This window comes from Flavicella sp. IMCC45537, from assembly GCF_057197705.1.
On sequence record NZ_CM170067.1, the window covers coordinates 2076171 to 2133841 of the forward strand.

General features: G+C 34.1%; 43 protein-coding genes and 1 tRNA gene (2 of these 44 cut by a window edge). 13 read left to right on the forward strand and 31 right to left on the reverse strand.

The features are described from left to right. From AC2DGP_RS08500 to AC2DGP_RS08525, 6 genes are all read right to left on the reverse strand, one after another. Positions 1-2537: the 5' portion of a DUF1592 domain-containing protein gene (locus tag AC2DGP_RS08500; RefSeq protein ID WP_484489639.1), read on the reverse strand. Its footprint begins 1438 nt before the window's first position; 2537 of the gene's 3975 nt are visible here — the first part of the coding sequence; the start codon lies at positions 2535-2537; its stop codon lies off the left edge, out of view. Positions 2538-2666: 129 nt separating this feature from the next. Next, positions 2667-6533 carry a hybrid sensor histidine kinase/response regulator transcription factor gene (locus AC2DGP_RS08505; protein ID WP_484489640.1) on the reverse strand — a complete coding sequence of 1289 codons (3867 nt, stop codon included), beginning with the start codon at positions 6531-6533 and terminating at the stop codon, positions 2667-2669. 135 nt (positions 6534-6668) lie between these two features. Beyond that, entirely contained in the window at positions 6669-8132 is a 1464-nt protein-coding gene (locus AC2DGP_RS08510) for a sulfatase family protein (protein ID WP_484489641.1), read from the reverse strand. Positions 8133-8266: 134 nt separating this feature from the next. Next, positions 8267-12436 carry a hybrid sensor histidine kinase/response regulator transcription factor gene (locus AC2DGP_RS08515; protein WP_484489642.1) on the reverse strand — a complete coding sequence of 1390 codons (4170 nt, stop codon included), beginning with the start codon at positions 12434-12436 and terminating at the stop codon, positions 8267-8269. 416 nt (positions 12437-12852) lie between these two features. Then, entirely contained in the window at positions 12853-13611 is a 759-nt protein-coding gene (locus AC2DGP_RS08520) for a phosphatase PAP2 family protein (protein ID WP_484489643.1), read from the reverse strand. Positions 13612-13637: 26 nt separating this feature from the next. Then, positions 13638-14471: a hypothetical protein gene (locus AC2DGP_RS08525; RefSeq protein WP_484489644.1), complete on the reverse strand. Its 834-nt coding sequence runs from the start codon at positions 14469-14471 to the stop codon at positions 13638-13640. A gap of 166 nt (positions 14472-14637) precedes the next feature. Here AC2DGP_RS08525 and AC2DGP_RS08530 point away from each other — a divergent pair, with 166 nt between their 5' ends. Together AC2DGP_RS08530 and AC2DGP_RS08535 are read left to right on the forward strand one after the other, a co-directional pair. Further along, positions 14638-15396, forward strand: coding sequence for a hypothetical protein (locus AC2DGP_RS08530; protein WP_484489645.1), 759 nt, complete (start codon positions 14638-14640; stop codon positions 15394-15396). A gap of 93 nt (positions 15397-15489) precedes the next feature. Continuing rightward, positions 15490-16401: a cation efflux transmembrane domain-containing protein gene (locus AC2DGP_RS08535; RefSeq protein ID WP_484489646.1), complete on the forward strand. Its 912-nt coding sequence runs from the start codon at positions 15490-15492 to the stop codon at positions 16399-16401. Here AC2DGP_RS08535 and AC2DGP_RS08540 read toward each other — a convergent pair. Together AC2DGP_RS08540 and AC2DGP_RS08545 are read right to left on the reverse strand one after the other, a co-directional pair. Then, complete coding sequence (locus AC2DGP_RS08540; RefSeq protein WP_484489647.1) at positions 16390-17115, reverse strand: protein phosphatase 2C domain-containing protein; 726 nt, start codon at positions 17113-17115, stop codon at positions 16390-16392. The genes AC2DGP_RS08535 and AC2DGP_RS08540 overlap by 12 nt on opposite strands. Before the next feature lie 64 nt (positions 17116-17179). Further along, positions 17180-17737, reverse strand: a complete 558-nt coding sequence (locus AC2DGP_RS08545) for a sigma-70 family RNA polymerase sigma factor (protein WP_484489648.1) — start codon at positions 17735-17737, stop codon at positions 17180-17182. 53 nt (positions 17738-17790) lie between these two features. Between AC2DGP_RS08545 and AC2DGP_RS08550 the strand changes: the two genes are divergently transcribed. The 4 genes from AC2DGP_RS08550 to AC2DGP_RS08565 all read left to right on the forward strand — a co-directional run bounded on the left by AC2DGP_RS08550 (position 17791) and on the right by AC2DGP_RS08565 (position 22845). After that, complete coding sequence (locus AC2DGP_RS08550; protein ID WP_484489649.1) at positions 17791-18552, forward strand: hypothetical protein; 762 nt, start codon at positions 17791-17793, stop codon at positions 18550-18552. 71 nt (positions 18553-18623) lie between these two features. After that, positions 18624-20960 carry a serine/threonine-protein kinase gene (locus tag AC2DGP_RS08555; RefSeq protein ID WP_484489650.1) on the forward strand — a complete coding sequence of 779 codons (2337 nt, stop codon included), beginning with the start codon at positions 18624-18626 and terminating at the stop codon, positions 20958-20960. 68 nt (positions 20961-21028) lie between these two features. Beyond that, positions 21029-21937 carry a phosphatase domain-containing protein gene (locus AC2DGP_RS08560; RefSeq protein WP_484489651.1) on the forward strand — a complete coding sequence of 303 codons (909 nt, stop codon included), beginning with the start codon at positions 21029-21031 and terminating at the stop codon, positions 21935-21937. Continuing rightward, complete coding sequence (locus AC2DGP_RS08565) at positions 21934-22845, forward strand: diacylglycerol/lipid kinase family protein (RefSeq protein WP_484489652.1); 912 nt, start codon at positions 21934-21936, stop codon at positions 22843-22845. Before AC2DGP_RS08560 ends, AC2DGP_RS08565 begins: the two co-directional genes overlap by 4 nt. Positions 22846-22948: 103 nt before the next feature. Here the strand turns inward: AC2DGP_RS08565 and AC2DGP_RS08570 are convergent. The 15 genes from AC2DGP_RS08570 to AC2DGP_RS08640 all read right to left on the reverse strand — a co-directional run bounded on the left by AC2DGP_RS08570 (position 22949) and on the right by AC2DGP_RS08640 (position 39375). Continuing rightward, positions 22949-23022, reverse strand: a tRNA-Arg gene (locus AC2DGP_RS08570). 8 nt (positions 23023-23030) lie between these two features. Continuing rightward, positions 23031-23480, reverse strand: coding sequence for a GatB/YqeY domain-containing protein (locus tag AC2DGP_RS08575; protein ID WP_484489653.1), 450 nt, complete (start codon positions 23478-23480; stop codon positions 23031-23033). A 128-nt stretch (positions 23481-23608) separates the two neighbouring features. Next, complete coding sequence (gene ftsZ, locus AC2DGP_RS08580; protein ID WP_484489654.1) at positions 23609-25753, reverse strand: cell division protein FtsZ; 2145 nt, start codon at positions 25751-25753, stop codon at positions 23609-23611. 49 nt (positions 25754-25802) lie between these two features. Next, positions 25803-27176, reverse strand: coding sequence for a cell division protein FtsA (gene ftsA / locus AC2DGP_RS08585; protein WP_484489655.1), 1374 nt, complete (start codon positions 27174-27176; stop codon positions 25803-25805). A 3-nt stretch (positions 27177-27179) separates the two neighbouring features. Continuing rightward, positions 27180-27902, reverse strand: coding sequence for a cell division protein FtsQ/DivIB (locus AC2DGP_RS08590; protein ID WP_484489656.1), 723 nt, complete (start codon positions 27900-27902; stop codon positions 27180-27182). A 37-nt stretch (positions 27903-27939) separates the two neighbouring features. Then, positions 27940-29289 (reverse strand): UDP-N-acetylmuramate--L-alanine ligase, encoded by a 1350-nt coding sequence (gene murC, locus AC2DGP_RS08595; RefSeq protein WP_484489657.1) that lies wholly within the window; start codon positions 29287-29289, stop codon positions 27940-27942. 1 nt (position 29290) lies between these two features. Beyond that, positions 29291-30382 carry an undecaprenyldiphospho-muramoylpentapeptide beta-N-acetylglucosaminyltransferase gene (gene murG, locus AC2DGP_RS08600; RefSeq protein WP_484489658.1) on the reverse strand — a complete coding sequence of 364 codons (1092 nt, stop codon included), beginning with the start codon at positions 30380-30382 and terminating at the stop codon, positions 29291-29293. 12 nt (positions 30383-30394) lie between these two features. After that, positions 30395-31594 (reverse strand): FtsW/RodA/SpoVE family cell cycle protein, encoded by a 1200-nt coding sequence (locus tag AC2DGP_RS08605; RefSeq protein ID WP_484492491.1) that lies wholly within the window; start codon positions 31592-31594, stop codon positions 30395-30397. Positions 31595-31608: 14 nt separating this feature from the next. Then, positions 31609-32946, reverse strand: coding sequence for a UDP-N-acetylmuramoyl-L-alanine--D-glutamate ligase (murD, locus tag AC2DGP_RS08610; protein ID WP_484489659.1), 1338 nt, complete (start codon positions 32944-32946; stop codon positions 31609-31611). A 17-nt stretch (positions 32947-32963) separates the two neighbouring features. Continuing rightward, the gene (gene mraY, locus AC2DGP_RS08615; protein ID WP_484489660.1) at positions 32964-34193 is read right to left on the reverse strand and encodes a phospho-N-acetylmuramoyl-pentapeptide-transferase; all 1230 of its coding nucleotides are present in this window, start codon (positions 34191-34193) and stop codon (positions 32964-32966) included. 13 nt (positions 34194-34206) lie between these two features. Continuing rightward, a complete protein-coding gene (locus AC2DGP_RS08620) occupies positions 34207-35670 on the reverse strand; it encodes a UDP-N-acetylmuramoyl-L-alanyl-D-glutamate--2,6-diaminopimelate ligase (RefSeq protein ID WP_484489661.1) in 1464 nt (487 codons plus the stop codon). After that, entirely contained in the window at positions 35671-37689 is a 2019-nt protein-coding gene (locus AC2DGP_RS08625; protein WP_484489662.1) for a penicillin-binding protein, read from the reverse strand. It abuts the gene before it with no gap. Position 37690: 1 nt separating this feature from the next. Further along, positions 37691-38005 carry an FtsL-like putative cell division protein gene (locus AC2DGP_RS08630; RefSeq protein ID WP_484489663.1) on the reverse strand — a complete coding sequence of 105 codons (315 nt, stop codon included), beginning with the start codon at positions 38003-38005 and terminating at the stop codon, positions 37691-37693. Position 38006: 1 nt separating this feature from the next. Beyond that, the gene (rsmH, locus tag AC2DGP_RS08635; RefSeq protein WP_484489664.1) at positions 38007-38915 is read right to left on the reverse strand and encodes a 16S rRNA (cytosine(1402)-N(4))-methyltransferase RsmH; all 909 of its coding nucleotides are present in this window, start codon (positions 38913-38915) and stop codon (positions 38007-38009) included. Beyond that, positions 38899-39375 (reverse strand): division/cell wall cluster transcriptional repressor MraZ, encoded by a 477-nt coding sequence (locus tag AC2DGP_RS08640; RefSeq protein WP_484489665.1) that lies wholly within the window; start codon positions 39373-39375, stop codon positions 38899-38901. Before AC2DGP_RS08640 ends, rsmH begins: the two co-directional genes overlap by 17 nt. Positions 39376-39598: 223 nt before the next feature. On the opposite strand from AC2DGP_RS08640, the gene AC2DGP_RS08645 reads away from it, so the two are divergent. The 3 genes from AC2DGP_RS08645 to AC2DGP_RS08655 are packed head-to-tail and all read left to right on the forward strand — an operon-like array spanning position 39599 to position 41740. After that, complete coding sequence (locus tag AC2DGP_RS08645; RefSeq protein WP_484489666.1) at positions 39599-40363, forward strand: alpha/beta fold hydrolase; 765 nt, start codon at positions 39599-39601, stop codon at positions 40361-40363. A 60-nt stretch (positions 40364-40423) separates the two neighbouring features. Then, on the forward strand, positions 40424-41032 hold the full coding sequence (gene yihA / locus AC2DGP_RS08650) for a ribosome biogenesis GTP-binding protein YihA/YsxC (protein ID WP_484489667.1): 609 nt from the start codon (positions 40424-40426) through the stop codon (positions 41030-41032). Positions 41033-41053: 21 nt separating this feature from the next. After that, positions 41054-41740: an RluA family pseudouridine synthase gene (locus AC2DGP_RS08655; protein ID WP_484489668.1), complete on the forward strand. Its 687-nt coding sequence runs from the start codon at positions 41054-41056 to the stop codon at positions 41738-41740. A gap of 74 nt (positions 41741-41814) precedes the next feature. Here the strand turns inward: AC2DGP_RS08655 and ilvA are convergent, their stop codons facing one another. From ilvA to AC2DGP_RS08695, 8 genes are all read right to left on the reverse strand, one after another. Continuing rightward, on the reverse strand, positions 41815-43056 hold the full coding sequence (gene ilvA, locus AC2DGP_RS08660; protein ID WP_484489669.1) for a threonine ammonia-lyase IlvA: 1242 nt from the start codon (positions 43054-43056) through the stop codon (positions 41815-41817). Further along, the gene (locus AC2DGP_RS08665) at positions 43053-43355 is read right to left on the reverse strand and encodes a hypothetical protein (RefSeq protein ID WP_484489670.1); all 303 of its coding nucleotides are present in this window, start codon (positions 43353-43355) and stop codon (positions 43053-43055) included. The genes ilvA and AC2DGP_RS08665 overlap by 4 nt, the downstream gene beginning before the upstream one ends. Positions 43356-43440: 85 nt before the next feature. Next, positions 43441-44913: a ketol-acid reductoisomerase gene (gene ilvC, locus AC2DGP_RS08670; protein ID WP_484489671.1), complete on the reverse strand. Its 1473-nt coding sequence runs from the start codon at positions 44911-44913 to the stop codon at positions 43441-43443. Positions 44914-45107: 194 nt separating this feature from the next. Next, a complete protein-coding gene (gene ilvN, locus AC2DGP_RS08675; RefSeq protein WP_484489672.1) occupies positions 45108-45626 on the reverse strand; it encodes an acetolactate synthase small subunit in 519 nt (172 codons plus the stop codon). Positions 45627-45632: 6 nt separating this feature from the next. Then, complete coding sequence (gene ilvB, locus AC2DGP_RS08680) at positions 45633-47348, reverse strand: biosynthetic-type acetolactate synthase large subunit (RefSeq protein ID WP_484489673.1); 1716 nt, start codon at positions 47346-47348, stop codon at positions 45633-45635. 51 nt (positions 47349-47399) lie between these two features. Then, on the reverse strand, positions 47400-49079 hold the full coding sequence (gene ilvD / locus AC2DGP_RS08685) for a dihydroxy-acid dehydratase (RefSeq protein ID WP_484489674.1): 1680 nt from the start codon (positions 49077-49079) through the stop codon (positions 47400-47402). A 302-nt stretch (positions 49080-49381) separates the two neighbouring features. Further along, on the reverse strand, positions 49382-50164 hold the full coding sequence (truA, locus tag AC2DGP_RS08690; RefSeq protein ID WP_484489675.1) for a tRNA pseudouridine(38-40) synthase TruA: 783 nt from the start codon (positions 50162-50164) through the stop codon (positions 49382-49384). Between the two features lie 6 nt (positions 50165-50170). Continuing rightward, positions 50171-51712, reverse strand: coding sequence for a hypothetical protein (locus AC2DGP_RS08695; protein WP_484489676.1), 1542 nt, complete (start codon positions 51710-51712; stop codon positions 50171-50173). 383 nt (positions 51713-52095) lie between these two features. Between AC2DGP_RS08695 and AC2DGP_RS08700 the strand changes: the two genes are divergently transcribed. The 4 genes from AC2DGP_RS08700 to epsC form a co-directional block, all read left to right on the forward strand. After that, positions 52096-53256 (forward strand): 2-isopropylmalate synthase, encoded by a 1161-nt coding sequence (locus tag AC2DGP_RS08700; protein WP_484489677.1) that lies wholly within the window; start codon positions 52096-52098, stop codon positions 53254-53256. A gap of 197 nt (positions 53257-53453) precedes the next feature. Then, positions 53454-55610, forward strand: coding sequence for an HAD-IIB family hydrolase (locus tag AC2DGP_RS08705; protein WP_484489678.1), 2157 nt, complete (start codon positions 53454-53456; stop codon positions 55608-55610). A 2-nt stretch (positions 55611-55612) separates the two neighbouring features. Beyond that, the gene (locus tag AC2DGP_RS08710; protein WP_484489679.1) at positions 55613-57073 is read left to right on the forward strand and encodes a family 43 glycosylhydrolase; all 1461 of its coding nucleotides are present in this window, start codon (positions 55613-55615) and stop codon (positions 57071-57073) included. Between the two features lie 246 nt (positions 57074-57319). Then, on the forward strand, positions 57320-57671 hold the beginning of the coding sequence (gene epsC, locus AC2DGP_RS08715) for a serine O-acetyltransferase EpsC (RefSeq protein ID WP_484489680.1). It continues 446 nt past the right edge of the window; the window shows 352 of its 798 coding nt (coding positions 1-352); the start codon lies at positions 57320-57322; the stop codon falls past the right edge of the window.

Sequence of the window (57671 nt, forward strand, 5' to 3'; positions counted from 1 at the left end):
GGCAAGTTTTCTAATTGCCCATAAAATTCAAATTTCTCAAATTTATTCATGGGAGAAGTAACCTTTCGAGTGGTATCAAAATTAGCATAATCCAATCCATCATCTGTTCTTGAACCCGCAAAAACCCGAATACTAGGATCAATACCTTCATATTTCTTTTCGTTTTTTTCTGCTTCAGCTCTTAATTCTTGTGGTAATGGATTGTCCTTTGCTAAGGGATTAATTAAAATCCTATGCATCCCCACAAAAAACTTACCTCCTACTTTAACCTTATAAGTTCCTTGCTTCAAATAGGCTAAAGTTACTGGTGTTACTATTTTTCCAGACGACTCTTTGCTCGGAGCTAAATGCAACCTTTCTTGAATTTTTGGAAACCTACCCAACGTAATCATAAAAGAAGGCATATTCTCTTCAGCCATATACGGATGCTCTAAATCTAATTGATAGAATCCTTCTTTCTTGATCTTAATTTCACTTTCTGCCTGTGCAAAGGCAGGTAATTTTGGAGAAACCAACATTCCATCTTTCAATGCGACTCTTTTTAAATTTGTAAAATCCGATGCGTTTAAAACCATCGTATTTTTAGTCTCAGGCATCACCTCATTGCTTCGTAAACTTATCAGTCCTTCTGTTTGTGCCAACTGCCTCCCTTTTGAGGCCTCTACTCTAAATGCAAGTCTTCCATACTGAGGAAAATCTTTTTTAATTAATAACTTTAAATTTGGAGAAGGACCTTGCCAAGATCGTGGTGGAACATCTCGATGAGGAATTGCCGAATACAACAACATTCCTTCTTTCAAAACATCAAATCGATCACTCTGAGAACCACGCATATCCAAACCAATATTAGATTTTACAGCATCTAATTCGAATTGTTCTGCTTTTGTCAAACCGACTTTAATCTCTCCCTTAGCATCTAACAGATCTACCTTAAAATCATTGCTACTTATAGGGAATGATTGAAACCCCCCATACATCGCAGCAGGCAAGTTTTTTCCAATACCCTTACCAATGGTAACCTTGTATCTTTTGGGTTTAGGTTTGTTACCGTAAACAATTGCCTTATCTAATGCTTGTCGTGCAATTTTCTGATAATAATCTACATGCAATGGAGAAATCTGTAACACCTCTGCGTTGTTTGAAAAGCCCATTTTTGATTTACCATCATCCGGCAATACCTTACCAAAATCGATCGGAAGATCTAACAATTCATTCAATGTATTGGTATACTGTGCCTTTGTTAATCTACGCATTACATTTTTAGACTTTCCTTTTTTTGCTGTAGTTGCCTTAGCTAATGAATTTGTCATCCAATTCACAATCAAACGTCTTTCTGCTTGAGAAGGTTGTGCTTTCTTTTTAGGGGGCATTTCTCCAGAATTTATTTCATCCAATGCTGCATGCCACTTTTCTCCATCCCCGCCACGAATCATGTCCCAATTCAAGGCATCCAAACGCATGTTTCCCTTTTGGCGTTTTGTTCCATGACAACCATAGCAATATTGATTTAATAGAGGAACAATAGTTTTTCTATAATAGGTCTCTTCTTTAGATAGTTTTTTAGTCGTTTTCGCTGTGGACGCTTTTTTAGTATCTCCGGAATGTGCAATGATTAATTTAGGTTCTGATTCCTTCTTTTCATCAATCTGTGCTGCAAGATTCAATTTGTTTTTTTCCGACAAAGATTTTTGAATCCATCCCAATAAAACTTGTTTCTCTTCTTTTGTCAAAGGCTCTTTTTCCTCCGGAGGCATATTTTCTTCAGAGACTTCAAAAAACACATCATCCCAATGATTACCATCTGCCCCATGAATAATATCCCAATCTAAATTATCTAACCTAAAATCTCCTTTTTGTTTAGATTCATTATGACATTTGTAACAGTTTTTCTCTAAGATCGGTACTACTTTTTCTTTAAAGTAGATGGTGTTTTCTGAAACCACCCTTGACGTATCTATACTCGAAAGTTTTTCAATTTTTTTATACGTAGCATCTTCCACACCCAAAAATTGCTTCAGTTCCTTTGGCATCCCCTTGGTTAAATAAGTAGATCCGTGAGTTAAAGACCCTCCGTAATGCCCAGCGAAGGATAATAAAACAACATTTATCAATAATAATGTTTGATACAACCATGTTTTTGAGGGTGCTTTTTTTACTGTCCATAAACGAATTACCAACAACCAAGTACTTACAAATACTGTAGCAAAGCCCAATGTTTTATGATATTCAAGTAAAGAAGTATTATACCCTCCGGAACTTGCTAACAAGACTCCAGCAATAACAGCAAACAAAGAACTAATCACAGAAAACCACAAGAGAGGTTGACTGGCATTATTTATATTCAGTTTAGGTTGAAAAAAATGAAGAATTTCCAAAAAAAACAATGCGATCAAAGCTCCAATAGGCAGGTGTAAAATCAACGGATGTAAACTTCCAAAAAATGGGATCAATGAATTCTCTTCACTCATCACAGGAATAAAAAAAAGACTTGCTAAAACAGTTGTAACAAAAAGTGCTGTAAAAACAGTGTATCTCATATTTTGGTAATTCTATTGAAAAGTCAATTTCTAAAATTGACAAATATCATATTTGTGAATTCCAAAGTTAGCTAGAGATATAATTTTCTGCGGGGGAATATCTTCCGTAACAAGAGGGAGTATCGTTTTTTAAGCCTTGTTTTTGTGTGCTTTACGATAAGCACTTGGGGTGGTTCCGTATTTTTTCTTAAAAAGTTCTCTAAAATATTTCACATCATTATACCCCAATTTATAGGTTATTTCGCTCAGTGCATAGGAAGTATTTACTATCCAATCTACAGCAATTTTTAGTTTTACTGTAGTAATCAAATCGTTTACTGACTGCCCTGTCAACTGACTTGTTTTTTTATAGAGTGCACTCTTTGACATCCCCATTTCGGAGGTTAATAATTCTATATCTAATTTCTTATCAATGAAATTTTCCTCTATGACATGCATCAGTTTTTGGACAAATAACATATTTGGAGATGCTACCTCCTCTAACTGAGGTGTCAGATGGTTACTTATTTCAAACCAATCTTTTGTTTTTTCTATCGTAGCTATTTGATTTCTTGTTTTTAACAGAAGCGTCTCCACCTGCAAAGGCTTCTTTAAATAATCATTTACACCTTTTTCCAAAACATCCACCTCACTATCCCCTGCAGCCGTTATCATAATAATTGGAATGTGAGAAACTCTAATATCAGATTTCACTTTTTCTGTCAGCTCCAAACCGGTCATTTCAGGCATAGATAGATCCGTAATAATCACATCAGGCATTTTATTCAAACAAATCTCAAAAGCTCGTTTACCATTTGTTGCCGTATAAATTTTATAAAATTTAGAAAGCTCATATGTTATATAGTTTCTGAGTTCACTATCGTCCTCTACTAATAATACCGACTGAGAGAATTCTTCATTGCCAACAGCACTTGCAACTTCTTGAAATGGACTTTTCGCTACAACCTCTTCTTTGGGTAATTCTAAGATCACCTTGGTTCCAATATTAGGCTCGCTCTCTATGGTAACCCTACCTTCATGGGCTTCAATATATTCCTTCACAATAGACAAACCTATTCCTTGACCACTAGCTCTAGCATCTGACTGAAAAAATCTAGAAAAAATATCACCTAGTTTTTCCTTTTTGATCCCTTTACCCGTATCCTCAATCTCTAAAAAAGCAGAAAACTCGTCTTTCCTAGCCAATACTCTCAATACAACACGTCCTCCGTCCGAGGTGTTTTTGAAGGAATTGGATAATAAATTAAATACAACTCTCTCAACTTTTTCTTTATCGATAAAAAGTTCAATTTCATTAACATCACTTTCAATTGTCAATTGAATATTCTTTTTCTTTGCTTGATATTGGTAAGTAGTTAAAATATCATTTAAGAATTCTACCATTTTTATTTTTTGAATATTCAATACCATCTGGCCACTTTGAATGGTACTAAAACTCAACACTTGATTCATCAATTTCACCAACCTATTGGTATTTCTAGAGGCTGTTTCTAATAAAAACGTACGTTCGTCTTCGGGCAAATCTCTTTTCAATAATTTCTGTAGTGGCTCACTTACCATTGTTAATGGGGTTTTTAAATCATGAGAAACATTTGTAAAAAACCTAATTTTCTCTTTATCAGTTTCCCTTATCTTTTTTTCTAATTCCAGCTGCAATAGAAATTCTTTTTTGCCTGTAATTTGTCTAACAGAAAAACGAATATAGCTATATACAGCAGTCACAAATAAAAAGGCACACAAAGCAACAAACCACCATGTCATCCAAAATGGAGGATAGATATGAATTGGAATGATCACTTTTTCTTCTGACCATTTACCATCTTCATTAGCACATTGCATCACTAACTCTTGACTTCCGTAGGACAAGTCATTTAGAGTGATGGTATTATTGGAAGCAAAATCTAAGGTCCACCCCTCCTTTGAACCACTTAGCTTATACCTATATTTTATGGCTCTAGGTGCTACGTAATTCGGAATTCTGATAGATATTTCAATATTATTTTTGGTGTATCCCAAATTTTTCAAATCCATTTGTGAATACCCATCTTTTCCGTTTACGGCAATAGATTCTGTATGAATTTGATATTTATTCTTACTAGAAAACAAGTCACTCGGATTAAAAGAAATCATTCCGTTTTGTACACCAAAATGTAATTTTCCATCCGAAGTTTTTACTGCCGCACGTTCAATAAATTTATTAGAATGAAATCCCTGCTCCTTATAATAATTGGTAAATGATTCCTTTTTAACGTCAAATTTATTCAATCCGTACCTAGTACCTACCCAAATAACACTATCATTTTGAGCGACTAAACTAGTGGTAAAGTTATCGGAGAGACCATGTTCTTCAGTATAATTTTTCTCGATAAAAAACTCTTTAGCATCCGTATCATACGTCAATTTAGAAATTCCTTCTGACGTGGCCGCCCAAGTAACTCCGCCTTCATTGATGATCATCTGTAATGATTTTATTGATACATTTTTAGAATCATTAACCGGTTTTATAGATATGATTTCATGCTGCTCATTCAGTCTGACATGAAGAATTCCTTTATTAAACCCTCCCACTAACAAACTATGGGTTTCTTTATTATAATAGATACAGTTGATATCATTCCACGGTATGACTGTTTCATATAGAGGAAGTTCACCGGAAATATCAACTCTATGCATTCCTCTATTATTTGAAGTCCAAAAAATATTTTCAGAAGAATTTACCGCATAAACTATGGGACGTAAAAAACGTTCTTCAATTGATTTATTTAAAACCACCTCACTACCATTTACTTTTGAATCAAACATATTCAAAAGTCGGGCGGTCGAAACTGAAGTACTTTTATGGGATAATGTATGAATTGATGTGATTTTTAATTCTTCTAAAAAACGCTGAACCTTTTGATTCTCTTGAGAAAACACAAACAAACCTGCATGCAAGGTCCCAACCCATAAATTTTTATTATCATCTTCATAAAGCGCGCTCACGGTTCTTTTAGAGACCCATTTACTCTGATAAGAGTTTTTAAAATTATTTTTCGCAAAATCTAATTTGAGCAAATCATTATAGGTATCTAACCAAATATCACCATTATTATCTATAAAAATTTCTTCATTGGAATCTGAAAACTCATGCAAATCTACCGATAACAATTCGGCCCGATGTTCTTTATCCTGCGTATTGATAAAATACATTCTACTTGGTGTTAATAGCCATATACCATTTCGATGTGCATCAAAAGTAATCCAACGAATTGCCCTTTGAAATTGCTCAATTGCAATCCATTTTTTCTCGTCTACATCATATTTAAACAATCCTTCACCACTACTAATCCAAATATTTTCATTTGCATCTACACAGATACTCGTTGCTGCAATCGGAGTTGTAATGGTTTCTTGCAATTCCACACCATTTTTGGTCTCAACAACTATAACTGATCTACTACTATCAAACCATACTTTACTCCCACGACTGTGTCCTAAACGTGTTCCTGATTTAGAACCTGAATTTATCGGATATGATTTTAAAACATCCCTAAAAGGCCTATCAATTATAACATATTCCACTGTTCGGCCACGCCCCACAAACAAATAGCGTCCATTAAGGGTCATACTATTTGCATAAATTCCATCATGGAAACGTACGCTTGTAACTTTTTTAGACTTCAGATCATAGTAATACAAATTATTATCATGCGTCATCAACCATATGCGACCATAAGCATCTATTTCTAGCTTTTTTAACCTACGTAATGGCAAAGTGTTTTTTTCATCTAAAAAGGCATGCTGTTCATACACATAGCCATCAAACCTATACAATCCCTCATTTGAGGCAATCCAGATAAATCCTTTTTTGTCTTGTTTAATTCTTGTAATTTCTGTGGTAGGTAATTCCGTAGAGTTATAAAGAGAATTCACCTGAATCTGGGCGAAAGAAACATCCACAAAAAACAACACTACCATTAGTAGCCAGCTTTTCATAATTCTTTTCCCTAATTTCATAAACAGATTTCGTTTTAAATGATCTAATAAAAAAACCTGAATCAATAATGTAACAATATTGATTCAGGTTTGAAATTTAAGTATTATTAATGATATTATTCACATCATAAAGTAACAGATATGTTTCGATTGATACTACAAATCTACTCCTGTTCCTTGCAAAAAATCATCATGTCCCCACATAATCAACCAAGGATCTTTAGTTTCTAACTGAAAAGCTCTTAATTTTTCTTGTAATCTTTCCAAGGTCGCTTTGTGTTTTTTATCAGAAGCCAAGTTTCTCAATTCATTAGGATCCGCCTCTAAATCAAACAATTCAAATTCAGGTCTAAACAAATAGTCTTTCACTTTTTTCTCTCCAAACATTTCTCCATGCTCGCGATAAATTCCTTGCCAAGTAGAAGCCGCCCATAAATCTGAGGCAAATGGATAATCTAAACGCCATGCTATATTCCAAATAAGTTTATAATTATTATCTCTGACTACTCTCATTGGGTAATACATGGTAATTTCATGAAAATTATGCGAGGCATAAACCTCATTCCAACCTTTCGGTTTTTCATTCTCTAGTACTTTATTAAAAGAACGTCCATGAAATTTATTTTTACCTGCATCTACGTTCGCCATTTCTAAAATAGTAGGGGTTAAATCTGCCCAAGAAATCATAGCATCATTGGTAATTCCCTTTTTAGAACTTGTAGGATCTTTTACGATACACGGTAATTTGATTCCAGGTTCATATACAGTAGTTTTAGCTCCAGGAAAAGCCATTCCATTATCTGAAATATAAAAAACGATCGTATTATCTGCTTTTCCAGATTCTTTTAACATCTTCATCAACTTACCAAATCCTTGATCGATTCTTGATACACTCTGATAATACTGTGCTATTTCTTCCCTACTTTGCTGTGTATCTGGCAAGAAACTTGGAACCAGTACATCTTTTGGATTATACACAACTGTTTCTACCCCCTTATATCCTTCGGTTTTATTTCCAAAAGTATTTGGATCACTCCATACTTTAGGCTGAAAAGGTGCACCTCTATGAGGATCATCGGTACAGAAATATAAGAAAAATGGTTTTTCCGAATTCAACACTCCTCCACATTGCTCTGCCATTTCTACCGTATTTCTTGGATCTGCATTTAATACCGTATTAAAATGATATACTTTTTCTGGAGCCACATGATATTTACCTATTCTTGCAGTTTCATACCCATCTTCAGCTAATAAAACAGGTAATGATTTTACATGATCGTACGTACTAAAATGATGATAGTCATGTACATGTCCATAAGACCCTGTTGCATGTCCGAATTGCCCCGTTAGGATTACTGACCTACTCGCTGCGCAACTTGCACTGGTACAATAAGCATTATTAAAACGAACCCCTTCGCTTGCCAATTTATCTAAGTTTGGAGTTTTTATTACAGGATTTCCATAACAGCCCAAAGCATCTGTTCCATGATCATCAGCTACAAACAGAATAATATTTGGTTGCCCTTTTTTTGAGGTTTTTACAGGTTCTTTTTTTTCATTACAACTATGCAGTCCAAACATCAATACGGTGGCACAACTTAGCAAAAGAAGATTTCTCATTTTTTTCATTATCATTTTTATTAGTTTGATTTGGAGTACCTCAAACCGGTACACTTAGCAAAACAAACGCTTTTTAGAAAAATTCTTGTTTTCATAAATTTATAAAATGTCTGTTTCCGTCCATTCAAACAAATCTATGCGTCATTATTTTTTCCTTCTTCTTCAAACTTCTTCTTCATTTCTGCTGCATACTTTCCAGGAGTAATTTCAAATTTTTCTTTAAAAAGTTTCGCAAAATGAGTTCTACTTTTAAAACCTGTCATTACATACACTTCATTGACTGATAATTTTTTCTGAATCAAAAACTCACCTGCCTTCTTTAGTCGATACTCCTTTAATAACTCAAAAGGTGTTTGATTTGTCAAAGCTTTTACTTTTTGATAAAAGTGTGTTCTATTCAAATACAACTCTTTAGCAAACAAATTCAAATCTAACTCTTGATTGTCGAGATTTTCAGCCATCAAATTATATAACTTTTCTAAAAAAGCGTTATCATTTCGGTTATTACTATTATTTTCCTTCGTCAAAGGAATTCCTATCTCAAAACGCTCTCTTAGACTTTTGCGATTTTGTAACAAGCTTTCCGTTCTTGTAAGCAAATGCTCCATATTAAAAGGTTTTTTAATATAGGCATCTGCTCCATCTCTAATCCCCTGAATACGATCATCACCTGTTGTACAAGCTGTCAATAATATTAATGGAATATGACTTGTTTTAACATCAGATTTCACATTTTTACACAAATCCAAACCATTCATTTCTGGCATTAAAAGATCCGTAATAATGATATCCGGCCACTCCGTATCCAAGGCATCGAATAACTCTTGACCGTTACTGAATATTTTAACTTTAAAAAACTTGGATAAATTCTCTGAAACGAACATTCTCATTTCTAGATTATCTTCAGCATAAAAAATCACAGCCTCTGAAAATTCTCTATCTAATTTTATATTAGAAATATTTTCATTGTTGATCAACTGTACACTAGACTCATGTTCTTTTTCTGCCGTTAGTATTACTTCTTCTCTTTTTACCTCATCTTCTGATGGTAATGCTTTTACTATTGGTAATTGAACATTAATAGTGGTTCCTTCTCCAAAAACACTCTCCGCTCCAATATAACCATAATGCATCTCAACTAGACGCTTAGAAAATGCCAATCCAATACCAGAACCTCCCGTATAAAAACTATGCTTTTTCTGAGATTGATAGAAACGTTCAAAAATATGCCCTAAATCTTCTTCATCAATTCCCTTTCCGGTATCAACAACGGAAATTATTAGGTCTTTATCTTCTACCTTATAAACAACTGAAATTGTATCCTCTGCTTTGGTATATTTAAAAGCATTATTTAATAAATTATTAAAAACTTTCTCCAATTTATTGCGATCTGCAGAAACGTAAATATGCTTACCTTCATTTTCGGATACTAATTTTTTCTTTTCTATTTTGGCCTTAAATGCAAAATCACTTATCAACTCTTCAATGAATGTATTGAAAGAAAAATGCGTATAGTTCATTTTTAATTGATTGGCATCAGCTCTCTGGAAGTCGTGAACCTGATCTACCAGTTGCAACATTTTTTTAGACTGTCTTTCAATAATGCCTAATTTTTCTTTAATGTCAACATTATTTTTAAACTGACTTAAAAGCAAATCTACAGGTCCAGAAATTAGAGTCAAAGGAGTTTTAATTTCATGAGAAATATTCGAAAAAAATCTAAGTTTTGCAGCATTAACCTCTTTCACTGCATCCACTTCTAATTGTTCTATCTCTACTTTATGATTCAGCGATTGGATTTTTAATACAATCTTTACGATTGCAAACACGGCCAGGGATAATAACAAGAAATAAACCACAAAAGCTATGGGCGTTTTCCAATAAGGAGGAGAGATAACTATTTCCAACTCTTTTGGTTTAGACCAAGTACCCATGGAGTTTGAAGCCATTACTGACAGCTTATATTCCCCCGGTTGCACACCGCTGTACTGCACAATTCTTTGATCAGAAGGCACAACAATCCACTCTTCATTTATTGGAGAGAGCTTATACTTCAACTGATAATTGTTTGGTATTGAATAATGTAATGAATTTAGCTCAACAGAAAATACATTTTCATCGAAATTCAAATTCACTTGTTTTACTTTATCCAAACTTTTCTCTAACAGCACCCTATTACCAATAGAATCACCTGGTGCTATCACTTTATTGAATAATTTAAACTTCCCAAATTCTAATTTTGGCAACTGTTCGTTTCTTGGCAACTCTGAAGGATTGAAATAACAGATTCCACTCAAACCTGAAAAGACAAATCTATCTTTTTGTAGGCGAACTGCAGAGTAGGTAAAATCTTCAAATGGCAAACCATTTTCTTTTCTGTAATTTGTAAACCTATTGTCCTTAGTATTGAATTTGTTTAGCCCAATATTGGTAGAAATCCATAAATTATACTCCTCATCATAAATGATACTCTTCACAACATTATTTGTCAGACCATCTTTTTCTGTAAACGGCAAAAATTCTGGATTACTATCACTATGAATCACTTTACATATTCCTCCTCCTTCAGTACCAATCCACATTTCATCATTCGGCAATCTTATGATTGAGGTTACAAAATTGCTAGAAATCGAATGTGCTTTTGATTTATCAACCTTGTATTGTGTAACGATCGCATTTTCTAACGACTTACCGCCTGACATCTCTAAACGATACAAGCCACCTGAATCAGAACCCACCCAAATGAAATCATATTTTGGATCTTGATAAATTTTTCTCACCAAGGTGATATTATTATCTATAAAAAATGGGTTTTTATTAATTTCTTCAACAGATTCAACTTCACCGCTTTCTGATAAATTAAATTTGTAAACATTATTTGCACATCCTGCCCAAATATTTTTCTCCTTGTCTTCAGTTATGTATACTGGCTTAAATGATCTAGTAAATTCATACCCGGGAACACTAATTTTTTGAAGTTTGTGAGTTCCGTATTTCACGAACATAAACCCGAGTCCACCCGTGAATTTAATCCACAAATTTTTTCTTGAATCCACAAAAATATTTCCCACTCGTAACTTAGACTTATCTTTATAATCAAAGGTCAACGGTTCAAATGTATGCGTATCTGTATTAAACAAACCAACGCCTCCTTTATTTGCGCTTGCATAGAAACGAATAGAATCAAATGCCGACATATGCAATACTTCCGTGGTAAACAACCCATGTTTATAGTTCATCTCTGCGTTGAACTTTTTAAAAGAATTTTCTTTTAAATCAAATCGATACACCCCTTTATTAAAAGTTGCCACCCAGCATCCAAAATTCTCTGAAGCATAGGTATCACTCACACGGATCAATCCATTTTTAGTACTAAATTTTGTGATTTTTACTTTGCCACCGTCAATAAGTGTATTTACGTTCTCTACATGGATAACACCATCACTGGTTGTACCAACCCATAAATTTTGGAGTTTATCCACAGAGATAGTAACAATATCTTTTTCTTTCAGCAAACGTTTTTTTATTTTGAAAGAAACTGTTCCGTTGATAACTTTATAACTCATTACCCGCAAACCATCTCCATTTGCAGCGACAATGATGCTATCATTAACTACATTGTGTACCAAACTATTATTGATTTCATTTGGCTCAACTTTCTTAAAGGCCCCTGTTTCTATATTCAACAATACCAAGCCGATATTTGACGAAAACAAATAATTGGCTTTATCAAACTCGCTACCTCCGTAAAACTCAATATGCCGACTAGAAAACTCTCTTAGAGGAACATATCTATTATATAGGCTGTAATCTTTATTAAACACTAAAACACCATTTCCCTCTGTAGCACAAATAATAAAATTTTTATCTTCGCTAAAAAACATCTTTCGTACAATCGGTCCATTTACACCATTCTTCTCAAATTTATTCGCATAAATGACTCTAAATTTTTCTGTTGCATAATCAAACAGACTAATTCCCTGATCTGTACCAATCCATATATTCCCATTGAAATCTTCACTAACACAACGAACACGATTGCTTACTAGATATTCTTTCTCTATGGTATTTTTAAATATTTCAAATTCATATCCGTTATAGCGATTCACACCATCATAAGTACCAAACCACATATAACCTTTAGAATCTTCTAAAATAGAAGTAACACCATTATGCGCTAACCCGTCAGAAATGGTTAAATTCTGAGAATATTCAAGCGTAGATTTTTGGGAATACCCAATGAAAACAATGAACAAAAGTATTATTGGAAGAACACCTTTAAAAACGATGGAATTTGATTTCATAAAAACTTGCGTCTTGGTTAACTAAGTTAAATGCTATAAGCTACAATATTAAAAATAAAAAATGATTCTATATTGTAATTGATTTGTCATCCCCATTTCTAGATATCAAAATCGACATAATTTATTAATTTTATTTTTAAGCTCATAGCTTAGAAACAAAAACCAAACCAAATTTGTAATTTACTATAGATCAATATTATCTTATATTTTGAATAAAATGAGCGTTTTAAGGAGATTACAAGTTAGAAAACCTTAATCAGTTGTGTTTCTATTCAAATAAATGCTATAACAATGTTTCTGACTTATTTTTAATTTCTAATCCCATCAAAAACCTACAATTTCGAGGATCGTATAATTTCTCAACTATCTAAAGAATAACACTACTTCACAAGAAATTAAAACCTAAAAATGATACTTTAAAAGGCATAACTAAAATAAACACCATAAGAATCAGCGTTAAATTGTGGAACCAAAGTAACTCCCTCTGTTTTTAAAAAAGGATTGAATGTTTTAAAAGGTTCAAAGTAATACACCAATTCTGTCACAAAAATACCTAAACCAGCTCCAAACAACACATCAGAAACCCAATGTTTGTTGTTCACAACTCTAAAAGCTCCGGTGGTAGCCGCAAAAGCATATCCGCTATATGCGAATATAGGCGCCGTATGTTGAAATTCCTTGCTCAGTACGGCAGCATTGGTAAATGCAAAACTAGTATGTCCCGATGGAAATGAATGTTCAGAACCTTCTGGCCTAGTTTTAGAAGTTGTCCTTTTTAAGACATGAGTTATTACAGAAGTTACCCCATTGGCAATGAATAAATTTTTTGATTGATCAAACCAATGATTTTTTGCCTCTACTCCTAATACATCTGCTGCATACATCTGTAGTACTGGTATGTAAGGAAGAAAATCATCAATACTATTGTAATAATCATTACCAACTGTATTTCTAATATTTTCTTGCCATTTTTTTTCTACTTCACTGTTATTTAACAACAAACCAAACCCCATCAAACTTACAGGAATTATAGAACTTTTTAGCAAAGCCTTTTTGGATTTTATTTTTTTATCGATTGAATTTGAAGCTATTGAATCCTTTTTTTGGGCACACACTCCTGTGACCATCAAGACACAGAGTAAAAAACTATTTTTAATTCTTATATTTCTCTTCATAGCGTTACCAAAGTAACTAAAATTTTCTATGTGCGTAGTGAATTTATTTCTTTTAATAACGCTTCAATTTCTTTTTCTAATTCTTTTTCTGAACGTAAACTAGAATCCAACACCAGCAACCTTTTGTATTCCTCAGAAATTTTATCTAAATCTCCTTCTTCAGTTGCTATCAAGGCTTTTACCCAGACTGCAGATAATTTATAACGTTTATTTTCGCTCAACTCACCCACTGTTGCCAAAGCCTCCGCTTTTCTAAAATTTTTATTTAATAAGGCTTCAATTGCCGCAACATTCTCCTTACCATAAGTTTCTTCAAATATTTCCCTGTCAGTTTTTTCTTGTTTTTTAACTTGCGTTCTTTGATCTAAATCTTTCAACATTTCGGTTTGCACCTCTATAGATTTCTGATTATTCTCCATGCTGTTGGTATCTCCAATATAAGATGTTAACAATCCCGCCGAAGTCAACTGTCTATCTCCTGATATGACACCAATTAAGGTTAATAATCCACCTGCTGCTCGAGTAGTCTCAATGCCTAACCGCTTAGACCGGAGTTGCTCTAACTTTAAAGCATAGAGATTTTCATCTCCCGTAAATTTAACATTCACATGTTTGTATTTTTCTTTACTGATTTTTTTAATCGCCCGTTCATATGCTTCAAAATTTGCAGTAGCAACTTCAACTATTGCCGTGTATACTATTTTTTCTCCAGTATCCAATCGGACATCTCCAGAACCAAATGTTCCATAGTTGTACGTTACTTCAATTTTTGTACTATCATTTTTTGTGATTTGTACATCTTGAGCATTTAATGATAAACCTATTAAAAGTGCCAATATAATTGTGAATCCTGTTTTCATATTATAAAATTTTAATTAGTGACTTCTATTAACAACAGCGATACTTAGTATTAAAAACCCTATTATTATTTAAAAAAAATAAAATATTAGGGTTTTTAATCAATTTGTGCGCTTCTATGTATGAAGGCATCTTATAAGCCACATTAAACCATAAAATATGACAATCATGAAAAAAATTATTTATCTAACAACTATGTTAATCGCTAGTATCTCTTTTGCTCAAACCAATGAAACCCCAGAAGAAAAAATAGACGCCTCTAAACCAACAAATTTCTACACCCTATTAGACAACACTTTTGAGGTTACCGCTTCAGAAAACCAAAATGTAACGGGTTACCGAGGAAAATTTATGTTTGCTCCATCTGAAGCACATTTAGTACTCGCTGAAGTACCGATTCTGTTTAATGATAGAACAAACAAAGCCGGTTTTGGAGATCTAAGGGCACGTTATTTTTATTTACCTTATAAAAACTACGACAAATTTGTAGGTGCCTTCGGACCTTCTGTAGATGTATTCGCTCCAACAGGAAGTTTTGAAGATGGTATTGGCTCTGGTAGGCTTATAGTATCTCCAGGACTTACGGTAGGACTCATGGCTTCAGAAACCATTCAATTCTTTCCTATTCTTTCTTATCAGTATTCTAGCAAGCCAACCTATAGTAACCCTTTACCAGAGGCTGATATTGCTTTACATGGGATGTCTTTTCAAGTAATTACTCCGATTGTATTTTCTAAAAAATTCTTTACGCAAATTACACCAATCTATAAAATGAATGATTTGAACAACGAAAGAAAAGATCGATTTGAACAAGAAGTATTTGCTTCCTACTCACTTACACCAAAACTACAGTTAACAGGATACTATAACGGAAAATTTCAAGACAAAACACATACAGTGAGTGTTGGATTGACGATGTTCCTGTAAAACATATTCAAAAAAATAGAATAACTCATTTGTAAATTCAAATGAGTTATTCTTATTTAAAACAAGTATTTTTACATCTTAAGAATTACACAAATGGATATTCAGAAAACAGAAAATAAAACATTATGGGTTACCGTTGTAGCCAATATAATTTTTGCTTTAGCAGGATGGATAACCTATAAGTATACAGGTTCACAAGCGATGTTACTAGATGGTAACTTTTCTTTCGCGTTGGGTTTTGCTACTTTAATTGCAATTTTTATTTCTAAAAACAAACATAAAAAAACGGCAACTTTTCCATTTGGTCAATATGTGTACGAAGCAGCTTTTGTATTATCTAAAGGTTTGTTGATCTTAGGAATTATTGTAATGGCTTTTTCTCAAAATTTAATGAAAGTAATCAATTACTTTCAAGGACATAGAGCAAGCCCTATTGTGATGATTCCTATCTACTATTATGTGATTTTTATCCTAATCACCACTTTTTCGTTGCTCTACTATTTCAAAACACAGAACAAAAAAATCAACAACAGAAGTAGTTTGTTATTGGTAGAAGCCGAAAGTGCGAGGATTGATGGTCTTTTGACGATTGTAACTGGTTTTGTTTTTTTCTTAATCTCCTTTATTTCCAAGGAATCTTCTATCAATTTTCTAATATATATTGGGGACTCATTGATCGTACTTACAATGTGTCTATTCATGATTAGCAGCCCAATTGGAATTATTAAAAATTCATTTATCGAGCTTAGTGGTGGTACCATTCAAAATAAGGAAGAAAAAAACGAAATTGAGACGTGTATAAAAAACAATATGCCTGAAAAAATTGACTACGAAACCTTTATTTCAAAAGTAGGTTCAGGCTACTTAGTAGTAATTTACCTAAAGTCAAAATCCAAAAATATAAACGTTGAGGAAATTGAAAGAATGCACAAAATCATACTCGAGCAACTAATCTCAACCTTTAAAGCTGTTAAATTAGAAATTGGTCTTAAACTAGAGTATTAATCGAATAATTGCAATATCATCAAAAGCAATAAAACCTTTTTCAGTTAGTTTTGTAAACTGATTTTCAAAATAGTCTTTTATCTCTTTTGCTGGTTTTTCTTTTAAAAACAAATCGGCCACGTCCAACTTTTGTTTTGCATGTATTAATTTCCCCAAACCATCTGTAGCAATCGCGACATCAGTTACCTCTGTAAATAACGTAGATTCTATATCATTTTTATAAACTTCTTCAAATTGCTCTGTCAAATGATAGCCTAAAAAATTGGGTATGTTATTTTGGTCTATTTCGGTAATTTTTCCATTTACAGAAAAAATCCCATCACCACTCACATGAATAGAAGCTTGTTTTGTTTTTTTATTATAGATTAACAAAACCAGGGTAGACAAAAGTTCTTCCATCTGTAAAAAAAATAATTTTTTAGCTTTTTTTACATCTTCAAACAACTGACTTAAAATATATTCTCCTATTTCATTGGCTCCCATATTTTCAAGATCAAATTCTTCAAGAATTTCTTTCATCTGAGGCAATACCCTACATGTTTTAAACAAAGACTTTGCAAACAAATTTGAAGTAAAATGACTCTCTTTGGCGGTGGAACAACCATCCATCACAGCGCAGACAATTATATCATCATTTAGCTGATGACTAAATAAAAAATCTTCATTAAAATTGGCGTGATGCAGACCACGCTTCAAAAGAGACAATAACTCCATTCTATTTTTAATATTGGGTTCTAATTAATACAGCGTAAAAAAACTACAGAAACCCTAATTGCGGTTAAATATCACTTTGCATAAATTTCTTTAACCAGGCTTTGGCTACTTTCCAGTCAATTTCAATGGTTTTAATAGACACCCCCAATTCATCTGCAATTTCTTGCATTTTCATCCCACCAAAAAACTTCAATTCCACCACTTTCGCCTGTCTTTCGTGTACATTTTCTAAATGCTCCAGAGCCTCATCAATTGCCAATACGTTCCCTTCTTTTTCCGGCGTAAAGGCAATGCCTTCATCTAAATCAATTCGTTGTGCACCCGCTCCCCTTTTATTAGCATTTTTTTTACGAGCATGGTCCACCAAAATTCTACGAATGGCCTGAGCGCCTACTGCAAAAAAATGAGAACGCCCTTTCCAATCAATATGGTCTTGATCTACCAAACTCATATAAGCCTCGTTCACTAATAAAGTAGGTTGTAGGGTATGTCCTTTTTTTTCCCGAGCATATAATTTTTCTGCTATCAAATGAAGGTTATCATAGACCAATGGATACAATCGTGCATCTCTATTTTCAAAAGAACTATCGTTTAATATTTTAGTTACATTATTTTTATCCATATTTTAGTACAACTTATTAATTTAACCCTATGCAATTTATTAAATAATTTTAAATGACCTATCTACTAATCACTTTATTGATTCATCTATTTGGGGCCTCATCAGATGAAATTTTCATGGCTCCGCAAGTAATGGAACAAATAAAAAAACATGTTGAGGACAAAGACCGAAAAGACAAAGTGGTTGCTTGGATGAAAGAAGGAAAAAAAGAAATCAAAGCAAATCAAAAGATACATACTAGAAATTTAAAATTATTAAAAAAAGCTTTGAGTGATGATGATGTAACTTCAGAAGAGGTAAAAACTATTTTTAGAAATGATTTGAATTCTTCTGACGAATTATTTTCAAAATTAATTTCCTTGAGGTTAAAAATACAAGATGAGTTGCTTCAAAATGAATGGGATGAGATATTAAAACCTGCCATATACCCTTCTGAAAAAAGGGATAAAAAAAATAAAAAATCGGTTCAAAAAGAAAAAGTAGCATTTGAAGAACTTTTGCAAAAAACAAAAGTAAAGGTGGATGAAATTATAATTTCTTCCGAAAAAAAAGAAATTATAAAGCAGGCTTTTCACGTGTTCATTCAAGAAATAAAAGATCACTTTGAACACAATCAAAATTACAACTACAAGAACAACGCAATTTTAAGAGATAAAAATGCTACAAAAGAAATGTTAGAAAAAGTAAGTGCAGCAAAAAATCAGGTTCGCATGGACGTAAATACCTCTTTTCAGAATTTTTTCACAATTGCCAAAGAAAATACAACCGATGAAGAATGGGAGGAAATACGAAAAGCGATCCAAAAAATGATATAACAAGGTCCACTTGTTTTTTTTAATGCTATTCATTTTCACTAAGTTTGTTTTAAACATCCATAACCACCACAATGCAGGATAATTTACACGAAAAAGCAACTGAAATAATTGGAAAAGCAATAGAACTTGAGCCTTCCAAAGCTCGAATTTTTATTGAAAAAACATGTGGGGAAAACGTCGATTTAAAAAAGGTTGTTTTTGAACTCTATGAAAACATCTTAGAAGACGACAAACAACAAACATCAAAAAAGGAGGAAGAAATAGTTTCTAACAGAGGTTTTTCAAAATCAAGAATCGGAGTGCATCAAAAAAACACGACCACTCTGATCAACAACCTCAGCAATGCAATTTTTGGCAATAAAATTGGTCGCTTTGCAAGCCTCATTCTATTTCTGCTTATCATTTTTATTGGTGCATTCACCATAAGACATCAATACCGCATGCGCCTTATGGAAATAGAACGCCAAGAGCAAATGGCTATGTTAAAAATCCATGCCAAATCCTTAGAACAATGGATAAATATCAATGAAGAGTTGATTAGTGAAGTCGCAGCCGACCCTAAACTAATTGAAATCACCTCCAAATTAGATCAAATTGTGTTAAAAGACCCGACTTACGAAAGCATAAAAGATCCTATTTCTTCTGAAAAAACGTACCAAATTGTAAACGAAATTCGAAAAAAATACAATTTAGAATCTTTGAGTATCCTAAACAAAAGAGACCCAAGATTCATGTCTATCACTGGTGAAAAATTAAAAGATTTCAATGCTGTAGCTCCCGACGTTCATCTAGGTAACAAAGGATACGATTATTTCACAAGTTTTCAAGAAAAAAAAGATTTCTTGTTTATTCCACCAACGCATGACACAGAACGTTTCAAAAGAATGCCTTCAGAACTAACACCTTCTACTCTCTGTACTTTTGTACAACCTGTATGGAAAGATGGTAATTTTATTGGATTAATAGCTTTTGACTCTAATGTAAATGGCGAGTTTTCTTCAATTTTAAATCTCTCTCATCACAATGAAACAGCGGAAACTTACGCATTTAACACTGATGGAAGAATGCTCTCTAGGAGTAGATTTGAAGAAGATCTTCAGAAGACTTTTCTGTTAGACAACGACGCTACAAAAGAATCAAGCTTTAACATCGTTTTATTAAACCCTGAAGCTAATATCTATGAACTAGAACAACAAAAAGTTCCACAGATTGATCAAACGTATACCAAAATTGTTTCTCAAGCTTTATACCACATCAATAAAAAAGATGAAGTTTTCACAGGTTCTATTTCTCAACCTTATAATGATTACAGAGGAATAAAAGTAATAGGAGCATGGTTATGGTTTCCAGAATATAATTTTGGGTTGATCAATGAAATTGATGAAAGCGAAGCTCATTTAGCATTGCGTTATTTTGATGGTGCCTTTTATTTATTCTTAGCTTTTTTACTTGGGTTAACCATCCTCTTATACAAAAGTAACGTTCGATTGGCTTCATTTGGAAAAAAAATAAAAGACTTTCAAAAACTAGGACAATACCATTTGCAACAAAAATTAGGAGAAGGAGGGTTTGGAGAAGTTTACAAAGCTGAGCATACTTTTTTAAAAACACCCGTAGCGATAAAACTCCTAAAAAAAGAATTTATTGGTACCGATATGCTAGACCGGTTCCAAAAAGAGGTCAAAGTAACCGCTTCGCTATCAAACCCAAATACTGTACGTGTATTTGACTATGGAACTTCGCAAGAAGGGCAGTTTTATTATGTTATGGAATACCTGAACGGTGTAACCTTGGATAAAATTGTAGAGCAAGCCTCTGAAATGCCTGTGGGTAGAGTCATTCATATTTTATTACAAATAAGCTATTCATTATCAGAAGCACATCAAAAAGGATTGGTTCATAGAGATGTAAAGCCAATGAATATAATGATCTGTAATCAAGGTGGACTCTATGACACGATCAAATTATTAGATTTTGGTTTGGTAAAGAATATTGACACTTCTCAAACACAACAAACTCAAATAAACAGAATCGGTGGAACTCCAATGTTTATGGCACCAGAAAGATTGAGAGATCCATACAATGCAAATCATAAAGTTGATATTTATGCTATTGGAGCCGTTGGACTTTACATGCTTAGTGGTCAGTTTTTACTTGAATTAATTTCTCAAAAAATGTTATCCGGTCAAACTACCTTAGAAGGCAATTTAAGAGAACAGCTCATCGAGAGAAAAGATGTTCCGCAAGAATTAAAAAACCTTTTGGAAACGTGTATTTCTTTTTCTGCTGATAAAAGACCCGAGACCACTGAAATTTTAATTGAAAATTTAGAAAAACTAAAAGAACAATACCCTTGGTCTAGAAAACAAGCAAAAGATTGGTGGAAAAAATACGATGTGTATTCGTAGATATATTTTAACCGCTATCTAATGAACCGCAATTAAATAAGAAACACTAAATTGTAGAAAAAAATGTTATGCCTAAAATCTGGCAACTTTCTATTATAGAATTTTCTAAAGAAACAATTATTTCTGGGACGATACTTCACTCAGAAAAAAAACAAAGAAATGCATCCAAAGCGATAGAAAATGCAAAATATATTATAGCTACCTATCGAAAAAAGACCTTTTCAAAAAAACAAATACAAATAATTTGTGGAGCCACTGAACTGATCGCAACCACAGATAAATCGGGATACTTTTCTATTACCACCACAAAAAGACTGACAACTCATCCCACAATACTCGATTGTGATTCCAAAAAAGAAATACCTTACCATCAAAAATACCCTAGCATTTTTCATGATACTAGTGGTAAACTTTCCATTATTTCAGACATTGATGAGACCATATTACACTCCTATACAAAGTCGGCCCCAAAAAGAATTTACACCACCTTGTTCAAACCACCTCATAAAAGAGGTGTTATAGACTTTACAAAAAATTTATTTTTAGCCTATCAAGATGCTCAACCGAGATTCTATTATGTTTCTAAAAGTGAAAGCAATCTATTTAAAATAATCACCGAATTTCTAACAACTAACAAACTCCCTAAGGGAATCCTTTTTCTTACTCCTTACCTAAATTTCAAAAAGCTTATTACCAATCAAAAGGAAGTTGATTTTAAAAAAAATACTATTGAAAAAATAATTCAACTATCCCCAAAAAAAGAATTTATTTTAGTGGGCGATGATTCGCAAAACGATGTTCACATTTATACTGAAATAGCGAAAAAATTCACAAATCAAATTTCCTATATTTTTATTCGTCAAACTAAAAAATCGCTAAATTCAACGAAAGTAAAAAACTGGAAATATTTACAAAACACAGGTGTAAAAGTGCACTATTTTAAGAAAAACGAATCCTTTAACCCAAACGTATTATGAAACTATTATTCGTTGTAAATCCAATTTCAGGTGACATCGACAAAGAACCCTTTTTAAACCAAGCCATGGAGCTTTGTTCTCTATACGGAATTGACTTTCGGATATTTAAAACTACGGGAAAACAAGACAAACAGAATTTGAATACAATCCTATCTGAATTCTTACCTGATAAGGTGGCCTCTGTAGGTGGTGACGGAACAACTTTATTTACTGCCATCGCTCTTTTAAACACGAATATTCCCATGGGAATCATTCCTCTCGGATCTGCCAACGGAATGGCAACAGAACTTTATGTCAATCCAGATCCAATACAGGCTTTAAAAGATTTATTATTATCTCAAATGATACATGGGTTAGACCTTTTACAGGTTAATGATACCCATTACAGCATGCATATTGGTGATATCGGGTTGAATGCAAATATTGTAAACTCCTACGAAAAGGACCCAAACCGAGGAATGATGACCTATGCAAAATATTTTCTTGAAGAATTGCAACAACTTGAAAATTTTGACATTCAAGTAACAACACCCAATGAAAAAATAAACGCATCTGTATTTATGGCTGCTATCTGCAATTCAAGAAAGTATGGAACTGGAGTTCCTTTGAATTTAATCGGAAACCCAATGGACGGTAAATTTGAGATTGTTTTGATGGAACAGTTAGATTTGACTTCATTGATAAAAGCAGGATTATCTGCTTTCAACGAAAAATTTTACACAAATCAACAAAGTATAACGCTGGTTACTGAAAAAGCTACACTCAACTTTAAAGAACCTCGTCTATTACAACTAGATGGTGAAGTGATCGGAAAGTTTAAAACCATTGACATCGAACTTATCAAAGGAGCTGTTCAACTTATAACTAACAAAGCAAATAGGAATATTCAAAATCAACATACTTTATAGGCCATAATATATAACAGAATAAATGGTAATTTTAAAATTGCTCCCATTCGTAAATAATATCAAAAAAAAATCCTCACAAATAATATTGCAAGGATTTTTTAAGTGACCGCGATAGGATTCAAACCTACAACCCTCAGAGCCGAAATCTGATGCGCTATTCAGTTGCGCCACGCGGCCTTAATTATTTATGACAAAGACTCTTTTACAACCACAGATATTGTTTTTCCATCTGCTTTCCCTGCCAATTGTTTTGAAGCCAAGCCCATCACTTTCCCCATATCTTTCATGCTAGCAGCACCTGTTTGAGAAATAATTGCTTTGATTGCTTCCTTAATTTCATCTTCACTCATTTGTTCTGGCAAAAACTGAGCTATAACCTCAGCTTGAGCTAATTCCGGAGCAGCCAAATCTTCTCTACCTTGCTCAGTAAACAAAGTTGCACTATCCTTACGTTGCTTCACTAACTTCTGAACTAATTTTAATTCTTGATCCTGAGTTAACTCTTCTTTAGCTCCACTTTCTGTTTGTGCTAATAAAATTGCCGATTTAACAGCTCTCAATGACTCTAAAGCAACCGTATCTTTTGATTTCATTGCCTCCTTTAACTTGACCATCAATTCTTTTTGTAAACTCATTTTATATCTCTTTAAATATTCTATTCAAACCGTTTCTTAACTCGGACGTAAATATAAACAAATCCTAATTCCAACAAAATAAAAAACCCGCTATATAGCGGGCATTTTAATCTGTAGGGGTACATTTCTTAATCTACATTATCATGTAGAAATGAATTATTTGACCTCAATTGAATTTCGTCATTATCATCAATACTTAAGGTTGTTCTAGATTGAGTGGTATCCAAAGAATTTACATCATCTAAATCTACACCATTTCTCTTATAAGCAGGAACTTTTTCAATGTCATCAATATTTTGAGGAACATTGTTGTTAAACTTATAATTGAACCTTTTCATTTTTTCTCTTCTGCTATTGGCTGTTTGTTGAATTTCAGAAATTGTAGCATCCAAAGGGCTTACCTCTTTCGCTCCAATCACATCCATATCCTCAACGATAACTTCCTCCTGCTTTTTTAAAGTAATCTCTAACTCTTCATCAACTGGAATCTGTATTGCAGCTGGTTTCACCTCTTCATGATCAACTACTTTGATATTATTGATATCAATTGTTGATGCATTTTTTATCGTCGGTTGAATATCAAAATCCTCTAAACTATAACGAATTGTTTTCGGTTCTTCAGGTTCAGCTTTTACTTCAATATGACCATGAACTTCAATTTCATTAATATCCAATGGTTTTGTTTCTTCTTCAGCAACATCTTCTAAAGTATATCTCTTTACTTCCTCTATCTTTGGAGTTTCTTTTACCACAGGAGAAACCTCTTCATGATCTACTACTTCGATTCCATTGATAAAGTCTTCTACGCTATCATCTAAACTAAAATACACAGGCTCTTCCGTTGATTTCGCTTCTGCAACTTCTGCCTTTACTTCTTCTGCCCCAACAACGTCTATATCAAACAGTAGATCCATCTGAACTGGCTTTTCTTCAACAATTCCAACAGGTTTTGACTCCTCTGGTTCCTTTATAGAATTCACCTCTTTGATTTCAAATTCCTCGTCAGCAAAATCAGAAAGATCGTGTAAAATTTTATCAGATGTTATCTCTTCAAACTCCACATCTAAATTCTGAATTACATTTGTTGTTTTTACAATCTGATTTGGTACTTCTTCCTCTTCCTCTCCAAGTTCATAAACGATTTTACTATCTTCAACAGGAACTTCTTTTTGTCTGTTCAGAATCTGAGATTTTAAAGAATTTTTTTCCTCAAAACTATAGATAGCTTTCTGTTCATCTTCCAAAGTGTGTATTACTTTTTTCACTTCAATATCAGAAATTGTTCCCTGCTGATCAGCAGCGAAACCTGTAGCAACAACCGTTAATGAAATTTCATCCTCTAAATTATCATCTTCACCAACACCCATAATGATATTGGCATCATACCCAGCTTCTGTTTGGATAAAATCATTAATCTCACCTATCTCATCCAAAGTAACTTCTACTTTCCCTGAAATAATTAATAAAAGTACATTCTTTGCTCCTGTAATCTTGTTATCATTCAATAATGGAGAATCTAAAGCTTTTACAATCGCATTTTTCGCTCTATTGGTTCCAGCCTCTTTTGCAGATCCCATAATTGCAGTTCCACTGTTAGATAAAACCGTTTTTGCATCATGTAAATCAATATTTTGTTTGTAATGATGTGTAATCACTTCCGCAATACCTCTTGAAGCTGTTGACAGCACCTCGTCAGCTTTTGAGAACCCTGCTTTGAATCCTAAATTTCCATAAACTTCTCTAAGCTTATTATTGTTGATTACAATTAATGAATCTACATTTTGACGTAACTCATCCACACCTTTTTGAGCTTGTTGTGTACGCATTCTACCCTCAAACTGAAAAGGCATCGTAACAATACCCACAGTAAGAATATCCATATCCTTCGCTATCTTAGCAATGATAGGTGCAGCTCCTGTACCTGTACCACCACCCATACCAGCAGTGATAAAAACCATTTTTGTTTGTGTGGTTAGAATACTTCTAATTTCCTCCAAACTTTCTTTAGCAGCTTCCTCTCCTACATCTGGATTGGCACCTGCACCAAGTCCTGAGGTTAATGAAACTCCTAACTGTATTTTATTAGGAATTGGACTGTTCTCTAAGGCTTGTGCATCTGTGTTACAAATGACAAAATCCACCCCTTTAGTGTTTTGCTGAAACATGTGGTTTACAGCATTGCTTCCACCACCACCAACACCAATAACTTTTATAGTGTTAGATTGTGACTTAGGCATATCAAATGAAATGTTATCGAATTCTGTGCTGCTCATAATAACGGGTTCTTTTTGACGATTAAATGGTTATTTTTTTCTTTTTCTGCTATTCTGCGTTATCTAAAAAATCTCTAAATCTCTCAGAGAATTTTTCAAATATTGATTTCTTTGGAACTGGCTTTGCAACGGGTTCTTCTACCGTTGGTTGTTCAATTTCTGACTCTTGATTTTGCTCTGAAACCGTTTCTTCTGCTACCTCTTCATCACCTCCAAGATTAAATTGTTCTCGCTGTGGTGCTTCTGCTCGTTCTTTCTTCTCTTGCTTTTCTAGACCCTCCATAAGCAAACCAACTGCCGTTGCAAAGGTTGGGCTACTCAAAGTTTCATCAGAACCTCCTGCCAAGTGTTCATTTGGATACCCAATTCTTGTATCCATACCAGTAATGTATTCTACCAATTGCTTTAAATGTTTTACCTGAGCGCCCCCGCCCGTTAAAACAATACCCGCAATTAATTTCCCTTTTTGAGTTTCATGTCCATAATTTTTAATTTCCAGGTACACTTGCTCAATTATCTCTGTTACTCTTGCATGAATAATTTTTGATAAATTCTTTAAGGTTATCTCTTTCGGCTCTCTCCCCCTTAATCCAGGAATAGAAACAATTTCATTTTCTTTATTTTCTCCTGGCCATGCTGAACCAAACTTTACTTTCAGAAGCTCAGCTTGCTTTTCAATAATCGCACAACCTTCTTTAATATCTTCAGTAATCACATTTCCTCCAAAAGGAATCACTGCTGTATGACGAATAATACCATCTTTAAAAATCGCTAAATCTGTGGTACCACCACCGATATCAATCAAAGCAACTCCAGCCTCTTTTTCTTCTTGACTTAATACAGCTGATGCCGAAGCTAAAGGCTCTAAGGTTATCTCAGATAAATCTAAACCTGCACTCTTAACACAACGACCAATATTTTTAATAGAAGAAACCTGCCCAACAACAACATGAAAGTTAGCTTCTAATCTCCCTCCATACATCCCAATAGTTTCTTTGATATGCTCTTGGCTATCTACTTTAAAATCTTGTGGTAATACATGAATAATTTCTTCTCCTGGTAACATTACCAGTTTATGTACTTGATTGATTAAATCCTCAATATCAGATTCATCAATTACTCTATCAGCATCATCTCTGGTAATATAATCACTATGATGTAAGCTTCTGATATGTTGACCTGCAATTCCTACTACAACATCATTAATATCATATCCAGATACATTCTCAGCTTCCTCTACGGCTTGCTGGATAGAAACTATGGTTTGTGTAATATTGTTCACAACACCACGCTTTACCCCCAGACTTTTTGCCTTTCCTATCCCTAAAATCTCAAGTTTCCCATATTCATTCTTGCAACCGATAATGGCTACAATTTTTGTAGTTCCAATATCTAATCCAACTGAGAAAGTCTTTTTTTCCATAATTTAATTCTTTGTACAAACAACCTGGTTGTTGAATTTTAAATTAATCGATTTATATTTTTCCAACTCATTACTCTGAATTACCTCATTGTAAAAAGCTTCTAATTTTTTAAATTTAACATTCAAATCTTCTATTTTTCCAATCTGAATCTCTTGATCATATTTCCTTGTTCTAAGCACGTAGTTGTTGGCCGCATTTTTATGCACACCAACGATCAAATTTGACAAAAAATTATCACCGTTTATTTTAGTCACAAGACCATAAATAGACGCCAAATCCTCCTCAACTACATTACCAGAAACCAGCAAAACCCTAGCAGAATAATTCAAAGACAAAGGCATTTTAACACCTTGCTTATCAAGATAGTAAACTTCATCTCCACTATGAATTCTTGCAATAGGGGTACGTTGTGTTATCACTGTTTTCACAATTCCATCTATCGTCATAAAGACCTTCACCTTTTCGACAAGTGGATTCTGAAACACAACACTTTCCAACTCATGTAAATTTATTAATGATTTTGGCTGGTTTTTAAGATCACCAATATTTTGTATTAACAATTTATTAACCATTTCATGAGAAAGAAATAAATTCGCTCCGTTTGCAAATTCCACGATGGGTTCTTGCACTAATTTGGCTCCATTTCTCTGCGAACCAAATCCGTACAAAAAAGCTACTACAAGTAGTAAAACAACGCTTTTTATGTAAACAATATATCTTTTCATTTTTAGTTAACTATCTGTTTTTTTTCACAAAAACAACCTATATCAATTCTAATTTTAACTGCTCAGCAATCTCCTCTATCAAAACACCGATATCCCCAGCACCCATCATCACTACAACGTCCGCATTCGATTTTTTCAATTCGTTTAAAACTTCAACTTTATCAACAATTTTTTTCTCTTTATTGTCAATTTTATCTAACAACCAACGAGAAGTAACTCCTTCCATTGGCAATTCTCTTGCAGGATAAATATCCAACAATAAAAGTTCGTCAAATCTAGCTAAACTTTCTGCAAATTCCTCAACAAAATCGCTCGTTCTACTAAATAAATGTGGTTGAAAAACTCCAACTACTTTTTTATTTGGATACATCTCACAAACAGCATCCGCAACTGCATTAATTTCAGTGGGATGATGTGCATAATCATCAATCAAAACAAAATTATTCGTTTTGATTTTATAGGAAAACCTTCTCTTTACACCTCTAAAACTTTTCAACGCACCAGCAATAACATCCAAAGACAATCCATATTGTTCTGCTAAAGCAACTGCAGCTAAAGCATTTGACAAATTATGCCTACCAGGCAATCCAAACTCAACATTATCCTGAACTGCTTTTGGTGTTTTTATAGTAAAACTATAAGCTCCCTTTTCAACTTTTATATTCGTAATTTGATAGTCTGCCTCCTCTTCTATCGCATAGGTCAACCCAGCTAAAGGCAAACCTTTACAGACAATTAATTTATCTGTAACCTTTTCTGCAAATTCCCTAAAAGAATTTTCCAATACTTCCTTTTCTCCATATATATCTAAATGATCTGCATCCATTGAAGTAACGCAAGCCAAATTAGGCGACAATTGTAAAAAAGACCTATCAAATTCATCTGCCTCTACTACAGAAACTTTATCCCCTCCTAATATCAAATTAGAATCGTAATTTTCTGTAATCCCTCCTAAAAAAGAAGTAGCATCCGTACCAGAAGCTTTCATAATATGACCCAAAATAGAAGAGGTCGTAGTTTTTCCATGAGTACCAGCAACCCCCAAACAAAAGGTGCTTTTCGTAATCTCTCCCAAAACTTGAGCGCGCTTTATCGTATTAAAATCAGCATCTAGAAAAAAGTTCAACTCTTTATGATCCTTAGGTACCGCTGGAGTATAGACAACCAAAGTACCTGCAGCAACCTTAAAAGCTTCTGGTATCAATTCTAAAGCATCTTCGAAATGAATTTCCACCCCCAAGTCAACCAAAGCACTTGTGATCTCCGTAGGAACCCTATCATAGCCTGCTACCTGTTTACCATTTGCACAAAAATATCTCGCAATTGCAGACATACCAATACCTCCAATTCCTATAAAATAAACTCTATGTATTTCTTCTAAATTCAACTCAATTCTTTTTTAACGCTATAATTCTCTCTAACTCATTTACGATTGATTCTGTTGCATCTGGCAAAGCTAAAGCTGTTATATTCTCAACCAATCTCTCCTGTAACTGTTTGTCTGTAAACAACTCCTTAAACACCGTTTCAAAAGAGGAAATCTCAGACTCCTTAACCATCAAAGCAGCATTTTCATGTACTAAAGCCAATGCATTTTTTGTTTGATGATCTTCAGAAACATTAGGTGAAGGAATAAAAACCGTAGGTTTCCCAACGATACACAATTCTGAAATAGAACTTGCACCAGCCCTACTAATTATAAAATCTGCAGCAGCATAAGCCAAATCCATTTCCGCCAAAAAAGCATGTGTTTGAACTCCTTTTGACCCATCGCATTTTTTATATTCTTCAATATAAAACTTACCTGTTTGCCAAATTACCTGTATTCCAATTTCATCAAAAAAACCTAAAGATTCAGCAACTAATTTATTGACCGCGCGAGCTCCTAAGCTACCTCCAATAACCAATAGTGTTTTTTTCTCAGGGTTTAAATTGAAAAAATCAATGGCTGTTTCTCGTTTTGAACTTACCGTCAATAAGTTTTGACGCACAGGATTCCCTGTTTTTGTAATTTTATTTTTCGGAAAAAATCGTTCCAATCCGTCATAAGCCACACAAATAGAATTGGCTTTTTTAGACAGTAATTTATTCGTAATTCCCGGATATGAATTCTGCTCTTGTATCAAGGACGGGATCTTTTTATTTGAAGCCACATACAAAACTGGCCCACTAGCAAAACCGCCAGTCCCAACAACAACATCTGGCTGAAATTCTTTGACTATTTTTTTCGATTGCCAAACACTACTTAGTAACTTTAAAGGAAACGAAAGATTATCTATTGTTAATTTTCTTTGTATTCCAGAAATCCAAAGTCCTTTTATCTTATAACCAGCATTCGGTACTTTTTCCATCTCCATACGATCTTTCGCACCTACAAACAAAAACTCAGCCGATGGATATCGCTTCTTTATTTCGTTTGCAATCGCAATCGCAGGATAAATATGACCTCCAGTACCACCACCGCTGATTAACACTTTCATAACTTTATATTTTTAATCATGTATCGTTTCATGCAGAATTGACAAAGGATCTTCACTCTCCTGCTCTAACTGCTCTTCCGTAACCTCATTCGCAGAGGAAACACTCAAAATAATTCCTAACCCAAAACAAGTCATCCAAATAGACGTCCCCCCACTACTAATCAAGGGTAATGTTTGACCTGTAACAGGTAATAAATTTGTCGCTACTGCCATATTAGTCATCGCCTGAAAAATTATTGGAATCCCAATAGATATAACCAACATTGTTCCGAACACTGTACCCGCTTTTTTTGCTGCAATCAATATTCTCATCAATAACAAAAAGTAAAAAACCAATATCACCAAACCTCCAATCAAACCATACTCTTCAATGATAATAGCATAAATAAAATCTGACGAAGATTGTGGTAAAAAATTCTTTTGAACACTCTTCCCGGGACCTCTTCCTCCAATTCCGCCAGTCGCAATGGCTATTTTAGCTTTCTCTACTTGATAACCTTCTGTTTCATTTGGATCAGAAAAACTCTCTATCCTACTTTGCCAAGTGTTTACCCTATTAGGCATTGCATCAGGAAAGGCCTTTGCTACCAAAACAAAAATACTCAATGCAACAATCCCCATTCCTAATATATATAGTATGTACTTTACTGGATACCCCCCTAAATAAACAAGAATCAATATCACAAAAAAGATGATTGCCGTTGTAGAAAAGTTTGCTGGCAGAATCAAAGCCAAGGCCAACCCTACAGGCAACCACAACTGCAATAAACTCTCCTTAAACAAGATTTCTTTATCTTTATTACGAGAAACATAGCGAGCCACATACACCATCAACACCAAAGCCGCTAAGGTAGAGGTCTGAAAACCCACTCCAACTATTGGAACACGAATCCACCTACTTGCATTTGCTCCTCCAATTGTATTTCCTTGAGACAAGGTGTAAATAAGAAGTACTATCACTACAGGATACAGCAGCACAGAGCCCCCACTGAAATACCTATATGGAATTTTATGAACCCCAAACATAATAGCAAATCCCATAAAAAGAAGTGCCGCATGCTTTATCAAATGACCAAATGTAGATCCATTCCCAACCACATACACCAAGTTTGTACTAGCACTATAAACTGGCATAAATGAAAATATAGCCAACATAGCCACTAAGGCCCAAATGACTCTATCTCCCTGTAGATGTTTGAATAAACTTTGCATCATCTTAAATTAATTTACAAATGTCTCACAGCATTTTTAAACTGCCTTCCTCTATCTTCATAACTTTCAAACAAATCAAAACTTGCGCAAGCAGGAGACAAAAGAACATTATCACCTTTTGACCCTAATTTATAAGCCATTTTAACAGCCTCTTCTGCACTAGTAGTTTCGATCAATAAATCTACCATACCGTCAAAAGTCTGCATGATTTTAGCATTATCCACACCTAAACAAATAATAGCTTTCACCTTTTCTCTAACCAATGGCATCAAATCTAAATAATCATTTCCCTTATCTACACCTCCTACGATCCAAACTGTAGGTGCCTCCATGCATTCCAAAGCATAAAATGTTGCGTTGACATTCGTTGCCTTAGAATCATTGATATACTGAACACCATTAATTTTCAATACTTTTTCCAAACGATGCTCTGCCCCTTCAAAATCCTCCAAGCTCTCTTTTATAACTTGTTTTCTTGCCTTCATCATTTGTGCTGCCAATGAAGATGCCATCGCATTTTTTGTATTGTGTTTTCCTTTAGTTGCTAGTTTAGAAATATCCATTCTTAAAATTTCTTTGTTTAGTTCTGTTTGTATTTTATTATCGTAAACATACGCTCCTGGAACACCCTTATTTTCACTCAATGAAAATGGCACCAACTGCGCTCGTACTTCATGACTTTCCAGCCATTTAATTATTTCAATATCATCTGCATCATAAATCAAATAATCTTTCTCAGTTTGATTTTTTGTAATCAAGAACTTCGATGCGATATAGTTCTCGTATTTGTATTCATACCTATCCAAATGATCCGGAGAAATATTAGTTATGATAGCAATATGCGGAGCAAAATCTTTAATTCCATCTAACTGAAAGCTACTCAACTCCAAAACATAACTATCATAGTTTTCAGAAGCAACCTGCAAAGCAAAACTATCTCCAATATTACCAGCCATTCCACAATTGAAACCCGCTTTTTTCATAATATGATGCAACATCATGGTAGTTGTTGTCTTCCCATTAGACCCCGTTATCCCAATCAAGGTAGCATCCGTAAATTGAGCCGCAAATTCTATTTCTGATATCACTGAAACACCTTTTTCCCTCAACTCTACAACCAAAGGAACAGTATCCGGAATACCAGGACTTTTCATCACCAAATCAGCATTTACTATTTTATCTCTAGTATGCTCTCCAGACTCAAAAGAGATATCATTTTCTTCAAGAACTTTTATGTACTTTTCTTTTATACCCCCTCTGTCGGACACAAAAACATCATAGCCTTTATCTTTCGCTAAAACAGCGGTTCCTACACCACTTTCTCCTCCACCAAGTACAACTAACCTTTTCATATCGCCGCTCTCTGATTCTATCTTAATTTCAATGTTACGATGGTCATTACCGCCAACAACAAGCCAATAATTATAAAACGCGCCACTATTTTCGACTCATGATAACCTGACTTTTGATAATGATGATGTAGCGGAGCCATCTTAAAAACCCTTCTACCTTCACCATATTTTTTTCTGGTATATTTGAAATACCCCACCTGTAAGACCACAGAAAAATTCTCTATAAAAAAGATTCCTGCCAAGACGGGAATCAATAATTCTTTACGAGTGGCAACCGCAATCACCGCGATAATAGCACCAATAGTTAAACTCCCGGTATCTCCCATAAAAACCTGAGCTGGATATGTGTTATACCATAAAAACCCTACCAATCCACCAGAAAAAGCACTTATAAAAACCACCATCTCACCTGAATGAGGGATATACATAACATCCAAATAATTTGCAAATATTATATTACCTGACACCCAAGCAAAGACACCTAGTGTAAGTACTATAATCACTGAGGTTCCGGCCGCCAAGCCATCAATCCCATCTGTAAGATTTGCCCCGTTAGAAACAGCAGTGATAATAAATATCACTATTGGAATAAAAATTATCCAACCATATTTTTTTGACGTATCTCCCAACCACTCTGTCACTACAGAATAATCAAGCTCATTATTTTTCAAAAAAGGAAGCGTGGTTTTAATAGATTTCATCTCTTCACCAAACACTTTCGGAATACCAGTATCAGTAACCATTTGAATTTCTGCTGCCGGTAACTTTTCTTTCATAGTCACCTTAGGATTAAAAAACAACATACCACCAACAATAACCCCTAATCCAACCTGACCCAAAACCTTAAATTTACCTTTCAAGCCATCCTTATCCTTTTTGAACACTTTTATATAATCATCCAAAAAACCAATAGAGCCCATCCATAAAGTTGTAATCAGAAGAATAATGATATAAATATTATCCACCTTAGCAAACAAAAGCACAGGTATCAAGGTCGCAAATATTATTATCAAGCCCCCCATAGTTGGAGTACCCGCTTTTTGCACCTGTCCCTCTAAACCTAGATCACGAACAGATTCTCCAATTTGTTTTTTTCTTAAAAAGTTTATCATGCGCTTTCCGTATATCGTAGAAAGCAACATCGAAAAAATAAACGCCATCGAAGCCCTAAACGAAATATACTGAAACACTCCGGCTCCAATTAAATCATAGTTTGCTTTTAGGTAATCAAATAAGTAATACAGCATGCGGTTATTTTTTTTATTTTTCTAATGCTATTAATATTTCTTGTACTATCTCTTTATCATCAAAATGATGTTTTACTCCTTGAACATCTTGATAATCTTCATGTCCTTTTCCAGCTACTAAAACAATATCTCCTTGGCTAGCCAATTTCAAAGCGGTTTTTATAGCCTGTTTTCTATCCAAAATAGAAAGCACTTTTTTTTCATCTTCTTTTGCAACACCTTCCTCTATCTGATCAATAATTGATTGCGGATCTTCAAACCTTGGGTTGTCAGATGTAAAAACAACTTGATCACTCATCGCTGCTGCAATGTTACCCATCTTACTTCTTTTAGAAGTATCACGATCACCACCGCAACCCACAACAGAAATTAAATTTTCTTTTGTAGTACGAATCCCTTCTATGGTAGACAAAACATTCTTTAATGCATCTGGAGTATGGGCATAATCAACAATCGTAACAATTCCTGTTTTTGAAATTGAATACTGAAACCTTCCATTTACACTTTCCAGCTGACTCATTAATAACAATACATTATCATGCTCTAAACCCAGCTCTATAGCAACTCCATATATTGCCAACAAATTTGACACATTAAATTCACCTATCAACTGCACCCAAACCTCATTATTCTGAACCTGCAGAAGCATTCCAGAGAAACTTTTCTCTAAAATTCTTGCTTTGTAATCCGCCATAGATTTTAACGCATAACTAAGCTTCCTTGCCTTTGTATTTTGTAAAAGAACAGTTCCATTTTTATCATCTACATTTGTCAAAGCAAAAGCATCTTTCGACAAATCATCAAAAAATTTCTTTTTTACATCCCTGTACTCAGCAAAAGTTTTATGGTAATCTAAATGATCGTGAGATAGATTTGTAAAAACCCCACCGTCAAATAGAAGTCCTTCTGTTCTGCACTGATGAATCCCATGAGAGCTCACCTCCATAAAACAATGTGTTACTCCCGCATCCAACATTCTTCTCAGATAACTATTAATCGTAACAGAATCTGGCGTAGTATGAGTCGCATCAAAAGACTCTGTACCTATTTTTATTTTTACTGTTGACAGCAACCCTGATTCTATACCTGCTTTTTGAAACAATTCATACAACAAAGTAGCAACAGTAGTCTTTCCATTCGTACCCGTTACGCCAACTAGTTTTAACTCCGAAGAAGGATTATCATAAAAACTAGAAGCAATATGAGCTAATGCCACGTCGCTATTCTCAACCTTTATGTAAGTCACCTCAGGCACAATAGACTCAGGAAACACCTGACAGACAACCGCGGTTGCTCCAAGCTCTATTGCCTTTTCTATAAACAAATGACCATCAAAAGCAGTTCCTTTTTGAGCGACAAATAGAGCGCCTTTTTTTATTTTACGAGAATCAAAAACAACTGAATCAACATTCATTGCAGTCCCTCCAATCAACTCCAACACATCAACTCCCTCAAGTAATTCACTCAACTTTTTCATCTAACTCAATTTCAAAATTATCGTTGACCCCTTCACAAGCTTCTTTCCTTTTCTTATGGATTGACTTTTCACCTTTCCAACCCCTTCAAAAACCACTTTCAAACCTAAATTCTCAAGAACCGAAATTGCATCCATTCCTGCCATCCCTCTTACATCTGGAATAACTTTCAAATCTTGTTGCAAAAGAGCATAATAAGACTCCGAATCAACATCTAACTGCTCTACCACTGGTAATTTGTTCTCAACCTCTTTTTTTATAGGTGCTGAAGCATACATTTTTTGAGCGATTTTTTTAAACACTGGCGCAGCAACCGTAGCACCGTAATATCCTTTCTTTTTATCAGGATTATGAACCACTACAATACAAGAATACTTAGGGGCATCAGCAGGGAAAAAGCCAGCAAAAGACGCTGTATATTCTTTACTAGAATAATAACCGCCATGCAACTCCCCATCCGAACCTCTAGTAACCGGAATGTATTTTTTAGCAGTTCCCGTTTTACCCGCCATAGAAAAATTAGGAGTATAGATATTAGTTGCCGTACCTTGTTCTACAACTTTTTCTAGAACCCTTCTTAATTTTTTCACTGTCTCCATAGAGGCAATACTTGGATTGATAACTTTGGGTTCAAACACTTTATCTACCTTCCCTTCAGTTCTAAGCGCACTCACAAATCTTGGCTTCACCATCACACCATCATTTGCAATAGCATTGTAAAACGTTAAAGTCTGTAAAGGAGTTAAAGAGATACCATACCCCCATGCCATCCACTCAAGAGAAATACCATTCCATCGTTTCTTATCTTTTGGAGAAGGTATATAAGGTGCTCCTTCGCCTTTAATTTCTAAACCAATTTTTGAACCAAGACCTATTTCATGCACAGCATCCACAAACTTTTGTGGATTTTTTTTGTAATGCTTTTGAATTAACTTAACAATCCCAACATTCGAAGAAACCTCTATAACTCGACCCGCAGAAATCTCACCATATCCACCTCGATGAGAATCTTCTACTTTTTTTCTATGAATATAAATTCTTCCTTTTTCAGTATCAACAACAGTACTCGTATCGATTACCTTATCCTCTAAAGCTATAAGTAAGCTCGCAACCTTAAACGTTGATCCCGGCTCATGAGATTCCCATACCGCGTAATTTCTTTTTTCGTAATATTTACCCTTCGAGGTTCTACCTAAATTCGCAATCGCCTTCACAGAACCTGTTTTAGTTTCCATCACAATCACACAACCATGATCCGCCTCAAACTTCTCCAACTGCTCCAACAAAGCATGATGGGCAATATCTTGAACATTGATATCAATCGTGGTAATTACATCGCTTCCATCCTTAGGCTCTACCTCATTATTATCATTAATAGGCTTCCATTGATTTTTAGCGATTTTTTGTTTCATACGCCAACCCAAACTACCTTCTAAATAATCCGTATAAGCACCTTCAATACCTACTTCCCCGCGATAATCATCATAACCAATAGTACGCTCTGCGATTTTCCCGATAGGATGCTCTCGGACTGTTCTTTGCTCCGTAATAAAACCTCCTTTATATAGTCCTAATCTAAAGATCGGAAAACTCTTCACTTTTAGATAATCCATATAACCAAGATTTCTCGCAACAAACAAATACCTGTTTCTGGACCTTCTGGCTTTTCTAAAATAAGATTGATAATACGAAGTAGACTTACCGAACATCTCTGACATCGCCTCCGCCAATCCATGAATGTTTTTTTCAAAAACCTCATCTTTAACAGTCACAACATCCATACGGATATCATATTTTGACATTGATGTCGCCAACAAGCTACCTCTTGCAGAAACAACATTCCCTCTATTATAAAAAATAGTATCTTTTCTAATAGTCCTATGCGCAGACATATCTCGGTACTTATCACCTTCAAGATATTGAATGCGAGCTATTTTAATAAAAATCACCAACAAAAAAAGAGTCATCAAGACAACTACTATAGATAGTCTACTTAATATGCCTTTTTGCTCCGTGCTCACTTTAGTTTGATTTTGTTGTTACTTTGATTTTTATTGGCGGTGTTTTAGGAGACGCCAATCCTCTCTCTTTTAATTTCTCCCTAACCGAGGACTCCATTTTCATCCTCGTTAAATAAGTTCCTGAATCTATATACAAGGATTTCAGCTTTTTCATCTCCTTATTCATACTTGCAATCTCCATCACTTTCCGATCTGCATTATGAGAACTTGTAATCATAAACAACAAGAGAAAAACCACAAAGACAATAATTCTCCAGTTCTTAAAAGCACCTTCATCAACTAAAAACCCCCCTTTTAAAACATCGTAAATTCTCATCTTACTTCTTTTTCTTCAAGGTCGCAATACGAAGTTTTGCACTTCTAGCCCGGTTATTCTCTTTGATCTCCTCACGAGTAGGAACAATCATTTTCCCAACATTCTTTAACGGAACATCAATATTTCCGTAAAAATCTTTTTCCGGCTCCCCTTCAAACAATCCGTTTTTTATGAATCGCTTGACCAATCTGTCTTCTAGCGAATGGTAAGAAATAACACTCAACCTACCATCCACCTCCAACAACTTAGGGGTCTGTAGCAAAAACTCTTTCAAAACCTCTAGCTCCTGGTTTACTTCAATTCTAAAAGCTTGAAAAATTTGTGCTAATATTTTATGTTCTTTTGCCTTAGGTAAAAACTGTTGCAAAACTTCTTTCAACCTAAAACTTGTAACAATCTTTTCTTCTTGTCTCTCTGCAACAATTTTTGCTGCCAACGCACGTGCATTTCGCAACTCTCCATACTGAAACAAAACATCACTCAACTGCTCCTCAGAATATGTATTCACAACTGTATAAGCAGATAACTCATCTGATTTATTCATCCTCATATCCAACTCCGCATCAAAACGAGTAGAAAAACCACGTTCAGATTCATTAAACTGATGAGAAGAAACTCCTAAATCACCAAGAATCCCATCTACTTTAGCAACTCCATAAAAACGAAGAAACCTAGAGATATATCTAAAATTCTCTTGAATCAAAACAAAACGTTCGTCATCAATACTATTTCTCTGAGCATCAGGATCCTGATCAAACGCAAACAACCTACCACCAGCACCAAGACGACTTAATATCTCTCTTGAATGCCCTCCACCACCAAAAGTCACATCAACATAGGTACCATCCGGCTTTATAGCCAATGCATCAACACTTTCTTTTAGCAATACTGGATTATGATATCCTTCCATCTCCTTCATTATTTACTGTTCCCATTACCTCTTCAGCTAACTCCGCAAAATCAAGTGCAGTCTCATCAATAGCTTGCTCATACTTATCTTTATCCCAAATCTCAATAATTGAAATCGCAGAAGACATCACTACTTCTTTCGTTACTCCAGAAAAGGCTAATAAATCTTTAGGAATCAACAACCTCCCAGTCGTATCTAATTCTATTTTTTTTACCCCAGCCGTAAAACGACGAATAAAATCATTATTCTTTTTCACAAAACGGTTCAACCCATTCATTTGAGCCATAACTGCATTCCATTCTTTTATCGGATACAACTCTAGGCAAGGTTGAAACACTGATCTTTTCAACACAAAACCTTCATGCATAACCGGCTCCAACTGCTTTTTTAATGCAGATGGCAAAAGCATCCTCCCCTTAGAGTCTGCCTTACATTCATATGTACCAACTATACTTTCCACACTTTGTAATCTCAGATTATAGAATTCAAAAGTAAGAATTATTTACCACATTTTCCCACATTACCCCACTTTGTTAATAAGTTCTGTCATTTTCTCCCACTTTACTTACTTTACTCATATCGTGCGTCTTAAAAATGGAATTCGCAAAAAAAAGTTGAAATATTGATTAAATGTTTTTTTGTAAAAAAAAGAGTACATTTGTCAATCGTAAAAAAGATTATAAATGATCGATACTATTATTACAGAAGGAGAGTTTACATACAAAGAAGCTGGTGAAGGAAAAGCCATCATTCTCCTACACGGTTTAATGGGAACAGCAAGCATGTTTGATAATATTCTCGAATATTTCGCAGACAAAGGATACAAAGTTCTTGTACCTGAATTACCTATTTATAGTTTACCGTTGATTAAAACAAATGTGAAACATTTTTCACTTTTTATAAAAAGATTTATAGAACACAAAAACCTAGAACGACCTATTTTGGTAGGAAACTCTTTAGGTGGCCATATTGCCTTATACCTTACAAAACACTACCCTGAATTAGTAAGTAACTTAGTACTTACCGGAAGTTCTGGTCTATACGAAAGCGCTATGGGTGATAGCTATCCAAAACGTGGAGATAGAGTTTATGTGAGAAAAAAAGTAGAGATGGTATTCTACGACCCAGCAACAGCTACCGAAGAAATGGTTGATGATTTATTTGAGGTTGTAAACGATAGAGGAAGTGTCTTAAGAATTCTTTCACTTGCTAAAAGTGCCATCCGCCATAACATGGCAAAAGACCTACCTGACATGAAACTAGAAACATGTCTAGTTTGGGGTAAACAAGACACAGTAACACCACCAGAAGTTGCGCATGATTTTGATAAATTAATGCCAAATTCAGAGTTATTCTGGATTGACAAATGTGGTCATGCTCCTATGACAGAACACCCTGATCAATTTAATAAAATTGTTCACGATTGGCTGATAAAGCACAATCTATAACAACTCATAAACAAACACAAATTTTTAAAAAAATTTGTGTTTGTTTTTTATACACATCTCATGAAAATCAAAACGGCTTCTTTTGAAATCAGTAATTCTGACGTAAGTAAATGTCCTAAAGAACGAATTCCTGAATATGCGTTTATCGGTAGATCTAATGTAGGAAAATCCTCTTTGATCAATATGCTTACCGGACAAAGAAAACTTGCCAAAACATCTGGTACTCCTGGAAAAACACAATTAATTAACCATTTTAAGATTAATGATAGTTGGTTTCTAGTTGATTTACCTGGATATGGATATGCTAGAGTTTCAAAAAAAACCAAAAGAACATTTCAATCTTTTATTAAAAATTATTTTCTTCAAAGAGAACAATTAATATGTTCTTTTGTTTTGATTGATTCAAGACATGAACCTCAACGAATAGACATGGATTTCATGCAATTTCTTGGAGAAAGTCAAATCCCGTTTTGTATTATTTTCACCAAAGCCGACAAACTAACGCCAACTGTGTTAAAGCGCAATATTGAAAACTACAAAACAAAGTTACTGGCTGATTCTTGGGATATTTTTCCGGATTATTTTGTCACATCTTCTACTTCTAAAGAAGGTAGAGATTCAGTTTTAAACTTTATCGATAAAGTAAACATCCAATTAAAAGAATCTTAAAACTTGTAAAAAAATATTCTTTTGAGATCCAATTCCAAAAACATAGAAATTCTTTTTGAAGACAACCACATCATCGTTGTCAATAAAAAAACGGGAGATTTAGTACAAGGAGACAAAACTGGAGATGCTCCTTTAAGCGATATCCTCAAAGAATATATTAAAGAAAAATACAACAAACCAGGTAATGTGTATTTAGGTGTCGTGCATCGCTTAGACAGGCCCACCACTGGTATTGTTATTTTTGCAAAAACCTCGAAAGCACTGGAACGTCTCAATAAAATGCTTCGAGACAAAACCATTGACAAAACTTATTGGGCAGTAGTAAAAAACAAACCTTCAAAAGCTTCAGACACGCTAATTAATTACCTTAGAAAAAACCCAAAGAACAATAAGGCTAGTGTTTTTAACGAGGATGGAAAAGATAGAAAAAAAGCGATCCTCCACTATAAAACAATTAAAAACCTAGACAACTATCACCTCCTTGAAATTGATTTAGAAACAGGGAGACATCATCAAATAAGAAGTCAACTCGCAAATATTAATTGCCCCATAAAAGGAGATTTAAAATACGGCTTTAACAGAAGTAATAAAGATGCAGGAATCCACCTACATGCTAGAAAAATAAATTTTATGCATCCTGTTAAAAAAGAACCTATTGAAATTATTGCTCCTACTCCGAAGGACCCTATCTGGGATGCTTGTAATTAGTCTATACATAAACACAAAGCCCTGCAATACAGGGTCAATCCGTACACAAAACTAAAGAATCAGTATCACTAGTATCAAACTAGAAACTGAAATAATTCCGGACTCTCATTTAGATACTCTCCTAAAAACCCTTTCTCCTTCATCCTTTTTATCAAGGGCGAAAAATCATCTTTACTTTTAAGTTCAATCCCAACTACAGCAGGACCTTTATCTCTGTTATTCTTTTTAGTATATTCAAAATAAGCAATATCATCATTCGGCCCTAACACCTCTACCACAAATTCTTTTAATGCACCTGCTCTTTGAGGAAAACGAATAATAAAATAATGTTTTAACCCCTCATACAAAAGAGAACGCTCTTTCATTTCTTCCATTCGGGTAATATCATTATTCCCACCACTTACAACACAGACTACATTCTTTCCTTTTATTTCTTCTTTATACAGATCTAAAGCAGCAATAGAAAGAGCCCCTGCGGGTTCCACCACTAGAGCATTTTCATTATAAACTTTTAAAATCGTAGAACATACAGCTCCTTCTGAAACAACATTAGCATCATGAACAAGTTCTTTACATATTTCAAAAGTCGCATCTCCCATCCTCTTGACAGCAGCACCATCAATAAACTTCTCAACGTGATCTAGAGTTGTATTCACTCCTTTTTCTAAAGAAACATTAAAAGAAGGAGCCCCTTCAGGTTCTATCCCAATAATTTTTGTATTTGGACTTAATACTTTAAAAACACTAGAAACACCCGCAGCCAAACCTCCACCACCGACAGGTAAAAACAAATAATCAATTGGCTCCTGAGACTGATCGATTATTTCTAACCCGACAGAACCTTGCCCCGCCATTACATCTTCATCATTAAAAGGATGCACAAAAGTAGCTCCATGCTCCTCACAATATGCCGCTGCTGCAGCATAACTTGCATCATAGGTATCTCCTTCTAAAACGATTTCCACAAAAGACTGTCCAAACATCCTCACCTGACCTATTTTTTGATTAGGAGTTGTTGTAGGCATAAAAATAACTCCTTTTACTTTCAACTTCTGACAAGCCAGAGCTACCCCTTGGGCATGATTTCCGGCACTTGCACACACAACACCGTTCACCAATTCCTTAGAAGAAAGATTTACCATCCTATTATAAGCACCTCTAATCTTATAAGAACGTACTACTTGAAGATCTTCTCTTTTAAACAAGATGGAAGCACCATATTTTTTCGAGAAATTCTCCATTACATCCAAAGGAGTAACATTCACAATAGATTTAATATTTTTTTGTGCTTTCAACACTTTTTCGATCGTTATCATATTTGTTCTCCTTTTATCATTAATGTGGCTGTGATTGATTCTTCTTTCAATTTTAAAAACTCTTGTCTTCTAGGATCGTTCTTGTACCTTTCAAAATCTGATTCCGTATTAAAGGACAAAAAATGAACCTCATAAGGCATCTCTCCCTCCATAGCAACAACAGAATTTTCATCTGGACGCAACCGCATAATAAGTTTTGCGTTATACTCAGACAGCAAAGGCAAAGTAAGCTCCTCAAACTCCTGAAAAACAAGCTCTTTCCCTTTTTCTACATATATTAATAAAGTAAAATAAAGCATCCCTAGATTTTATATAAAAGTATAAAAAATTAAAAAGCCTGATAAACTTTCGTCTATCAGGCTTTCAATATAAAATTGTATCTAATTATACGATTTTTTTCATTGCAGTCATAGACTCTCTCAAGTACTCACCAATTTCCTCAACACCGTGCTCTCTAATAGCAGCGTTAACCTCAATAAGTTCTTTGTTATCTACACCGTTATCACCAGTATTAAATGGCTTACCAATCATGTTAATTGGAGCATTTTTCACGTAATCAGCGATTAATGGTTTTGCAGCATGATCAAATAAGTAACATCCGTACTCAGCAGTATCAGAAATTACGCTATTCATTTCATATAATTTCTTTCTTGCAATTGTGTTAGCAATTAATGGAGTTTCATGTAATGACTCGTAGTAAGCAGACTCATCAATAATTCCTGACTCAACCATTGCCTCAAAAGCTAACTCAACACCAGCTTTTACCATTGCAACCATTAACGTACCATTATCATAGTACTCTTGCTCAGAAATCTCTACATCACCTGCAGGAGTTTTCTCAAAGTTAGTTTCACCTGTAGCAGCTCTCCAAGTCAATAAGTTTTTATCATCATTAGCCCAGTCCTCCATCATTGTTTTAGAGAAATGACCTGAAATAATATCATCCATATGCTTTTGGAATAATGGACGCATTAAGTCTTTTAAATCTTCAGATGCTTTAAATGCAGCAATTTTAGCTGGATTAGATAATCTATCCATCATATTCGTTACTCCACCATACTTCATTCCTTCCGTAATAGTTTCCCATCCGTACTGGATTAATTTTGAAGCGTAACCTGCATCGATTCCTTCAGCAACCATCTTATCAAAACATAAGATAGATCCTGTTTGTAACAATCCACAAAGAATTGTTTGCTCTCCCATTAAATCAGACTTTACCTCTGCAACGAAAGAAGATCTTAAAACACCAGCAGTATGACCACCGGTAGCAACAGCATATGCCTTAGCGTAATCCCATCCTTTTCCTTCTGGATCATTCTCAGGGTGAACAGCGATTAATGTAGGTACTCCAAATCCTCTTTTGAATTCTTCTCTTACCTCAGAACCTGGTGACTTAGGAGCAACCATAATTACTGTAATATCCTTTCTTACTTCCATCCCTTCTTCAACAATGTTGAATCCATGAGAATAAGATAAAGTAGCTCCTTTTTTCATCAATGGCATCACAGCAGTTACAACAGCAGTATGTTGTTTATCTGGAGTTAAGTTGATTAACAAATCAGCTGAAGGGATCATTTCTTCGTAAGTCCCAACTGCAAATCCATTTTCAGTTGCATTGATGTAAGATTGTCTTTTTTCAGCAATTGCAGCTGGTCTTAAAGTGTAAGAAATATCCAATCCTGAATCTTTCATGTTCAACCCTTGGTTCAATCCTTGAGCTCCACATCCAATAATAACGATCTTTTTACCTTTCAATGCTTCTACACCTCCGTCAAATTCTGATCTATCCATGAACTCACATTGTCCCAATTGTTCCAATTGCTCACGTAAAGAAAGTGTGTTAAAATAATTTGCCATTTTTCTTTTGTTTGTTAATTTATTTAAAACTAATTGATTAACCGTTTTAGTACCGCTATTACCAATTAGCTATTATATTATTTTTTATTGCGATTGCAAAAATATAAAAACCTTTGCTTAAATCTTAATAATCTTATCATTATCTCTAAAAAAACCTATTCATTTTTATTTAAATAGATGGCTTTTTTAAGAAACTATAGATTTTTTAATTGCTTAGAGATTTTCATTTCCGTTTTTGAAACAGAAATTCTACCTGTTCTTACGAATTGCATAATTCCATAAGGAGCTAATTGATCATACAAAGCTTCAGTTTCCTTTCTGAATCCAGTTTTCTCAATTACAAAAAAGTCAGGATTTACCGTTACAATACTTGCATGACTATTTTTGATAATATTTTGAATTTCTCTTTTATCAAATAATAAGTTTGAAGCTATTTTATACAACGCAGTTTCATGAAAAATAATCTCATCATCTGTATGGTAATAAGCTTTAATTACTTCAATTTGTTTTTCTATTTGACCTACTAGTTTCTTTACAGCAACTTCTGTCATATTTGCCACAATCGTAAAACGATGTACATTTTCAATTTCAGATCTAGAAACATTCAAACTCTCAATATTGATATGTCTTTTCAAGAAAATAGTTGCAATTCTATTTAATAACCCTGGATTATTTTCTGTATAAACAGAAATCGTAAATAATTGTTTTTCCATTTTCTTTTATTTTAATCTTACATCTGAAACACTAGCCCCTGTAGGTACCATCGGGAAAACATTGTCTTCCTTCTCAATCATTACTTCTAAGAAATAAGATTCTTTAGAAGCAATCATCTCTTTTACTGCACCTGCTAATTCCTCACGCTTTACAACTTTTGTAGCCTTGATATCATAAGCCTCCGCTAGTTTAATAAAGTCAGGATTTGTCATCACTGTAGAAGCATAACGCTTATCGAAAAACAACTGCTGCCATTGACGTACCATTCCTAAGAACTCATTATTCAATACTACTATTTTAACCGCAGCACCTGTTTGTAAAATAGTACCCAATTCTTGACAGGTCATTTGATAACCTCCATCACCGATATAAGCGACTACTTCTCTTTCTGGAGCACCCATTTTAGCACCAATTGCTGCTGGTAATGCAAATCCCATTGTCCCTAACCCACCAGAAGTAACATTACTTCTCGTTGTAGTAAAATCAGCATAACGTACTGTAAACATTTGATGCTGTCCAACATCAGAAACAATTACTGCATCTCCATTTGTTTCCTTATTCACTTGGTTGATTACCTCTCCCATTGTTAAACCTTCTTTTGTTGGTTCTAACTGTGGAATAATAACCGCCTCGTCTTCTATTTTTCTATATTCCTTAAATTCGTTGTGCCAAGCTTCATGCTTCGTTTCATTGATAAAAGGTAATATTTTCGCTAAGGTATCTTTAGAATTACCAATTACAGCAACATCCGTTTTTACATTCTTATCAATCTCTGCAGGATCAATATCAAAATGCACTACTTTTGCCTGTTTCGCATATTTAGATAAATCTCCCGTAACACGATCATCAAAACGCATTCCAATAGCAATCAACAAATCACATTCGTTTGTCAATTTATTAGGTCCATAATGTCCGTGCATACCAACCATCCCAACATTTAATGGATGTTCGGTTGGTAAAGCTGATAATCCTAAAACCGTCCATGCCGATGGAATACCAGACTTTTCAATCAAAGCTTTCAGTTCCGCTTCCGCTTCTCCAAGAATTACTCCTTGTCCGAATACGATAAAAGGTTTTTTAGCTGCATTGATCAACTCAGCTGCCTCCTTAACTTTTTCGATATCCGTTTCAGGAACTGGTTTATAACTTCTTACCGCAGAACATTTCTCATAAGAATAATCCAATTCTCCCAATTGAGCATCTTTAGTGATATCAATTAACACAGGACCTGGTCTTCCTGATCTTGCAATAAAAAATGCCTTTGCAATAGCCGCAGGGATATCTTGAGATTTTGTTACTTGAATATTCCATTTTGTTACAGGAGCAGAAATGCTAATCACATCTGTCTCTTGGAACGCATCAGTACCTAACAAATGAGATGCTACTTGCCCAGTAATACAAACTAAAGGCGTAGAATCAATCTGCGCATCTGCAATCCCTGTAATTAAGTTAGTTGCTCCTGGACCAGAAGTAGCCAAACAGACTCCTACTTTTCCAGAAACTCTAGCAAAACCTTGAGCTGCATGAATTGCACCTTGCTCATGACGGGTTAATACATGATGTAATTTATCTTGGTACTTGTATAATTCATCATAGATAGGCATAATTGCCCCTCCAGGATAACCATAAGCTAAATCCGCACCTTCTTCTAAAAGAGCTCTTACAACTGCTTCTGCACCTATAATTCTTTCAGTTGATTTGTTATTTGTTGAATTTCCCATATTCGAAAATTTAATATATCAATTGCGAGCAATTGAAAATGTTTTAAGGAATTAGTATTTATCTGTTACACAACCTTCAGAAGCAGAAGCAACTGATTTTGCGTACTTAAATAAAATTCCTTTATTATGTTTTAAAGCTGGTGTTTGCCAGTTTTCTTTACGTTTTGCAATCTCCTCTTCAGAAACTTGCAAGGTGATAGAATTGTCTTCTGCACTAATTAAAATCTTGTCTCCTGTCTCAACCAATCCTATCAATCCTCCTTGTTGTGCTTCTGGCGTTATGTGCCCAACAACAAAACCGTGCGTACCACCAGAGAATCTTCCATCAGTAATCAAAGCAACTGACTTTCCTAAACCAGCTCCCATAATCAAAGAAGTCGGCTTTAACATTTCCGGCATACCAGGTCCTCCTTTAGGTCCTACATAACGGATAACGACGACGTCTCCTCTTTCTACTTCTCCATTTGAAATCCCAGTGTTTGCAGCTTGTTCACCATCATAAACAACAGCTTTACCTTCAAATACCAATCCTTCATTTCCAGAAATTTTAGCCACGGCTCCTTCTTCAGCAAGGTTTCCGTATAAAATCTGTAAATTCCCTGAAGACTTCAATGCTTTATCCGTTGGGAATACTACATCTTGATCTTCAAATTCCATAGCTTCAACATCTGCTAAATTTTCAGCTAATGTTTTTCCTGTAATTGTCATACAGTCACCATGCAAAAATCCTTTTTCTAATAAATATTTCATAATTGCCGGAGTTCCTCCAACACCATGAACATCTTCCATTAAATATTTTCCAGAAGGTTTTAAATCTGCAATTAACGGAGTTCTATCTGAAACTCTCTGAAAATCTTCTAACGTAAATTCAATATCCGCCGCATATGCAATTGCTAAATAGTGTAATACTGCATTTGTAGATCCACCCAATGCATTTACAATTGCAATTGCATTTTCGATAGATTTTTTAGTTACAATATCCTTTGGTTTCAAATCTAATTCCAACAAATTTTTCATTGCTTGAGCCGTACGCTCAGCCTCAGATAATTTATTAGGATTTTCTGCAGGAATTGAAGAGTTATAAGGCAATGCCATTCCCATACATTCTATAGAAGAAGCCATTGTGTTTGCAGTATACATACCTCCACAAGCTCCTGCACCAGGAATAGATGCTTTGATAATCTCTCTGTATTCTTTTTCATCAATTTCACCTGCAACTTTTTGACCTAACGCCTCAAAAGCAGATACGATGTTTAATTTTTTTCCTTTGTAATTCCCAGAACGAATGGTACCACCATATACCATGATAGACGGACGATTCAAACGTAACATTGCAATAATTGCTCCTGGCATATTTTTATCACAACCAACAACACCAATAAGACCGTCATAACTCTGAGCGTTTACAACTGTCTCCATAGAATCAGCAATGATATCTCTAGATGCTAATGAATAATTCATCCCAGAAGTTCCCATTGAAATTCCATCACTCACACCGATAGTATTAAAAACCAATCCGACCTGCTCATTTTTATTTGCTTCTTTTTTGATTTCTGCAGCCAACGTATTCAAATGCATGTTACATGGATTTCCATCATAACCAGTACTTGCAATACCGATTTGAGGTTTTTTCATGTCTTCATCTGTTAAACCTACCGCATATAACATCGCTTGAGAAGCTGGTTGAGACTCATCTTGTGTTAATCTACTACTGTGTTTATTTAATGCCATTTTATAATTTTTTATATCCTCCGAAAAGGAATATGTTTCAATCCAAATTTGATTTCCTAAGCAAATATAATACTGCCTAATTATTTTTTTGTTTTTTTATATAATACACTACGTTATTCAAGCCATCATTTAAAACCCTTAAAAACTGTATAACAACAAGTTACATTCAAAAATCTACAACGATAAACCTAAAAAAAAGGAGAATATTCAAGGAATAATCACTTTTCAATAGCGATTTGCAAATATCTGCATATAATTATTCAAATTCAAGATTTAGAATAATAATATTTTGCAAAAAACGATCAATCAAAAGTGATAGAATCTAAAGTCAACCCTGAAGCTGGAGCTAATTCCTTTAATGTTTCAGAGGAAGGATTTTCAAGAGTGTCTCTAATAAAATCTAAATCCACAAGCCCTTTTCCTAGTTGAAACAAAACCCCCATCATCAACCTAATTTGATAACGCATAAAACCTGCACCTTCCACTTTTAGCATGTATGTTTTTTTTGGAAAAAAATTTGCAACAAGTTCTGTATTCTCAACAATTTCACAAGAGGATATTTCACGCACAAAAACGGTATGCTCGGAAGGTTTGTAAGCATATCGCTGAAAATTATGTTTCCCCTCGAAAAGCTTTGCACCAACTTGCATCAAAGCCACATCCAACTCCTCAATCACCCCTAACATAAATGGTGCACAAAAAGGATGAATTTTTTCACCGCAAGAAAAGAGGTAAGTATATTTTTTCAGTTTTGAATTTTGTATGATATTAAAAGAAGCCTCTACCTCAAAAATTTCAAGAATTTTAATATCATTTGGAAGACTTTTATTCAGTTTTTCCTTTAACAAAACTGCATCAATTTCTTCATAAATAAAAAGCTCAAATGCAGATTGACTTGCAGAGACCATCATATCGGTTCTACTAGCTCCTAAGACCTTGAAATTTGAATGCTTAAAAACAAACGACAACGTTCTTTCCACCATTTTTTGAACCGTTTTCACATTGGGTTGTACTTGCCAACCATGATAACGAAACCCTAAATACTGAAACTTTACTAAATAAAAATATTTTTGCTGTTGAGACATAAAATTTTATTCTCTAGAACGCATTTTTCTTTTTACAACCTCTTCAACTGGAATACCTTCAATATTAGATTCTAACCAAGAAATAATATCTAAATACAAAAAGGCTCTTTTTTCGTAGGGGTGATCTTCAAATTCCTTTAATTCTTTATGTAATTTTTTGAAAGCATCTTTCAGTTCATTTGGATATAACGAAGTCAGATTCCTAAGGAATTTTATCATTTTTTTCTGAACCTCGTACAAATTATCCATCTTTAGTAAAAACTTATAGGTGGATTTGATGAGTTCATCAATATTTTGATCTTGTCCAGATTCATAATGGGCAACCAAATCTAAAACTCTGGTATAACATAATAAATCTTCACGCATTTTTAAATCCTTATTTTGAATAATCTTATTTAAATAAATGATACAGTTATCATAATCGCCTGCACCAAAGTACATACAGCCAATTTTATAATAAAACAGCATAACATGATGCGCATCTATTTTTTTTCCAAAAGCTTTAATCTGACTTAAAACTTCTGGCACAAACTGAGTTCCTTTATTAAATTCTCCTTCTAAATAATAAAGATTTATTTTATGTTGAAACAAATATAAATTTGCCAACAACAAGGTATTCTCATTGACAAAAAACCTTCTATACTCGATAGAATCCTCCAAAGAAATTAAGGTTTCATTAAATTTATAAGTCTGCTGTAAATAAAACAAGGACTCCAAAGAATAATTTATCGCTTTCAAATAAAATACTGGATGCAATTGCTTCATATCCGGATACTCATCAAAAAGGGCTACTAACTTTTGTGAGTATCTATAACAAGACAGAAAATCTTGAATTATAAATGCGTACCATAATTTGGCCTGAAACAAAAACATTTTTCCGGTAAAGCCCTGTTCTGAAAAAACAAAATTGGGTAAACGAGCTTCATAATAATCATTAACTATCTTAAAATCATTATCATTTCTAACATAACCGTACTTTAAAAACCAGCTGTACAACTGCAGAGATAAGTTAGATAATTTTGATACTACTACATTTTTTGCGCTGATATTTTTCGCCTCTACAGATAATATATCGGCACGATCACTCATAGACCTAGTGATATACTGAGACTCAATAACTTTCTCTAGTTCCACTAACTCGTATGCCAAGGTATATTCTTCTTTACTAATAGCAACATTTTTAGTTTTATCTAAAATCTTTAGACTCTGCTTGTACAATCCTTTATTGTATAAAATTGTTGCAAAATCCAATTGCTCTCTAATTTGAGTTCTCGCATTCTGATGAATCGGACTCAAACGTAAACTAATTAAAATTTGCTTGTACAAATGCGCTTTAGAATTAGAGATTTGTTGCTTTTTGATATTTGTTTTTTTTAATATCAACTGCTCATCATAAACTTCCATTTTATCCATAACACTAAAAAGTGCCATAAAATTAGCCTCGGCATTACCTCCTAACCTTCCTGCATACAGTTTAAATTGTCGTTTTTCCGATTTTGACAATGATTTTATCAATAAAAAAAGAGAATCTTTTTGATCCTGAGGCATAATGAAGAATTTATTGTTTCACGAACTAGAAAAACAAACTTACTACATTTTTTACATTTTTCTTAAAATCTCATCCAATTAGAAATCCTCTTATCAAATTCTATCAAAACACCCAGTAATAATGTAAACAAACTAAAAACCATTCCAATTTATTTTACATTAAGAAATTCAACAACAAACAAAACAACTCAATTTAATGGCTTTTTGATTTATGTATATTTCAATTAGCCATTGTAAAAAGAAAACACCTTAATAACTGATTTTCAGTTTTTTAAATGATATTCTGAAACATTTGAATACAGTAATCATTGTATATTTGATAATAAAAAAGCTAATATTTACGCTATTTTTGAAGTATAGTTAAAACACAAATACAAGGAAAGATGAGTGATAATCATGTTCAAATTTTTGACACAACCCTAAGAGATGGTGAGCAAGTACCTGGATGTAAACTAAATACTTCGCAGAAATTAGTTATTGCAGAGCAATTAGATTTATTAGGTGTTGATATCATTGAAGCTGGTTTCCCTGTTTCGAGTCCTGGTGATTTTAAATCAGTTGAAGAAATTTCTAAAATTGTAAAAAACGCAACAGTTTGTGGACTTACTAGAGCTCATGAAAATGACATTAAGGTTGCTGCTGAAGCACTTAAACTAGCAAAGAGACCAAGAATTCATACTGGAATCGGTACTTCTGAGTCTCACATCAAATACAAATTCAACACAACTCCTGAAAAAATTATTGAAAGAGCTCAAGCAGCTGTAAAATATGCAAAAGGTTTTGTTGAAGACATTGAATTTTATGCAGAAGATGCGGGTAGAACAGACAACGAGTATTTAGCACGTGTATGTGAAGCTGTAATCAAATCTGGAGCTACAGTTTTAAACATCCCTGACACAACAGGTTACTGTTTACCTGAAGAATACGGAGCAAAAATAAAATACCTTAAAGAGAATGTAAAAGGTATTGAAAATGTAATATTATCATGCCATTGTCATAATGATTTAGGATTAGCAACTGCCAATTCTATTGCAGGTATCGTTAATGGTGCTAGACAGATCGAATGTACTATTAATGGTATTGGAGAAAGAGCTGGTAATACTGCTTTGGAAGAAGTTGTTATGATCATGAAACAACATCCTTATTTAGAATTAGATACGAATGTAAACACTCAAATGCTTTTTGGTATCAGTCAGTTGGTTCAAGAAAGCATGGGAATGGTAGTACAACCTAACAAAGCTGTTGTTGGTGATAATGCCTTTGCTCATAGTTCTGGGATCCATCAAGATGGTGTTATCAAAAACAGAGAAACATATGAAATTATGGATCCAGCAGATGTTGGAGTGACAGAATCTTCAATTGTTTTAACTGCAAGAAGTGGTAGAGCTGCTTTAGCATACAGATTAAAAAACAACGGATACGAGTTGACTAAACTTCAATTAGATGCAACTTACCCTGAGTTCCTGAAATTCGCAGATACAAAGAAAGAAATCAACGATGAAGATTTGCATATCCTAATGGAAAAATGTCAAATCAAAGGATAACTTGATTCAAACGATATAAAAAGCCTTACTAATTTAGTAAGGCTTTTTTTTGTTCAAAACTCAACCATAGGTTTAGTAAACTCCTCATTACAAGCAATAAATTTGGTCACATCCCAAAAAAAACGTAATATAATAAAGTAATTAATCGTTACACCCTACATATTTTTTGAAACCTATAATACTAAAACCATATTGCTATGAAATTACGTATTGCGTTGATGAATGTACATGGACTTATTCGAGGTGAACATCTAGAGATTGGTAGAGATGCTGATAATGGAGGTCAAACTCGATATGTTTATGACCTAGCCAATCATTTATCAAAACACCCCAAAGTAAAATCTGTTCATATTTTCACTAGACTTATTGATGACCCGGAAGTATCAAAATGTTATTCTAAATCTAAAGAAACGATAAATTCAAAATTAGAAATACACAGAATACCGTTTGCCGGTAAAAAATACCAACCCAAAGAATATTTATGGGATTATTTAGATGATTTTGTCTCAGGCGCTATAGCCCACATGAAAAAATTTGAAATCCTACCAGATTGGATTCATAGTCATTATGGCGATGCTGGTTATGCAGCGGTTGAATTATCGAAAATATTAAACATCCCTTTTTGTCATACAGGTCACTCTCTAGGCTTGCATAAAAAAATAAAACTTTTAGAAAAAGGACACTCCGAAGAAGAACTTGAGAAAAAATTTAATTTTAATAAAAGGATTCAAGCTGAAGAATCTGTTTTAGAAAATTCGGAATTCATTATCACTTCCACACACCAAGAAATCCATTCTTATGAAGATTATGCTAACCATCAACAAGCAAAATTTCAAATAATACCACCGGGAATAAATATTGAAAAATTTGAACCTTATTATTGTCATAAAAATGAAAATGAAAATAGCAAACGACATCATTGGGTTGGAGAAAAAATAGAAAAGTTTTTATCAAACCCCCATAAACCAGTAATTGTTGCAATCTCTAGACCCGACCGTCATAAAAATTTACGAACACTAATCGAAGTCTATGGAAAAAATAAAGAATTACAAAGTCTCGCAAACCTGGTGATATTCGCAGGAATTAGACAAGATATTAATGACATGCCTGAAAAGGAAAAATCTGTTTTAACCGAGATTCTTTTGCTCATGGACAAATATGATCTTTATGGAAAACTAGCCATTCCTAAAAAACACGATGTTGAAAACGAAATCGCCACGATCTACTCATATTGTGCAGAAAAAAAAGGAGTATTTGCTAGTTTAACTCTTTATGAAAATTTTGGACTTACCATTATCGAGGCGGCTAGCTCTGGTTTACCTGTTGTAGCAACCAAATTTGGTGGACCCTCTGAGATCATTCCCAACTGTAACAACGGAATTCTTGTAAATCCATTAAACGCAGATGAAATAAGTGCTGCATTGATAAAAACTCTAACAAATAATGACCTGTGGAGAAACCATTCTGAAAGTGGTATTTCTAATGTCAGAAAGATATATAACTGGGAAAGTCATGTTGAAACATACCTGAAAAGAATTTGTGAAAATCTAAAAGCATCGTCTAGCAAAAATTACAATGCATCCGGAATTCCCGTTCAACTGAGACTTAAAGAAAACATTGAAAAACTAATTGTTTGCGACATTGATGGTACATTACTACACCCTGAAACTAACAATCCAGGATTAGAAAAACTGTTACTACAATTAACACAAAGACCTAAAAATGTTGCCTTTGCACTTGCTTCAGGAAGAAGTCTACCCAAAATAATGGAATTTTTAAAAGAATTTGATGTCCCTACTCCAGATATTGTTATTTCTTCAGTGGGTACAGAAATCTACTACCCAAACCAAGATAGTTTTCACTTAGACAAAAAATGGCATAAGTTTATAGGAGGACGATGGAAACGAAACGACATCTACAAAGCTTTAAGTGGAATCAAATGGCTTAAATTACAAGCAGATTTAGGGTCGCAAAACATTTATAAAATTTCTTATGACTACAAAAAAGAAGATTTCAATCTTGACGAAATAAAAGAGGCTTTAGGAAACATTTACCACCTTGTAAACATCATAGCATCACAAGATCAATTTTTAGACATTATCCCTAGAAGAGCATCCAAAGGAAATTCTGTAAAATACATATGCAGGAAATGGAACATCTCTAAAAAATCAACATACACGGCAGGAGACTCAGGGAATGATAGCGATATGTTTATGCCCTTAGTTAAATCGATTATTGTAAAAAACCACACCAAAGAACTTATCCCCCTATTACATTTACAAAACAATTATGTTTCTGAGGGAATAGCTGCTGAAGGTGTTTTAGAAGGATTAAAACATTATAAAGTTCTATAATTATGTATTCAGGAGGAGGATTTAGTAAATGGGAAATTGGTGATATTGATGTATTTATCCACAATGGAAAATACCATCTCTTTCATCTAATAATTCCTAACCATGACTATATTGCCCATGCCACATCTGAGGACGGCATCAACTGGAAAAGAAATAAAAACGCACTTTTTGTAGGCCACCCTGGAGAATGGGATGACGACATGCTTTGGACTATGCATGTCTCACAAGAGCAAGATTATTTTGTAATGTATTATACGGGACTTAAAAGAGAGGACCAAGGTGATATTCAAAAAATAGGAAAAGCAAAATCTAGAGATTTGATTCACTGGGAGAAAGACACCTCCTTTGAACCTATAGGATCTGAAGCTCCTTTTTATGAATGTTCTGAAACGAATAACCCAAGACAATGGCTTAGTTTTAGAGATCCTTTTCTCTTTAAAGATAATAACCATACACATTTGCTCATTTGCGCTAGAGGGCCAGAAGGGTTTGTATCAAGAAGGGGTTGCGTTGGACTTGCCACACTTGAAGATCAAACCTTCAAACTAAAAAAGCAACTATTTTCCCCAATGGTGTATGATGATGTAGAGTGCCCTTGTGCCTTCAAGATAGACGGAAGGTATTATTTAATTGGATCTATTAGAGAAGATTTAAAAATCCGATATTGGTTTTCTGATAAATTTACAGGAACATATGCTTCTTACAATAGCAATGTACTTTTGCCTAAAGGAAATTACGCTGGTAGAGTTGTAAAAGACGGAAAACACCTTTTAGTCTATAGCTTTTATTTTTCTGGAAAAAGCGTAAACACCTACCGAATAATCACCCCTCCTAAAGAAATTGTTGCAGATAAAAAAGGGCGACTGAAATTAAAATCTTTTTATCGTTGGGAAGAAAAGGTAACAAAAACAATCCCTCAAACAGGTTTTAATAAAACTGAAACACTATTAAATAATCCAACCAGTGTTATTATTGAAACCCTAGAAGAAAGAATTGTAAGTACCAAAAGTGGTTATGAATTATTCGGATGTAAAAACCCTTTTAAAAACTTTATTTGGGAAGGAGAACTCCACCTCTACAACCTAGGGAAATGCGGTTTGGTATTTAACTCAGACTCTAACGGAAATGGATACTATATCTCTTTTGATTACTTAAATGGTTTTGTCCAAATTAGACAATGGGGTCACAACGATCAGGATATTGCGAACAATTTTATTTTTAAAAACTTACAAATAAATCAATTTGAACACAGCGAAAACAAAAAAATTAAGTTCTCATTGATTGCCTATGGTACTTATATTGAATTATCAATTAATGGAACTGTAAGACTTACCTTAGTAGATTCCTTATTTCAAGGTGGCTATATCGGCATTTATTGTTCTTCTGGAAAAGCAGGATTAACAAACAGCTATTTAAAAAAATTAGCCGAACCAGAAACAGAATACGGTATCAAACAAGAATAAAAAACGTCTTCAGCCTTACCTACCAAGTAAGGCTTTTTTTATTGTAAGAAAACTTGTGAAACAACGACTTGAATGCTAAGTTTTACTTTAGTACTTTTGAAGTCTACTTTAGACTACAAAGATGTTACTACAACAAGCACATAATCTAAAATTTTTCCGCACAAAAATTCATGCGTGTCTTTGTTGTTGCTGTTTCTAAATTAACTTGCATTTAAATTATTAAATTAACATTTAACATCAGTAATCATGACAAAAGATCTGATTATCAAAAATATTGATTCTTTAAAGAATCACACCGCTATAAATTACGGTATCAAAACAAAAACAGAAACATTTACAGAAAAATTATTCTATACTCTTTTTGATACAAACGCTGACTTACATAAAAGCATCGATGAACTTGAATCTCTGTTCAAACAAATTTCTGTGGTTGCTTGCAAAAAACCGGAAGATTTATGCGATTCCATTTGGGATAAATTTTTAGCAAGCTTACCTAATGTTTTAGAAAAATTAATTCAAGATGCAAGTTTCATTTTAGAAAACGATCCTGCATCCAATGATTTACAAGAAGTATACCTTGCTTATCCAGGGTTTTATG

Excerpts from the sequence above, each read along its gene's own strand:
- AC2DGP_RS08505 (WP_484489640.1), bottom strand. The coding sequence starts at position 6,533 with ATGAAATTAGGGAAAAGAATTATGAAAAGCTGGCTACTAATGGTAGTG.
- AC2DGP_RS08510 (WP_484489641.1), bottom strand. The coding sequence starts at position 8,132 with ATGAGAAATCTTCTTTTGCTAAGTTGTGCCACCGTATTGATGTTTGGA.
- AC2DGP_RS08515 (WP_484489642.1), bottom strand. The coding sequence starts at position 12,436 with ATGAAATCAAATTCCATCGTTTTTAAAGGTGTTCTTCCAATAATACTT.
- AC2DGP_RS08520 (WP_484489643.1), bottom strand. The coding sequence starts at position 13,611 with ATGAAGAGAAATATAAGAATTAAAAATAGTTTTTTACTCTGTGTCTTG.
- AC2DGP_RS08525 (WP_484489644.1), bottom strand. The coding sequence starts at position 14,471 with ATGAAAACAGGATTCACAATTATATTGGCACTTTTAATAGGTTTATCA.
- AC2DGP_RS08530 (WP_484489645.1), top strand. The coding sequence starts at position 14,638 with ATGAAAAAAATTATTTATCTAACAACTATGTTAATCGCTAGTATCTCT.
- AC2DGP_RS08535 (WP_484489646.1), top strand. The coding sequence starts at position 15,490 with ATGGATATTCAGAAAACAGAAAATAAAACATTATGGGTTACCGTTGTA.
- AC2DGP_RS08540 (WP_484489647.1), bottom strand. The coding sequence starts at position 17,115 with ATGGAGTTATTGTCTCTTTTGAAGCGTGGTCTGCATCACGCCAATTTT.
- AC2DGP_RS08545 (WP_484489648.1), bottom strand. The coding sequence starts at position 17,737 with ATGGATAAAAATAATGTAACTAAAATATTAAACGATAGTTCTTTTGAA.
- AC2DGP_RS08550 (WP_484489649.1), top strand. The coding sequence starts at position 17,791 with ATGACCTATCTACTAATCACTTTATTGATTCATCTATTTGGGGCCTCA.
- AC2DGP_RS08555 (WP_484489650.1), top strand. The coding sequence starts at position 18,624 with ATGCAGGATAATTTACACGAAAAAGCAACTGAAATAATTGGAAAAGCA.
- AC2DGP_RS08560 (WP_484489651.1), top strand. The coding sequence starts at position 21,029 with ATGCCTAAAATCTGGCAACTTTCTATTATAGAATTTTCTAAAGAAACA.
- AC2DGP_RS08565 (WP_484489652.1), top strand. The coding sequence starts at position 21,934 with ATGAAACTATTATTCGTTGTAAATCCAATTTCAGGTGACATCGACAAA.
- AC2DGP_RS08575 (WP_484489653.1), bottom strand. The coding sequence starts at position 23,480 with ATGAGTTTACAAAAAGAATTGATGGTCAAGTTAAAGGAGGCAATGAAA.
- ftsZ (WP_484489654.1), bottom strand. The coding sequence starts at position 25,753 with ATGAGCAGCACAGAATTCGATAACATTTCATTTGATATGCCTAAGTCA.
- ftsA (WP_484489655.1), bottom strand. The coding sequence starts at position 27,176 with ATGGAAAAAAAGACTTTCTCAGTTGGATTAGATATTGGAACTACAAAA.
- AC2DGP_RS08590 (WP_484489656.1), bottom strand. The coding sequence starts at position 27,902 with ATGAAAAGATATATTGTTTACATAAAAAGCGTTGTTTTACTACTTGTA.
- murG (WP_484489658.1), bottom strand. The coding sequence starts at position 30,382 with ATGAAAGTGTTAATCAGCGGTGGTGGTACTGGAGGTCATATTTATCCT.
- AC2DGP_RS08605 (WP_484492491.1), bottom strand. The coding sequence starts at position 31,594 with ATGCAAAGTTTATTCAAACATCTACAGGGAGATAGAGTCATTTGGGCC.
- murD (WP_484489659.1), bottom strand. The coding sequence starts at position 32,946 with ATGAAAAGGTTAGTTGTACTTGGTGGAGGAGAAAGTGGTGTAGGAACC.
- mraY (WP_484489660.1), bottom strand. The coding sequence starts at position 34,193 with ATGCTGTATTACTTATTTGATTACCTAAAAGCAAACTATGATTTAATT.
- AC2DGP_RS08620 (WP_484489661.1), bottom strand. The coding sequence starts at position 35,670 with ATGAAAAAGTTGAGTGAATTACTTGAGGGAGTTGATGTGTTGGAGTTG.
- AC2DGP_RS08630 (WP_484489663.1), bottom strand. The coding sequence starts at position 38,005 with ATGAGAATTTACGATGTTTTAAAAGGGGGGTTTTTAGTTGATGAAGGT.
- rsmH (WP_484489664.1), bottom strand. The coding sequence starts at position 38,915 with ATGGAAGGATATCATAATCCAGTATTGCTAAAAGAAAGTGTTGATGCA.
- AC2DGP_RS08645 (WP_484489666.1), top strand. The coding sequence starts at position 39,599 with ATGATCGATACTATTATTACAGAAGGAGAGTTTACATACAAAGAAGCT.
- yihA (WP_484489667.1), top strand. The coding sequence starts at position 40,424 with ATGAAAATCAAAACGGCTTCTTTTGAAATCAGTAATTCTGACGTAAGT.
- ilvA (WP_484489669.1), bottom strand. The coding sequence starts at position 43,056 with ATGATAACGATCGAAAAAGTGTTGAAAGCACAAAAAAATATTAAATCT.
- AC2DGP_RS08665 (WP_484489670.1), bottom strand. The coding sequence starts at position 43,355 with ATGCTTTATTTTACTTTATTAATATATGTAGAAAAAGGGAAAGAGCTT.
- ilvC (WP_484489671.1), bottom strand. The coding sequence starts at position 44,913 with ATGGCAAATTATTTTAACACACTTTCTTTACGTGAGCAATTGGAACAA.
- ilvN (WP_484489672.1), bottom strand. The coding sequence starts at position 45,626 with ATGGAAAAACAATTATTTACGATTTCTGTTTATACAGAAAATAATCCA.
- ilvB (WP_484489673.1), bottom strand. The coding sequence starts at position 47,348 with ATGGGAAATTCAACAAATAACAAATCAACTGAAAGAATTATAGGTGCA.
- ilvD (WP_484489674.1), bottom strand. The coding sequence starts at position 49,079 with ATGGCATTAAATAAACACAGTAGTAGATTAACACAAGATGAGTCTCAA.
- truA (WP_484489675.1), bottom strand. The coding sequence starts at position 50,164 with ATGTCTCAACAGCAAAAATATTTTTATTTAGTAAAGTTTCAGTATTTA.
- AC2DGP_RS08695 (WP_484489676.1), bottom strand. The coding sequence starts at position 51,712 with ATGCCTCAGGATCAAAAAGATTCTCTTTTTTTATTGATAAAATCATTG.
- AC2DGP_RS08700 (WP_484489677.1), top strand. The coding sequence starts at position 52,096 with ATGAGTGATAATCATGTTCAAATTTTTGACACAACCCTAAGAGATGGT.
- AC2DGP_RS08705 (WP_484489678.1), top strand. The coding sequence starts at position 53,454 with ATGAAATTACGTATTGCGTTGATGAATGTACATGGACTTATTCGAGGT.
- AC2DGP_RS08710 (WP_484489679.1), top strand. The coding sequence starts at position 55,613 with ATGTATTCAGGAGGAGGATTTAGTAAATGGGAAATTGGTGATATTGAT.